The organism is Actinophytocola sp. KF-1, from assembly GCF_054661535.1.
Genome location: NZ_BAAFVK010000007.1, coordinates 1 through 56829, shown reverse-complemented (window position 1 = coordinate 56829; position 56829 = coordinate 1). Strand labels below are relative to the sequence as shown.

Sequence of the window (56829 nt, the reverse complement as noted above, 5' to 3'; positions counted from 1 at the left end):
GACCGCTATTGACACGATCCTGGCCTCAGAATAGCTTCTGAGAAAACGATTACTCACAGCAGTATCCGAGGGGCGACCCCCAGACCCCCGGCGACGATGCAGGAGGACACCCGTGGCCCGTATCGGCGTGATCAACATTTCCGACGGGCGGGACTACGTCCACGGCGGCATCGCGGACTTCATCGTGGCCAACGAGGACAAGCTGGTCCGCAAGCTCGAAGCCGCCGGCCACGAGGTGGTCCGCGCGCGGCAGCCCGTCTCCGCGAACACCCTCGCCACCTCGCTCGCGCGCGAGGTCGAGGCCGCGGGCGTGGACCTGACGGTCCTGCACTACTGCGTCTGGGCGTTCCCGCACTTCACGATGCTCGCCGCGGGCCAGCTCACCAGCCCGCTGCTGCTGCTCGCGAACATCGACCCGGTCCAGCCCGGCATGGTCGGCATGCTGGCCGCGGGCGGCGCGCTCGACCAGGTCGGCCGTGCCCACACCCGGCTGTGGGGCGACCCGGAGGACGACGACCTCATCGCCGCCATCGGGGTCCGCGCCACCGCCGCGCACGCGGTCAAGGCGCTCCGCGGCCAGACGTTCGGCCGGATCGGCGGCCGCCCCATGGGCATGAACACCGCCACCGCCAACACCGACCAGTGGCAGCGGCAGTTCGGCGTGGACGTCGAGGAGATCGACCAGTGGGAGATCGTCCGCCGCGCCGAGCTGGCCGACCAGGCCGAGAAGACCAAGGCACGGCGGTGGCTGGAGCAGCACGCCACCGTGCACTACGACGGCAAGAAGCTCACCGAGGAGCTCCTGGAGCGCCAGATCGGCTCCTACCTGGCCATGCGTGAGCTGATCGACGAGTGGCACCTCGACTTCACCGGCATCAAGGGCCAGCCGGAGCTGACCCAGTACTTCGCCACCATGGACATCGCGGAGGCGTTCCTCAACGACCCGTACGACTGGAACGGGCCCAAGGAACCACACGTGTGCGCCACCGAGGCGGACATGGACGGCGCGCTGACCATGCAGATCCTCAAGCACGTCGCGCGCACACCCGTCCTGTTCGCCGACGTCCGGCACTACCACGGCGACCGCGACATCTGGGACCTCTGCAACTCCGGCCAGCACGCCACCTGGTACGCCGCCCGCAGCGACGACCCGGCCGAGAACCTCGCCAAGGTGCACCTGTACCCGGAGGTGTTCTTCTTCCCGGCCGGTGGCGCGTCCGTGCAGCACGTGGCGGCACCCGGTCAGATGACGCTCGCCAGGCTGACGCGCAACGACGGCAGGTACCGGCTGCAGTTGATGCTCGGCGAGTTCGAGAACTACGACGACGCCACCACCGAGGCGCTGATGAAGATGTCGACGCCGGAGTGGCCGCACGCCTTCGCCCGGCTCGACGCGCCGGCCGAGGTGTTCCTGTCCCGCTTCGGCGCCAACCACATCCACGCCGTGCCCGGCGACCGGCGCGCGGAGCTGCGCGCGGTGTGCGAGCTCCTCGACGTGACCCTCGACGAGTTCACCCGTGGCTGACGTCTTCTGCGGCGTCGACATCGGCACGTCCAGCGCCAAGGGCGTGCTCGTCACCGCGGACGGCGAGATCGTCGCGCGGGCGTCGCGGGCGCACGAGACGTCGACGCCGCGGCCCGGCTGGGTCGAGCACGACGCGGAGGGCGTGTGGTGGGCCGACTTCCTCGCGATCACCAGGGAGCTGACCGCGGCCGGCCACCGCGTCGCCGGTCTCGCGGTGAGCGGCATCGGTCCCGTCCTGCTGCCGGCCGACGGCGCCGGGAACCCGCTGCGCCCGGCGATCCTCTACGGCGTCGACACCCGGGCGACCGCGGAGATCGCCGAACTGACCGGAGAGCTGGGTGCCGAGGAGATCCTGCGGCGCGGCGGCACCCCGCTCTCCAGCCAGGCCGTCGGCCCGAAGCTGCGCTGGCTCGCGCGGCACGAGCCGGAGGTCTGGGCGCGCACCGAACTGCTGCTGATGGCCAGTTCGTACCTGGTGCACCGGCTGACCGGGCGGTACGTGCTGGACCACCACTCGGCGAGCCAGTGCGACCCGATGTACGACCAGTCGGCGTTCGACTGGGCGCACGACTGGGCGGAGGTCGTCGCACCCGGGTTGCGGCTGCCGGAGCTGGCGTGGCCGACCGAGGTCGTCGGCACGGTCACGGCGGCCGCCGCCGGCGAGACCGGGCTGCCCGAGGGGCTGCCGGTCACGGCGGGCACGGTCGACGCGTGGGCGGAGGCCACGAGCGTCGGCGTGCGCGAGCCCGGCGACGTGATGGTCATGTACGGCACCACGATGTTCCTGGTCCAGGTGATCGCGAAGCCCGCGCCGCACCCGGCGCTGTGGACGACGAGCGGGGTGTACCCGGGCACGTGGTCGCTCGCGGCGGGCATGGCGACCTCGGGCGCGGTCACCGACTGGCTGCGCAAGCTCGTCGGCACGGACTTCGCGACGCTCGTGGCGGAGGCGGCCGACGTGCCCGCCGGCAGCCGCGGGTTGTTGCTGCTGCCGTACTTCGCGGGCGAGCGGACGCCGATCTTCGACCCGTCCGCCCGGGGCGTCGTCGCCGGGCTGACGCTCGGGCACGGGCGCGCGGAGCTGTACCGGGCGGCGCTCGAGGGCATCGCGTACGGCGTGCGGCACAACCTGGAGGTCATGCGCGCGGCCGGTGGCCCGGCGCGCAGGCTGGTGGCCGTCGGCGGTGGCACGCAGGGCGGGCTGTGGACGCGGATCGTGTCGGACGTGACCGGCGAGGCGCAGGTCGTGCCGGCCGAGACGGTCGGCGCGGCGCTCGGCGACGCGATGCTGGCGGCGGGCGCGGCGGGCGTGGACGTCACGGGCTGGAACCCGGACGACCACGTGGTTCACCCGTCCGGTGACGGCGTCTACGACGACTTCTACGCCCGGTACCGCGAGCTGTACCCGGCGACGGCGGACGTGGCGCACTTCCTGGCCGAGCGGCAACACGCGTCAGCCGAGAACGCCGCCGGGGACGCCTGAGAACACCGCGAGTCACGCTCTCGCGCACACCAAGTTGCCGGTTTCGTGCAGGTCCGAGGTGCACGAAACCGGCAACTCGCTATGTCTGAGAGCGTGACTCGCGAGGGGTCAGGGTGGGGTTGGCCAGGTCGGTGTTGTCGATGACCAGCTTCGCTCGGGTCCGCGGGTGGGACTCGGCCATGTACAGGCGCTGGCCCTCGATGTAGCGGCGGTTCTTCGGCGAGGCCGGGTTCGGGTCGCCGTAGCCGCGGCCCGCGCCGCGGGGGATGGCGACGTCGAACGGGACCTCGAGCCACACGGAGTAGTCCCAGTACCTGATCAGCTCGTCGCGGTGGGTGAAGATGCCGTCGAACACGAGGACCGCGTCGTCCGGCGCGAGTTCCGGCAGCAGGCGCACCTCGCGTTCGCGGCGCACGTCGTACACGGCGCGCAGGTACTCGCCGTTGCCGCCCGGGCTCAGCGGGTCGAGCAGCAGGCGGCACATGCGGCCGTAGTCGAACGAGTCGCGGTAGTAGCCCTCCGGCGAGTCGCGGCCCCTGCGGTGCCGCGTGCGCGGCGGGTTCAGGAAGCCGTCCGCCGACGCGCGGATCACGTGGGTGCCCCGCGCGGACAGCTCCTTGCCGAGCGCGTCGGCGAAGTGGGTCTTGCCCGCGCCGTCCACCCCGTCGATCGCGACGCGGCGGACGCGATCGGCCGGCAGCGCGAGGATCGCTTCCGCGACGTGCTGGCAGGGATGCATTACGCCAGTGAACCGCGTGGTCGGCGGATTTCCAAGGTCTTCCGCCCGAACGAGCAACCCCATCGCCCTGATGGTCCGTCCTGGCGTCATGGACCACGATTTATCGAGACGTCCCCGGCTGTTGCCGACCGCGGCCGTGGGGGCGGCACTCGCGGCGGGCGTCACGGTCGCGGCGCTGGTCACCGGCGCGTCCGACGAGGACACGATCTCGTACGCCACGTCCGACCTCGTCGCCTACGACACGTGCGCGGCCGCGCTCACGGACATGAAGTCCCGGGTCATGCCGCGGGTCACCCCGTGGGGTCTCGACCAGGGCATGCCGGCCGTCGAGGACGGTGCCTTCGCGGCGGACGGCGGGCGGGCCGCCGCCCCCGACGCGGCGCCGGGCGCGGACCTGGCCGCGAAGGAGGCGGCACCCGCTGACCACTCCACGACGAACGTGCACGAGAAGGGCGTCGACGAGCCCGACCTCGTGAAGACCGACGGCACCCGGGTCGTCAGCGTCGCCGACGGGACGCTCCGGGTCGTGGACGTCGCGTCCAGGAAACCGACCGCGGCCGTGCCGCTGACGTCCGGGTACGCCACCGAGCTCCTCCTCGCCGGCGACCGCGCGCTCGTCATGTCCGGCGGTGGCGTCGTCGCGGACGGCGGCGTGGCGATCGCGCCGGGCGAGCAGGCGCCACGGGCGAAACCCGTGCCGACCGACACGGTCCCGTACGCCTCGACGCTCACGCTCGTCGACCTCACCGGCGCGGGCAAGGCCCTCGGCACGCTGTCACTCGACGGCAGCTACCTCGACGCGCGCCAGATCGGGAACGTCGCCCGCGTCGTGGTGCGTTCGGCGCCGCGGCTCGAGTTCCGCTACCCGGTCCAGGACGTGAAACCCGCGGAGGCGGTGCTCGCCAACAAGGACGTGGTGGCCTCGTCGACCATCGACGACTGGCTGCCCGCGTACCGGCTGCAGACCGGCGCGGGCACCACGACCGGGCAGCTGACCGAGTGCGCCGACGTGCACCACCCGGCCGACTACACGGCCACCGCGATGCTGACGGTGCTCACGTTCGACCTCACGCGCGACCTCGGCAGGGGCGACCCGGTGACGATCGTCGCCGACGGCGACACCGTGTACGGCACCGGCACCAACCTCTACGTCGCCGACGACCACGTCGCGCACGGCATGGGCGCGGCCCCGGTCGACGGCGGGCAGACCGAGCTGTACCAGTTCGACATCTCCGGCGCGGGCAAGCCGGTGCACGTGGCGTCCGGCCACGTGGCGGGCACCCTGCTCAACCAGTACTCGCTGTCCGAACACGACGGTCACCTCCGGGTCGCGACCACGACGTCGGACGCGAAGGGCACGCGGAGCGGGATCACCGTGCTGCGGCGGAACGGGAACACGCTCGCCGTGGTCGGTCGCGTCGACGGACTCGGGCCGGGCGAACGGATCCACGCCGTACGCTACTTCGGGAACACCGCGTACGTGGTGACGTTCCGGCAGACCGACCCGCTGTACACAGTGGACCTCACGGACCCGGCCGCGCCGACGGTGACCGGGGAGCTGAAGATCACCGGCTACTCCGCCTACCTGCACGGCGCGGGGGAGGGCAGGCTGATCGGCGTCGGGCAGGAGGCCGACACGTCCGGCCGCACGACCGGCGCGCAGGTCTCCCTGTTCGACACCACGGACCCGGCCGGTGCGCGCAGGGTGGCCCAGTACCACCTGCCGAACGCGTGGACCGAAGTGGAGGGTGACCCGCACGCCTTCCTCTACTGGCCGGACAAGGGCCTGCTGGTCATGCCGGTCAGCGGCGGCGTGACCGTGGACGGGCCGCCGGACCAGCCGGGAGGCGGCGCGCTCGTGCTGAAGCTGGCGGGGAACACGTTCCGGGAGGCCGGGATGCTCGCGCACGTCTCAGACCGGTACGGCGGACCGCTGGTGCCGCGCAGGGCGATGGTGATCGGCACCGAGCTGTGGACGGTGTCCGAGGCGGGCATGCTGGTGAGCGACCTCGACTCGCTGCGCCGGCTGGCGTGGGTGCCCTTCGCCTGACCGGCGCGTCCACATCGGACGGTACGAGGGGGTGCTCCGCGCGGCCGCGCGCACCGGTGCGGGTCCGCGAGGTGAACCAGCGGTTGACCACACACGTGGTACTCGCGTCCCGATCTGGGTAGACATCAGTGGTGAGCCGAGCATCCACGCAACCGACCGAGTACGAACCGGGCACCGATCCGCGGCGATGGCGCGCGCTGGTCGTGACGCTCGCGGGCGGGTTCATGATCCTGCTCGACGTGAGCATCGTGACCGTCGCGATCCCGTCCATCCAGCAGGGGCTGGGCACGTCGGAGAGCGGCGTGCAGTGGGTGGTGTCCGGATACCCGCTCACGTTCGGGCTGGCCCTGGTCGCGGGCGGCAGGCTCGGCGACGCGTTCGGGCGGCGCACCATGTACCTGGTCGCGCTGTCCGGGTTCGTCGCGACCAGCGTGTTCGCCGGGCTCGCGCCGACGCTGACGCTGCTGGTGGTCGCACGGCTGCTGCAGGGCCTGGTCGCCGGGCTGGTCACCCCGCAGAACGGCGGGCTGATCCAGGACCTCTTCCGCGGCGCGGAACGCGGCAGGGCGTTCGGCCTGCTCGGCGCCACCATCGGTCTGTCCACCGCGGCGGGCCCGGTGATCGGCGGGTTCATCCTGGGCGTCGCGGGCGAACCGGACGGCTGGCGCTGGGTGTTCCTCGTGAACCTGCCGTTCGGCCTGCTCACGATCGTGCTCGCGCTGCTGCTGGTGCCGAGGACGCCGCACCGCACCACCCGCCCCGACATCGACTACGGCGGCATCGTGCTGCTCGGGCTCACGGTGCTGTGCGTGCTGTTCCCGGTCGTCCTGTCCGAGTCCGGCGGGGTCAGCCGGTTCTGGTGGCTGTTCCTCGTCGCCATACCGCTGGGCTGGGCGTTCCTGCGGTGGGAGCGGGGCAGGCGGCAGGCCGAGCGGGTGCCGCTGGTGGACACCCGCCTGTTCACCGCGACCCCCGGCTACCCGTCCGGGGCGACGCTCGCCGCCGTCTACTTCTGCGGGTTCTCCGGCATCTGGCTGGTGTTCGCCGTGTACTTCCAGTCCGATCTGGGCCTCACGCCGCTCGAGTCCGGCCTCGCGGTCACGCCGTTCTCGCTGGGCTCCGCGGTGTCGTCGTGGCTCGCCGGGCGGCTCGTGGACCGGTACGGCAGGCTCGTGACGATCACCGGGCTGACGCTCATGGTGGCCGGGCTGGGCACGGTCGCCCTGCTCGGGTTCACCGTGGCCGAGGAGCACCTGATCTGGGCGATCCTGCTGCCGCTGCTGGTGGCGGGGGTCGGCGGCGGCGCCGTGATCTCGCCGAACACCACGCTCACGCTCGCGTGCGTGCCGAACCGCATGGCCGGCGTCGCGAGCGGGGTGCTCCAGACCGGGCAGCGGATCGGCACGGCGGTCGGCACGGCGCTGCTGGCCGCGGTGTTCCACGCGGTCGCGACCGCCGCGGGGGCGCCCGCCACCGGGTTCGCGGTGGCGATGCTCGCCGCGGTCGCGCTGGTCCTGGTGGCCCTCGGGCTCGCGGTCGCGGAGCGCCGTGGGCGTATTGGGAACCATGGGAACACTGAGTTGGAAAATTTCTCATCCAGCACTATGACATCTGGTCACTAACTACTAACGTCGCTGACGGAAGCGTTCTACCGCCCGCGGGTGTGTGGCCCCTGCTCATCCCCGCCCGCGTGGCCCTGCCCGTGGAACGGAGCAACCGTCATGCGAAAAATCGTGTTCCGAGCGCTCGTCACCGCCGCCGCGGCGGCCACCGCGTTACTCGGCACCGCCGTCGGCGCCCAGGCGTCCGCCCCGCCGAAGGAGGTCGACCCGGTCTTCGACCGTCCCGCCGCGACCGCCGACGTCGGGCCGTACGTGACGAAACTGACCCACTCACAGGCCACCTCGATGCTGCGCTCGTCGGGCATCACGTGGTCGTCCAGCGGCAACTGCAGTGACCGCTACAACTCGACCTGCACGTCGTTCGAGCAGGTCAACCTGGCCACCATCCAGGGCGCGCAAACGCTCAAGTCGGCGAGCGGCTGCGCGCTGAACATCACCGGCGGCACGGAGACCGGCCACGCCAGCGGCACCTACAGCCACTGGAACGGCTACAAGCTCGACTACAGCATGTACACGTGCGTCGGGAACTACATCCGCAACAACTTCACCTACATCGGTTCCAACAAGTGGCAGTCCGGGTCGGGCAACATCTACTTCCTGGAAAGCAACCACTGGGACGTCACCTATTACAACTGCGGTGGTTGCTAGGTGAGCCGGCGGTGCTTTCCCTCGCTCCCCGGGGGAAAGCACCGCTTTTCACCACGCGATCGGCAGGTGTTTCACGCCGTGCTGGAAGTTCGACCGCAGCCGCGTGATCCCGCCCGCCGCGCGGACCTCGCCGAGCCGGTCGAACACGGCCGTGAACAACGCCCGCATCTGCACCTTCGCGAGGTGCGCGCCGATGCAGTAGTGCGGGCCGTGGCCGAAGCTCAGGTGGTCGTTCTGCGCGCGGGTCACGTCGAACCGGTCCGGGTCGGTGAACACGCGCTCGTCCCGGTTGCCGGACGAGAACCACACGACCACCTTGTCCCCGGGGCGGATCTCCTGGCCGCCGAGCGTGGTGCCGGTGGTGGCGGTGCGGCGGAAGCGCATCACCGGTGACCACCACCGCAGCATCTCCTCGACCGCGCCGGGCAGCAGACTCCGGTCCCGCAGCACCTTCCGGTACTCGTCCACATGGGACAGCAGCGCGTGCATGCCGCCGGGGAGCGCGTTGCGCAGGGTCTCGTTGCCCGCCACGGAGAACAGCCAGAACATGTTCTCGAACTCGCCGGTGGTGATGCCCTCCGCGACCAGGTTGGTCAGCACGTCGTCGCCCGGCACGCGGCGCTTGTGCTCGGCGAGGTCGTGGGCGTAGGCGTACAGGTCCGGCATGCCCTCGCGGGTCCGCTGGTCGGGCAGCAGGCCGTGCTCGTCCGGCCGCGGCCGCAACGCCATGGCCCGCTTCGCCATCGCGGTCGAGCCGTCCGCGCTCGCCTTCGCGCTGACCGCGTACTCCTGGTCCTGGTACCCGATGACCCGGTTGCTCCAGTCGTACATCAGCCAGCGGTCCTCGTGCGGCACGCCGAAGATCTCCGCGAGCGTGCGCAGCGGCAGGTCGGCGGCCAGTTCCGCGAAATCGCACCCCCCGTCGTCGGCGACCCCGTCGACCAGCTCACGGGCCCAGCCCGCGATCCTGTCCTCCAGCCGGGCGATGGCCTTCGGCGTGAACGCGCGGGCCAGCATCTTCCGCAGCCGGGAGTGCTGCGGCGGGTCCTGGTTGAGCATCATCTGCCGGACGAACGCGAGCGCCTTCTCGTCCGGCGGGTCGACGATCTGCGTGGCCCGCTCGTGGGAGGAGAAGGTGGCCGGGTCGCGCATGACCTGCTTGATCTCCGCGTGCCGCACCACGCCCCAGAACCCGGGCCCTTCCGGCCACGGCGGCACCGCCGGTTCGGGCATCCACACGACCGCGGCCTCGGCACGCAACCGGGCGAACACGTCGTGCGGGACGCCGCGGGTGTAGGTGTCGGGGTTGACGATGACGTCGGTGTCGCTCGGCACGATCACCATTCTGGCCCGTCATGGGGCACGATCTACAGGTGTGACGAACCTGCACCTAGCGCGGCACGACTTCGGCGGCGACCCCGTCCTGCTGCTGCTCCACGGCCTCGGCGCGACCGGCGAGGTCTGGCACGACCTGCTCGAGCGCAACTGGCCGGGGGAGACCCTGGCGCCGGACCTGCCCGGCCACGGCCGGTCGGACCGGCTCGACGAGTACACGTTCGCGTCGATGGCGGCCGCCGTCGCCGAGCTGGTGCCCGCGGGGCGGCAGGTGGTGGTGCTCGGCCACTCGCTCGGCGGCGTGCTGGCGCTGATGCTGGCCGACGGGACCTACGGGTTCGAGGTCACGGGCGCGTGCGGGGTCGGCATCAAGCTGAACTGGTCGGACGCCGAGCTGGCGAAGGCGGCCGAGGTCGCGGCCCGGCCGGAGCGGGTGTTCGCCACGCGTGCGGAGGCCGTCGACCGCTGGCTGAGGATCGCCGGGCTCGCCGGGCTCGTCGCCCCGGACTCGCCCCGCGCCGACGCGGGGGTGGTCGAGGGGGCCGACGGCTGGCGGGTCGCGGTGGACCCGAAGGCGTTCGGCGTCGGCGCGCCGGACGTGCCCGCCCTGCTCGCGGCGGCGAAGGGCACGACGATCCTGGCCGCGGGGGAGCGGGACCCGATGTGCCCGCCCGGCCAGCTGCGCGCGGTCGACCCCGACGGCGTGGTGCTGCCCGCGACCGGCCACAACGTCCACGTCGAGAACCCGCTGGCGTTGTGGCCGATCATGGACCGGCTGCTGGCGTCGGCGACCGACGCCCTGGGGCGGTGACTCAGCGGACGCCGAGCAGGTCCACGACGAAGATCAGGGTCTCGCCGCCCTTGATCGCGCCGCCCGCGCCGCGGTCGCCGTAGCCGAGGTGCGGCGGGATGACCAGGCGCCTGCGGCCGCCGACCTTCATCCCCGCCACGCCGCGGTCCCAGCCCGCGATCACGTGGCCCGCGCCCAGCGGGAAGCTGAACGGGGCGCCGCGGTCCCACGACGCGTCGAACTGCTCACCGGTCGAGTGCGCGACGCCGACGTAGTGGACGCTCACGCTCTGGCCCGGCTTCGCCTCGTCGCCGTCGCCCACGGTGATGTCCTCGACGACCAGGTCGGTCGGGGCCGGGCCCTCGACGGGGTCGACTACGGGCTTCTCGAGCGCCATGCGCGTTCCTCCTTGTTTGGTGCTTCCGGCGTACCGGTTCATCCAACCAGCCACCCCGGCGTCCCGCCCTGTGGGCCGGTACTGGCAGGTGCACGTGAGCGTTCGTTAACATCGCGGCATGTCGCCGGCTCGCCGTCTCCAGGGTGTGCGGAGTTCCCCCGTCCGTGACCTCCTCGCGCTCACGCAGCGGCCGGAAGTGATCTCGTTCGCCGGCGGTCTCCCCGCCCCCGAACTGTTCGATGTGGACGGTTGGCGGGACGCGTTCGCCAAGGCCGCGGACGATCGCCGCAACCTCCAGTACGCCACCACCGAGGGCGACCCGGTGCTGCGCGGCGTGATCGCGGACCGGATGACGCGCCGGGGCCTGCCGACCGCGCCCGGTGACCTGCTCGTCACCACCGGTTCGCAGCAGGCGCTGACACTGGTGGCGACCACGCTGCTCGAACCGGGTGATGTGGTCGCGGTCGAGGAGCCCACCTACCTCGCCGCGCTGCAGTGCTTCCAGCTGGCCGGCGCGCGGGTCGTGCCGGTGGCGAGCGACGAGCACGGCATGGTGCCCTCGGCGCTCGCAGAGGTGCTGGTGCGGGACCGCCCGGCGCTCGTGTACGTGGTGGCGACGTTCGCCAACCCGAGCGGCCGGACGCTGTCCGCCGCGCGCAGGCAGGAGATCGCCGCGCTGGCCGAACGGCACGACGTGTGGGTGGTGGAGGACGACCCGTACGGCGAGCTGCGCTACCGGGGCGAGCCGGTGCCCGCGCTGGCGACGTACGGCGACAAGGTGCTGTACCTGGGCAGCCTGTCGAAGATCGGCGCGCCGGGCCTGCGGCTGGGCTGGCTGCGGGCGCCCGCGTCGCTGATGCCGGCCGCGGTGATCGCGAAGCAGGCCGCCGACCTGCACACGAGCACGATCGACCAGGCCGCCGCGGCCGTGTACCTGACCAACGCGGACCTGGACCGGCACGTGGCCGGCCTGTGCGCCGCCTACCGGGAACGCCGCGACACGATGATCGCGGCGCTCCCGGGCACCGTGCCGGCGGGCACGGAGTGGTCGGACCCGGACGGCGGCATGTTCGTGTGGCTGCGCCTGCCCGGTGCGGTGGACACCGCGGACCTGCTCCGCGTGGCGCTGGACCACAACGTCGCGTTCGTCCCCGGTGCCCCGTTCTTCGCGACGAGCCCCGACCCGGCGACCATGCGCCTGTCGTTCACGACGAACCCGCCGGAGGAGATCGTCGAGGGCATGCGGCGGCTGGCGGCCGCGTTCACCAGCCCCAGTGCCGCCGGTGGGCGCTGACCGCCCACGCGGAGACCGCCTCGGTGTCCGGCTCGTCGGGCAGCGGCGTCCGCCCGGTCGCCAGGAGGTCCTCGACCTGGGCCTGGACGTCCGCGATCTCGGCGAGCACGTCGTCGAGATCGGCCACGTCACCCCGCTTGACCCGCAGCACCCGCTCCCGCTCGGCGTCCGGCATGGGCAGGGTGAGGCGCGCGTCCCGGGCCACCTCCAGGCCCTGGTAGGCGAGGCGCAGGGCGTGCGACGCGTACTTCACGTCGTAGCCGTACCTCGCCACCAGCTCTGGCCGGTTCGGCACCTTGCCCTTGCTGTGCCCCAGCAGGCGTTCGCGCTGGGCGGCGAGGTAGCCGAGGAAGCGGTGCACCGCGGCCCGTGACAGGACCTTCGGCGCCAGCGCCCGCAGCTCCGTACCCAGCGGCGTGATCACGAGGACCGCGTCTTCCGGTGCGTACAGGGGCAGCAGCGCCGTCGGGTTCCCCTTCATCGCGAGCCGCAGGTACTTGTGCAGCGAGTAGCTCACGAGGTCGGTGTCCCCCGGCCCGGACCGCGCCCCCTCGGGCTGGGTGCGGAAGACGTAGTGCCGCGCCGCACCGTCCGTCCCGACGACGTGCGCGGGCGGTTCGATGTAGACACCCATCTCGTCGTGGTCGTCGGTGCCGGCGATCGCGATTCCGTGCACACCGGAGCCCACGACGGTACGCAGGATCTCGCCGCGCAGGGCGACGTCCCGGTTTCCGTGCTCGGTGTGGTTCATGCCGCCGATGGTGGCACGTGGTTGTGTTGGGACGCCGCCGATTTACCGGCCGGCGGCCTCCTGCGCGCCCTTCACGGCGAGCTGGTCGGCGCGCTCGTTCTCGGGGTGCCCGGCGTGCCCCTTCACCCAGAACCACTGCACCTCGTGCGGTTTCACGGCCTCGTCGAGCCGCCGCCACAGATCGGCGTTCTTCACCGGCTGCTTCGCCGACGTCTGCCACCCGTTGCTCTTCCACTTGGGCAGCCACTGCATGATCCCGTTCCGCACGTACGTCGAGTCGGTGTACATCGCGACCACCGACGGCCGCGTCAGACTCTCGAGCGCCACGATGGGCGCCATCAGCTCCATGCGGTTGTTGGTGGTGACACCCGGCTCGGCGCCGTACAGCTCTTTCTCGTGCCTGCCGTACTTGAGCACGGCACCCCAGCCACCCGGGCCGGGGTTCCCACTGCACGCGCCGTCGGTGTATATCTCCACGGTGTTCGCCACGGCCAGGAGCCTAACCAACCCCGTTCTCGGCGTGGACGCGTGCAAGTCGGGCTGGGTCGCCGTCCGCCTGGGCTCGTCGGTCACCGCCCACTTCGCCAGAACCATCGCCGACCTGCCGACGGACGTCGCCGTGATCGCGATCGACATCCCGATCGGGCTTGCCGCCGATTCCGCTCGGCGGGCCGATGTGCTCGCGCGCGAGTTCCTCCGGCACCGCCGTTCCTCGCTGTTCACGACCCCCGTGCGCGCCGCGGTGGAGGCGGCAGACTACGAGACGGCGAACGGGATCAACCAGCGGATCACCGGCAGCGGGATCTCGCGACAGGCGTTCGGCCTGTGCGAGAAGATCCTCCAGGTGGATCGCTGGGTCTCGTCGGCACGGTGCCCGGTGATCGAGGTCCACCCGGAGACGAGCTTCGCCGAACTGGCGGGCGCGCCGCTCGACGAACGCAAGAAGACCTGGGCCGGTGCCGAACGACGCCGGAAGCTCCTCGCCGACGAGGGCATCGAGCTGACCGGATCACTCGGCGAGGCGGGTACCGAAGCGGGGGTCGACGACGTCCTCGACGCGGCGGTCGCCGCGTGGACGGCTCGCCGCTACCTCACCGGCGATGCGAAGCCGTTCCCGTCCCCGCCCGAGCGCATCGATGACCGCGAGGTCGCGATCTGGCGGTAACGATCACGCCGTCGCGAACTACTTGTTCAAGCATGGGCGACATGGTCGCGGCGGAACACAGCACCGCCGCATTCCAGGAACTGTGCAACAACCTCGACTACGCGCGTGATCTCGTCAGCGGCGGGAAACACCTCCAACGATTGAAGGTGAGCGCGTTCGACGTGGCGGACCTGTACCGTTCGGCCTGGGTGCAGGCGGTGTCGGCACTCGATCATTGGGTCCACCGCGAGTTGTACGACCGCGCGCTCGGGTTCGCGCTCAACGTCGACGAGGAGCGGCCGCCCCAGTTCTTCAACCTGCGCATCCCGATGCGGATGTTCGAGGACGTGCACCACCACCGCTCGAGAACGTTGCAGGAGGCGTTCACCGAGCACTTGCGTGACCATTTCGGTTACCAGTCCTTCCAGGCGCCCGAGAAGATCAAACAGGCCCTCGCGCACGTCACGGCAGAGCCGTTGTGGCCCAACGTCGCGAAGCAGCTGGACGCGCCGGTCGAGCGCCTCAAGGGGATCGTGAACCGGCGGAACCGCATCGCGCACGAAGCCGATCGCGACCCGGACGACGGCACCAGACGGCTGCCGATCTCCGCCGACGAGGCCACCCAGGTCATCGACGACGTGCAGCGGATCGCCGCGGCCATCGCCGTGGTCCTCGGGCGGCCACCTGCGGTGCCCCTCCAGCCGATCCAGGACGAACCGGCACAGGTGACCGCCGGGCTCACGCCCAAGCAGGAGCTGTACCGGCGGTTCTGGACCGAGTTCCGGCCGGTCGTCGTCCGGCACAGGTGGACGAAGTCGATGCCGCCGCCCCAGAACTGGTGGGACATGCCCAGCGGCGTCACCGGGGTGACGTGGGTGGTGTCCTACTCGATGTTCGGCTGCCGGTCCGAGCTGTACTTCGGGCACACCGACCCGGCGACCAACTTCGCACGCTGGCAGGTCCTGCACGACCGCCGTGCCGCGATCCTGGCCCGCTTCGACGGCGAACTGATCTTCGACGATCTGCCGAACAACAAGGCGTGCCGGATCGAGGCGCGTCTGCACGGCCCCACGATCACGGACCGGTCGAAGTGGCCGGAGGTGCGCCGGTGGATGGAGGACACACAGGTGCGACTGCGTGCGGCGATCGATGCCGTGGGCGGCGTGCCGACGATCCTCGCGGACGGGTGAAATCGGGATGCGGGCCGCCGCCGGGATCGGTCACCATCGGGGGCGTGGTGGTGGCTTCCGGGGTGCGGATCGGGTGGGGTGACCTGCCCGGTTCGGTGCGGCGTGCGGTCGAGGGGATCCTCGGCGGCGCGGTCGTCGAGGTCGTGTCGCAGTCCGGGGGGTTCTCACCCGGGTCGGCGGACCGCGTGCGGACCGCCGACGGGCGCCGCGCGTTCGTCAAGGCGGTCAGCTCGGCGCAGAACCCGCACAGCCCCGGCCTGCACCGCCGGGAAGCGGTCATCGCCGCCGCGCTTCCGGACGGGGCGCCCACCTCGACGTTGCTCGGCACGCACGACGACGGCGACTGGATCGCGCTGGTGTTCGCCGACGTCGACGGGCGGCACCCGGACTGGGACGACCCCGCCGACGTGACCGCCGCCCGGACGGCGCTCGCCGCGATGGCCCGGGCGCTCACCCCCTGCCCCGTCGACGTGCGCACGGCCCGTGACCTGCTCGAACCCGACTTCACCGGCTGGCACCGCCTCCGGGACGACCCGCCGGCACACCTCGACCCGTGGATCGTGGCGCACCTCGACGAGCTGTGCCGCCTTGCCGAGCACGGGCTCGACGCCATCGCCGGGGACACGCTCGTGCACCTCGACGTCCGCGCCGACAACCTCCTGATCGGCGACGACGGCACCGTCACGGTCGTCGACTGGCCGCACGCCTGCCGTGGCGCGGCGTGGCTCGACACGCTCCTCCTGCTGATCAACATCCGGCTGCACGGCGGCCACACCGACCTGAACATGGTCGACGCCGAGCACGACGACGCGGTCGGGGCGCTCGCCGGGTTCGGCGCGTTCTTCGCCGACGCCGCACGCCACCCGGCGCCGCCCGGGCTGCCGTCGCTGCGTGCGTTCCAGCAGGCCCAGGCGGACGTCGTGGTGTCGTGGTTGCGGGAGGTCAGCGGCTGAGGTGCAGCATGTCGCCCGTCGGCGCGAAGCCGGCGCGCGCGTACATCCGCTGCTCCGGCACCCCGGCGGGTGTGAGGAACACCGTCCGTGCGCCCGCGGCGTGCACGGCGGCCGCGAGGAACGCCGTCATCGCGGCGCCGATCCCGCGCCGCCGGAACCGTTCCCGCACGCCGATGCCCGCGACCTCGGTCGTCCCGTCGGCGATCGCCTCCGCGACGCCGCCGCCCGCCGGTTCACCCGAAACCGTTGCCAGCACGGCGAAACCGCCGGCGCGCAAACGTTCGCGGGTCTTCCCGACCTCGGCGTCCGGGATGTCCGTCGGCTCGCCGAACGCCTCGTACTGGGCGACGAGCATGCCGCGGATCTCCTCGTCCGTGCGGGGCACGACGAGTTCGGTCCCGGCCGGTGCCGGGATCGCGACCGCCGACCCCGGCGGGCACAGCATGACGGGGATCCGCCGCTCGACGGACCAGCCCGCGGCGAGCAGCGCCTGCTCGGCCGCGGGTGCGGTCTCGGCCATGAACTCCACGCGCGGCAACAGGTCCCGCTGCGCGTACGCCTCCGTCAGGGCGTCCACATCGGACGACGACGGCCGCGCGCCGTCGTCGGGGATGGCGTAGTTGAGGAACGGGTTGGCCGAGTCGGGGGAGAACGTGGCGAGGAACGGACCGACCTGTTCGGTGATGCGCCCGGCCGCCGCGGCACGGCGCATGTGTGACTGCAGAGCAGACAAGATGGGGTAACCCTTTCACGCGAGCATGGGGATGGACACGGGAAACGGCGCCACCGGCACTACAGGCGACGCCCGTCGTGGGCGTCAGGCATGAGGCGTTCCCCTTGCTCGGTCTTCGGGTGCGCGGCAAGTCTGCCACGGCCGCGGGGTCGCGCCAAGCGAATTCGGGGTGACGGCGCGAGACCACGGCGGTGGTCGGGTAGGGGGCGGCCGCGACGTGCGCTAGCTCAGGCCGAACGCCATCGCGTCGTAGCTCAGGTACACGCCGAGGCCGTCCGACTGGTCGCCGCCGACGTGGCCGGGCAGCGCGACGGCCTTGCCGTGCTGGCGCTGCAAGCGGATGAGCCCAGGCCGCAGGCGGCTCGCGTCGCGTTCGGGGAGCCTGCCGATCCGGTGCCCGCCGACCCACACGGCGACCGCGTTGCGGTCGAACGGGTTGCCGTGCTCGGCGACCAGCAGGCCGTGGATGTCCTGCCGCACCGGCCCCGGCGCGTCCCGGCCGACGATGGCCCACAGCACGTCCTGGTGCCCGGGCAGCCCGACCACGCGCAGGTCGTCGAACCCGGCGATCTCCATGGCGCGCATGCCATCGCGCATCCACTGTGGACGTTGCGCCGCCGGCGAGGTGTCGGGGATGCCCGGCCCGTCGGACCCGGCGACGAGGTTGTTCCGCAACCACTCGGCCAAACCCATGCCCGGTCTGTCGACGCGGCGTGGGGGATTCGTTACGCCCCAGCGAGTTGTGACGAACAATGGCCGCACCCCGTTACTCCTCACGACGCACCGGGACGCGGCAGAAAGCACCACGCGGCCGGTAGATTCACCACATCGGGTGAACCTGCCGGCCGCGTGGACGATGTCAGATGACGGTGACGCCGGTGGCCTGCGGGCCCTTCTGGCCCTGGCCGACCTCGAACTGCACGCGCGCGTTCTCATCCAGCGACTTGAAGCCGTTGCCCTGGATCTCCGAGTAGTGCACGAAGACGTCGGCGCTGCCGTCGTCCGGCGCGATGAAGCCGAAGCCCTTCTCGGAGTTGAACCACTTCACGGTGCCCTGAGCCATGTGTTTTCCTCTAACTGTGTGGTGATACGTACGCCGCTGTCTGCGGCGGATTGTCCGACCACACAGGGGAGGTGCGAACGCCCGCAACAATGTTTCGCGAGCGCGCAATGACACGAACACAAAACCAACGACCGGTAACTACAGTACACGACCTGTCCAGACCGCGCCGTTCGCACGCAACGTCGACAGCGCGGCGACGGTCGCGTACCCCCGCCACTCCAGCGCGGCGGTGGGGGAGAAGCTGCCGAAGTCCACGGTCCAGCCGCCGTCGTCCCGCTGCGCGTCGGCGAGTCGCCGCAGGTCGGCGGCGATCACGTCGTCGGAGAACATCCGGCGCGCGGGCCGGCCGGGCAGGGGCGCGAAGTCGAGCGGCCGCATGGTCTCCCCGGCCTGCCCGCCCGCGACCGGCACGAGCCCGTCGGCCGGGATGAACGCCGCGAGCTTGTCGAGCAGCGGCCCGGCCTCGTCGTGCGTGCCGTGCACCTCGTCGAGGAACCCCACCGCGAACCGCAGCTCGATGGCGTGCGGCGCCGACTCCAGCGCGGCGATCGCGTCCAGGCAGTACCGGGTGGCCGCCACCAGCCACGGGTGCCGCGCCACCCGCTCGTCGCGCGCCGCGACCCGGTGCCCGATCCCGGCGACGAAGGCCGTGCTCTGCAGCGAGGACGCCGTCGGGTCGGCCTGGACCCAGAAGGGCGCGCACCCGGCGGGGTCGGCGACCGGAACCGCGAACGGCACCCCGCCGTCGGGCAGCGACACCCGCTCGAGCCAGTCGCACACCTCGAGCGCCCGGTCGGTCGGCCCGGCCTCGGCGAACACCTCGAGCGCGTGCAGCGCCCCGCCCGGCTGGCTCTCGGGCGCCCGCAGGTCGGGTTCGAGCCCCCAGCCGTACCCGCCGTCGGCGTTCCGGTACCCGTCGACGGCGGCGAGCACGGCCCGGGCGTCCCCGCCTGCGAAGAGGAACTCGAACCGTCGCCGGTCGAGCACGCGCGCGTGGGTGGCCATGAAGGAAGCGGCAGCAGCGAGATCGACAGTCACGGCGTCGATTGTCGCGGTCGCGGGACGGGGCGTCTTGAAGGTTTCGGACGCGCCCAGGTCAGGTTGCTCCGACCGGAGGACGTGCGCCACCAGACCTGTCGGGAACCGGCACGCGGCGGCATGCTGGTTCGTCTGGGGCTGGGGAGGGAGCACGACGTGGTTGAGTTCCGCACGCGTCCGGACGGGACGAAGTACCCGATCAACCCGAAGAAGGGCGCCGGCGCGGCGGTCGCCGCGGTCATGGTCGGTGGGGCCGTGGCGATGGGCGCCGGAGCGAGTGGTGGCGTGGCCGTCGGCGGGGCGGTGGACTCCGCGGTCGGGAACGCCGCGAACAGGATCGTCGGCCAGGCAGTGCGGGCGAAGGTGAACCGCGCGAAGGTGTCCGCCCGGTCCGGCAAACGCGCCGAGGCGTTGGCGCGCATGGGGCTCAAGCAGGTGAAGAAGCAGGTCGACGAGCACTTGGGAGCTGGTCGCGGTCGTTGACGACGGCGGCAACACGTTCCTGTGTCGGTGTCGTGGGTGCAGATGCCCAGCGTCGCCGAGGCCGGCCGGCTGAGGACGATCGTCGACACGTACGGCACGGGGAACGTCTCGACGTTGCGCATCGTCCCGTTCATCTGGCCGGAACGGTGAACTGGACGGGGCCGCTCAGCTGTTCGCAGGAGGTCCCGTCCGGACGGATCCTCAGCTCACCAGCCGCGGGCGCGCCACTCGTCGAGCTTGGGGCGTTCCGCGCCGAGGGTGGAGTCGTCGCCGTGGCCCGGGTAGAACCACGTGTCGTCCGGGAGCTTGTCGAAGACGCGGGACTTCACGTCGTTGAAGAGGGACGTGAAGTCCTCCGGCGACGTGGTCTTGCCGACGCCACCCGGGAAGAGCGAGTCGCCGGTGAAGAGGTGGCCGTGGCCGTTCGGGTCGCGGTACAGCAGTGCGATCGACCCCGGGGTGTGGCCGCGCAGGTGGATGACCTCCAGCTCGCAGTCGCCGACGGGCACCGTGTCGCCCTGGGTGACGAAGCGGTCCGGGGGCACGGGCAGGGGGCCGGCGTCGGCCTCGTGGGCGATGGTGTCCACGCCGTAGGCGCCCGCGACGGCGCCCAGCGCGGCCCAGTGGTCGCCGTGCTGGTGGGTGGTCACGATGGTGCGGAGGGTCGGCCGGTCGTCGCCGTGGCCGATGAGGTCCGACAGGCGTTCCGGGTCGTTCGCGGCGTCGATCAGCAGCGCCTCGCGCGTACCTCGGCACACGAGCAGGTAGGCGTTGTTGTCCATCGGGCCGACGGAGATCTTGGTGATCGTCAGCGCGTCCAGCGTGCGGCGCGCGGCCGGGCCGCCTGGCTCGACATGACCGGTGTACTCCTCGACAACGTCCACGCCACGGACCCTAGCGGCTGGCGCGGGCCTGCTGACAGCATGGCCTCGTGGAGGACCTGATCAAGAGCGGCTGGCGCTGGTTCAACGAGCCCGCGAACTGGGCCGGCGACACCGTCACGACCGACCCCGACACCGACTTCTGGCGCACGACCCACTACGGCTTCGTCCGCGACACCGGGCACGTCCTCGGCGTCGACCAGGCCGGGGACTTCGCGCTGACCGTCACCTTCGCGGGTGACTACCGCGAACAGTACGACCAGGCGGGCATCGCGATCCGGCTCGACGAGCAGAACTGGATCAAGAGCGGCATCGAGCTGGTCGACGGGCAGCAGCAGCTCTCGGCGGTGGTGACCCGCGAGGTGTCCGACTGGTCGGTGGTGGCGCTGGCCGAGCCCCCTCGGTCCGTCACGGTCACGGCCGAACGGGCAGGGGACACCGTCACGATCTCCTACGGCCTGAACGGCGCCCCACCTGCGACGATGCTGCGCCTCGCCTACTTCCCGCCAAAAATGTCGGTGCTCGCTGGTGTGATGTGCGCGTCACCGACCGGGAAGGGGTTCACCACACGATTCGAGAACATCACGATCGAGCCGCGCTAACCCCACGCCGGCAGCACCGGCACCTCGCCACGCAGACCGTCGCCCGCCGAGCGGCCGGTCAGCCACGCGACGGCGGCCGCGGCGCCGCCCGAGACGTCGTGGCGGTCGTCGTCGCGCCCGTTCACGAGGTCCCACACCCGCTCGCGGCCGTCCGGCAGCTCGACGGTGAGCCGGACGCGCTTGCCGTCGGGCCGGTTGATGTGCCTGGTGACGGCCTCGGCGACGAGGTGCTCCAGGTGCTCGTCCGGCACGTCGGCGAACGTGACGCCCGCGCCGAGGTCCACCATGTGCACCCACAGCTCGTGCAGCCGCATCGAGGGGATGTTGGCCGCCGGGAACGGGACCGGGAGGCGTGCCGTCACCGACGCCGACCAGGCGAGTTCCGGCATGGCCGTCGCGGCGGCCATCCACCGGTCGCAGGCCGCGCGCAGGTCCTCGACCAGGATCTGGGCGAGCCGGCCCGCGCCCTCCTCGATGTCCGCGTCGCGGTCGGCGCTGCTGGCGTACATTGGGTGCTCGACGCCGGTGCGTGCCCAGGTCAAGAGATTGACCAGCCCATCGGCGTTGCGGGCGAGGTGGGACACGACGTGGGCCCTCGACCAGCCGGGCAGCCCGCTCGGCCGGTGGATGGCGTCCTCGCCGAGCCCCGCGACAACGCGGTCGAGTCTCTCCGTCGCCTGACGCACCAGGGGAAGCAGACGCACCGCGCGCTGCGCCGCCGACCGTTCGTCGGCGCGCCGCTGTGCCGGTACGTCGTTCTGCCCGATGGATGCTTCAGGTGAGATGCTCATACCGCCCATCCCCGCGTGTTCGGTGGCAAACCTGGTTACTCCAGCGTAGGTGAGCGCGGCAGTTGACCGGTAGTCACCGAGCGGACCGGAAATTGTCGGTGCCCTGTCCTAGCATGGCCCCCGGCCACGGCCGACGGTCTCGAACCGCCCCGTGACCAGCAAGAACTGAGACTTCGAAGGGACTTCAGTGGCTGACCGCCTCGTCGTCCGCGGCGCCAGGGAGCACAACCTGCGCGGCGTTGACATCGACCTGCCCAGGGACAGCATGATCGTGTTCACCGGGCTGTCCGGCTCGGGCAAGTCGAGCCTGGCGTTCGACACGATCTTCGCGGAGGGCCAGCGCCGGTACGTGGAGTCGCTGTCCGCGTATGCCCGGCAGTTCCTGGGCCAGATGGACAAACCGGATGTCGACTTCATCGAGGGCCTCTCGCCCGCAGTGTCGATCGACCAGAAGTCGACCAACCGCAACCCGCGGTCCACGGTCGGCACGATCACCGAGGTCTACGACTACCTGCGCCTGCTGTTCGCGCGCGCGGGCAAACCGCACTGCCCACAGTGCGGCGAGCCGATCAGCAAGCAGACGCCGCAGCAGATCGTCGACCAGGTGATGGCCATGGAGGACGGCCTGAAGTTCCAGGTCCTCGCGCCGGTCATCCGCGGCCGCAAGGGCGAGTACGTCGACCTGTTCTCCTCGCTGCAGTCACAGGGTTACTCGCGTGCGCGCGTCGACGGCGTCGTGCACCAGCTCACCGACCCGCCGACGTTGAAGAAGCAGGAGAAGCACGACATCGCGGTCGTGATCGACCGCCTGCAGGTCAAGGCGAGCGCCAAGCGGCGGCTCACCGACTCGATCGAGACCGCGCTGCGCCTCGCCGACGGCCTGGTCGAGCTGGAGTTCGTCGACCTGCCGGAGAACGACCCGCACCGCACCCGCGGCTTCTCCGAGAACCTGGCGTGCCCGAACGGCCACCCGCTCGCCATCGAGGACCTCGAGCCGCGCTCGTTCTCGTTCAACTCGCCGTACGGCGCGTGCCCGGTCTGCACCGGCATCGGCGTCCGCCAGGAGGTGGACCCGGAGCTGGTGGTGCCGGACGACGAGCTGAGCCTCGCCGAGGGCGCCATCGCGCCGTGGGCGGGCGGGCAGACCGCGGAGTACTTCCAGCGGCTGCTGACCTCGCTCGCCGAGACCATCGGGTTCCGCATGGACACCCCGTGGCGCAAGCTGCCCGCGAAGGCGCAGAAGGCGGTGCTGCACGGCACCACCGACCAGGTGCACGTCCGGTACCGCAACCGGTACGGCCGCGAACGCTCCTACTACGCCAACTACGAGGGCGTCATCCCGTTCCTCGAGCGGCGCCAGGAGCAGACCGAGTCCGAGTACATGCGGGAGAAGTACGAGGGCTACATGCGGGAGGTGCCGTGCCCGGCGTGTGAGGGCACCCGCCTCAAGCCGGAGATCCTCGCGGTCACCCTCACGCACAAGAAGCACGGGCCGCGGTCGATCGCCGAGGTGTCGAACCTGTCGATCAGCGAGTGCGCGGACTTCCTGTCCGGCCTGCAGCTCGGCAGGCGCGAGTCGATGATCGCGGGCGCGGTGCTCAAGGAGATCCAGGCGCGGCTGCGGTTCCTGCTCGACGTCGGCCTGGACTACCTGTCGCTCGACCGCGCCGCCGGCACGCTGTCCGGCGGCGAGGCGCAGCGCATCCGGCTCGCGACACAGATCGGCTCCGGTCTGGTCGGCGTGCTGTACGTCCTGGACGAGCCGTCGATCGGCCTGCACCAGCGCGACAACCACCGGCTGATCGAGACGCTGACGCGGCTGCGCAACCTGGGCAACACGCTGATCGTCGTCGAGCACGACGAGGACACCATCCGCCAGTCCGACTGGGTGGTCGACATCGGCCCCGGCGCGGGCGAGCACGGCGGCCAGATCGTCCACAGTGGACCCTACGAGAAGCTGCTGAAGAACAAGAAGTCGCTGACCGGCGCGTACCTGTCCGGGCGCGAGCGGATCGAGGTGCCCGCGATCCGGCGCCCGGTCGACAGGAAGCGGCAGCTGACCGTCGTGGGCGCGCGGGAGCACAACCTGCGCAACATCGACGTGTCGTTCCCGCTCGGCTGCCTCGTCTCGGTCACCGGTGTGTCCGGTTCCGGCAAGTCGACGCTGGTCAACGACATCCTGGCGACGGTGCTCGCGAACAAGCTCAACGGCGCGCGGCAGGTGCCGGGCAGGCACACCCGCGTCAACGGGCTCGCCAACGTCGACAAGCTGGTGCGCGTCGACCAGTCGCCGATCGGCCGGACGCCGCGGTCCAACCCGGCGACGTACACGGGTGTGTTCGACCACATCCGCAAGCTGTTCGCGGCCACGTCCGAGGCGAAGGTGCGCGGCTACCAGCCGGGCCGGTTCTCGTTCAACGTCAAGGGCGGCCGCTGCGAGGCGTGCGCGGGCGACGGCACCATCAAGATCGAGATGAACTTCCTGCCGGACGTGTACGTGCCGTGCGAGGTCTGCAAGGGCGCCCGGTACAACCGCGAGACGCTCGAGGTGCACTACAAGGGCAAGACGATCGCCGAGGTCCTCGACATGCCGATCGAGGAGGCGGAGAAGTTCTTCGAGCCGATCCGTGCCATCCACCGGCACCTGAAGACGCTGGTGGACGTCGGCCTGGGCTACGTCCGCCTCGGCCAGCCGGCGCCGACGCTGTCGGGTGGTGAGGCGCAGCGCGTGAAGCTGGCCTCGGAGCTGCAGAAGCGGTCCACGGGCAAGACGGTGTACATCCTCGACGAGCCGACGACCGGTCTGCACTTCGAGGACATCCGCAAGCTGATCGGCGTGATCAACGGCCTGGTGGACAAGGGCAACACGGTGATCGTCATCGAGCACAACCTCGACGTGATCAAGACGTCGGACTGGATCGTGGACATGGGCCCGGAAGGCGGCTCGGGCGGTGGCACGGTCATCGCCGAGGGCACGCCGGAGGACGTGGCCGAGATCGAGACCTCGTACACCGGGCAGTTCCTGAAGACGGTGCTGTGAGCTGCCGGGACGTTGCGGTGGCTCAGAACGTGAAGGTCACGTCCGTCAGCTTCTCCGACAGTGTCCACAGCGCCGCGGCCTTCTCCCGGTCGCGTGCCGCCCTGCTGGACGGGACGACCTTCGGGTAGCCGTGCTGCGTGGTGATGCCGCCCGGGCCGGCGAACGAGCCGTTCGGCAGGTCCATCGTCGCCGCGTACAGGGTCGGCAGGGCGCCCATGGTCGCGCTCTGGGCCACGAGCCGGTTGCCCAGCGCCATGATCGTGTCGAGCAGCGTCTCCGTGTGGGACTGGAGGTTGGTCGACGCGTAGCCCGGGTGTGCGGCGTGGGCCTTCAGGGGCGAACCGGCCTCCGTCAGCCTGCGGGCCAGCTCGAACGTGAACAGCATGTTCGCGAGCTTCGACTGGCTGTACGCGAGCCAGCGCTGGTAGCGGCGGCGTTCCCAGTTCAGGTCGGTCACGTCGACCCGGCCGAACCAGTGCATCGTGCTGGACACGGTCACCACCCGGTCGGTGATGCGGTCCAGCAGCAGCCCGGTCAGCGCGAAGTGGCCGAGGTGGTTGGTGCCGACCTGCATCTCGAAGCCGTCGGCGGTGCGGCGGTGCGGGATCGCCATCACGCCCGCGTTGTTGACCAGCACGTCCACCGGCTCGTCGACGGACTTCGCGAACTCCCGCACCGACGCCAGGTTCGCCAGGTCCAGCGCCCGCACCTCGACGGTGTCGGCCATGGTCGCGGCGGCTGCGTTGCCCTTGTCGACGTTGCGGCACGCCAGGATCACCCGGGCGCCCGCCGCCGCGAAGGCCGCCGCCGCCTCCCGGCCGATGCCGCTGTTGGCGCCCGTCACGATGACCGTGCGGTCGTTCTGGGGCGGCATGTCGGCCAACGTCCACTTCGCCATGCCAGCACCCTAGTCCCGGCATACTCGAGGTGTGACGCTCAACGACTACCGCTTCCGCAGCGTCTGGTCCGTGCGCGTCCCCACCGGACGGCTTTTCTCCGCGCTCGTCGACCTCGCCTGCTACCCCGAGTGGTGGCCGGACATCCGGGCCGTCGACCGGGTCGACGACGACACCGCCGAGGTCACCTGCCGGTCCGTCCTGCCCTACAGCCTCCGGTTCCGGCTGCACCGGGCCGTCGAGGACGAGGACGCGGGGCGGATGCGGGTGGAGATGACCGGCGACCTCGAGGGCTACGTGCAGGGCGAGGTCGCCGCGCACCGGACCGCGGGCGCGCTCCTCGCGATCACGCAGCGCGTCGTCGTGACCAAGCCGCTGCTGCGTGCCCTCGCGCCGGTCGGGCGGCCCGTCTTCCGCGCCAACCACGCCCTCATGATGTGGCGTGGCCAGCGCGGACTCCGCGCCTACCTGGCCGGGTGAGCGGCGGGCAGCCACGCCGCCCGGTTGTCCCGCGCGAAGGCGCGGAAGTCCTTCGCGGGGCGGCCCAGCGCCTGCTCCACACCGTCGCCGACCCACGCGTTCCTGCCGTCGAGCACCTCGCCGAACAGGTAGCCGAGCAGGCCGGTCACGTCGGCGGGCACCCCGTGCTCGGCCATGGCGGTCACGTACGCGTCGACCGGGATCTGCCGGTAGGTCAGCGGCCTGCCCGTCGCCTCCGCGATCTCCGCCACCGCGTCCGCGAACGTCAGCAACCGGGGCCCCGTCATCTCGTAGGTCCGGCCGCCGTGACCCGGTTCGGTCAGCGCGGCCACCGCCACGTCGGCGATGTCGTCGGTGTCGACGAACGGCTCCGCCACGGCACCCGCCGGCAGCACCACGTCGCCCGCCAGCAGCGGGTCGAGCAGGTAGCCCTCCGAGAAGTTCTGGTTGAACCACGCGCACCGCACGACCGTCCACTCGATGCCGCCCGCCCGCACCACGTCCTCCGCGGCCTGCGCCTCCGGCTCGCCCCGGCCCGACAGCAGCACCAGCCGCCGCACCCCAGCCCGCTCGGCGAGACCGGTGAGCTCGCGGATCGCGTCGACCGCGCCCGGCGCGGCCAGGTCCGGGAAGTACGACACGTACATGGCGTCGACGCCCGCCAGCACCGGCGCCCAGGTCGCGGGCCGCTCCCAGTCGAACGGCGGCGTGCCGGCCCTGGTGCCGTGTCGGACCGGCACCCCACGCGCGGTCAGCCGGTCCGCGACCCGGCGACCGGTCTTGCCGCCCGCGCCCAGTACGAGAGTGTTCATGGTGTCCTCCTCGGTTCTGCAGTACATCCAGCAGACCAGCGGCGAGCGGGACAATCCATGACCATGCGCCCCGGTTTTCTGCTCGATCGTCCAGTCGCCGTGGATGACCGGTAGGGTCGGCGACATGAAGGGCTTCGACCCGTGGGCACCCACGGACCCGCTCGGTGAGGCACTGCACCTGCTCCGCATGAACGGCGCGTTCTACTGCCGCACCGAGATGACCGCGCCGTGGGGCATGACCATGCCCGCGATGCCGGGGCACCTGTGGTTCCACGTGGTGACCGCGGGCGGCTGCGTGCTCCGCACCGCCGACGGCGCCACGCGCACCATGCGGCAGAACGAGCTGTTCCTCGTGCCGCACGGACAGGGCCACGCGCTGCTGTCCGAGCCGGGCGTCTCGACGCCGAACGTGATGGACCTGCCCCGCGACCAGGTCAGCGACCGCTACGAGACGCTGCGGCACGGCGGTGGCGGCCCGGCGACGCACATGATCTGCGGTGCCATCCGGTTCGACCAGCCCAGCGCGCGGCACCTGATCGAGGTGCTGCCGAAGACCATGCACGTCGAGGCCGCCGACGCGGCGCCGGACAGCTGGCTGCCGAGCCTGCTGCGGCTCATGGCGAGCGAGGCGCGCGAGCTGCGCCCGGGCGGCGAGGAGGTGATCACGCGGCTGTCGGACATCCTCGTCATCCAGGCCATCCGCACGTGGCTCGAGTCGGACCCGGCGGCACGCACCGGCTGGCTCGGCGCACTGCACGACCCGCAGCTCGGCCGCGCGCTCGCGCTGATCCACCGCCACCCGGACCACCCCTGGTCGGTGGCCGCGCTGGCGACCGAGCTGGCGATGTCCCGCTCGGCCTTCTCGGCGCGGTTCACGCAGGTGGTGGGCGAGCCGGTGATGCGGTATGTGACCCGGTGGCGGATGCAGGTGGCGCTGCGCTCGATCGAGGACGGCCGCGCGACGGTCGCTGAACTCGCCCGCAAACTCGGCTACCGCTCGGAGGCCGCGTTCGCGCGGGCCTTCAAGCGGGTGCTGGGCGTCTCACCCGGCGCCGCGAAGCGACGCCTCACCCCGGCGGGCTGACTGCCCACCGTCACCGGTGCCGTGCTCCGCGACACCGAGACGCTCGCCCGCGAGTGGGCGATCCCGGGCACGCCCGGTCTGCAGCACCGCATCGGTGGGCTGGAGAAGGCCGACGGCAAGGGCAACATCTCCTACGACCCGGACAACCACGACCGCATGGTCCGGCTGCGCCAGGCGAAGGTCGACGGCATCGACGTGCCGGACCTCGAGGTCGACGACCCGACCGGCGACGCCCGCGTGCTGGCGCTGGGCTGGGGCTCCAGCTACGGGCCGATCGGCGCGCGTCGTGGCAGGCGGCCGCGACATCCGCTCGGGTGGCGGTGGTCGCCGGAGCTGCGTCGATGACGAGCACCGTCAGCGCCACGCGTCGATGATCGCGGCGAGGTCGGCGCGCAGGATGTCCGCGATCGCGCCCGTCGGGTGCAGGGCCCAGTCCATGACCGTGCCGTGGGCCATCGCCGCGACGATTCTGGCTGCCTGGGCCGGTGGGGGAGCGCCGGGCAGGTCGGCGGCCGCGAACAGTTCCGCCAGCACCTCCCGCACCCCGTCCCGCAGGCGGGCGAAGCCCGCACGCAGGGCCGGGTCCGCCAGGTCGACGCCGAGCTGGCCGAGGTGGTTGGACACCGTGGCCGGGTCGTCGACGCCGCGGGCCGTGGCCAGGACCGCCGCGACGATCGCGGCAAGGGGATCGAGGTCCGCCGCGGCCGCGCGCAGTGCCGGAGCCGTGGCCGCCGCGCCCGCGGACATCATCGCCAGGAGCAGGTTCTGCTTCGACCCGAACCGGCCCGCCACCGTGCCCACCGCGACGCCTGCTTCCTCGGCCACCTGCGCGAGCGTGAAACCGGGGCCGTACCGGCCGATCGCGCGGCCGCAGGCGGCCATGAGGGCGTCGTCGGAGATCTTGCGGGGGCGGGCCACGTTGTTATTGAACCACGGTTCGGAAACGGAGTAGCATCGCGCCCATGGCCACCTGGCAGGACATCGAGAAGGACGCGCCCGAGTTCGCCGAACGCGTGCGGGCCCGGTTCGCGGCGGGGCTCCACAAGACCATCGCGACCCTGCGCAAGGACGGGTCGCCGCGGATCAGCGGGTCCGAGATGGACTTCAAGGACGGCGAGGTCACCATCGGCATGATGGGTGACTCGCGGAAACTGCGGGACGTCCGCCGGGACCCGCGCATCGCCGTCCACAGCCCGTCGCTGGACCCGCCCGCGGACCCGACGCAGTGGACGGGGGACGCCAAGCTCGCGGGCCGGGTCGTGGAGATCCCGCCCGGGGAGGACGCCGAACCGGGCGCCGGGTACTTCCGCATCGACATCGCCGAGGTGGTGCTGACCTACGTCGGCACCCCTGCGGACCACCTCGTGATCGAGTCCTGGCACGAGGGCACCGGCCACCGGCGCCGGACGCGGAAATAGGAGAACGGCCGCCCTCGGGATGGGAGGGCGGCCGTTCTCCGGTGCACGGAGCTACTTGGCAGGCTCCGCCGCCTCGGTCCGCGCGGCCGGGCCGTCCGCGGGGGTGTCCGCCGCGTGGTCGTCGATCAGCGTCTTCTCGTCGAACGGGTCCTCGCCGGAGAGCACCCGGTTCGCCTGGTCGCGGTCGAACTCCCTGGTCCACGTGCCCATGAGCACGGTCGCGACCGAGTTGCCCGCGAAGTTGGTCAGCGCCCGCGCCTCGGACATGAACCGGTCGATGCCGACGATGAGGCCGACGCCGTCGACCAGCTCCGGCCGGTGCGACTGCAGGCCACCGGCGAGCGTCGCGAGACCGGCGCCGGTCACGCCGGCCGCGCCCTTCGACGCGATGATCATGAACAGCAGCAACCCGATCTGCTCGCCCACCGACAGCGGCGCGTCCATGGCCTCGGCGATGAACAGCGTCGCCATGGTCAGGTAGATCGCGGTGCCGTCGAGGTTGAACGAGTACCCGGTCGGGACGGTGATGCCGACCACCGGCTTGCTGACGCCGAGGTGCTCCATCTTCGCGATCAGCCTCGGCAGCGCCACCTCCGACGACGACGTCGACAGGATCAGCAGGAACTCCCGCGACAGGTAGCGGAACAGCGTGAGGATGTTCATCCGCGCGACCAGCCACAGCAGGCTCGACAGGATCACGAACACGAACAGCAGGCAGGTCACGTAGAAGCCGATCATGATGATCGCGAGGCTCTTCAACGCGTCGACGCCGGTCTCGCCGACCACCGCGGCGATCGCGCCGAACGCGCCGACCGGCGCCGCCCACATGATCATCGCCAGGATGCGGAAGACCAGCCGCTGGAGGTGGCCGACGCCCCGCAGGATCGGCTCGCCCTTGCTGCCCATGGCCTGCAGCGCGAACCCGGCCAGCAGCGCGACGAGCAGTGTCTGCAGCACGGACCCCTCGGTGAACGCCGACACCAGCGTCGCCGGGATGATCCCGAGCAGGAAGTCGACCGTGCCCTCGGCCTCCTTGACCTGCGACTGGCCCGCCTCGCGGACGCTGTCGGTGAGCTGCAGGCCCTCACCGGGGTGCAGGATGTTGCCGACGACGAGACCGATGACCAGCGCGACCGTCGACATCGCGAGGAAGTAGCCGATGGCGAGCGTGCCGACCTTGCCGACTTTCGCGGCCTTGGCCACCGAGCCGACGCCGAGCACGATCGTGCAGAAGATGATCGGGCTGATCATCATCTTGATCAGGTTGACGAACCCGGTGCCTAACGGCTTCAGTTCCTTCCCGACTTCCGGCCACACCAGGCCGATCACGATGCCGGCCGCGACCGCGACCACCACGGCGATGTAGAGGAGATGGGTCCGGTCCCGACGACGTGGGCGGGCCGGTTGTTCAACGCTGGACACGAGACCTCCTGGCAGGGGCTGGTTCGGCTGATTGTGCGAACCCTTATGACCTGGGTCACGTTTGTGTTCATTAAGTAGATGACGTTCCAAGATCATTGTGAAGCGGGCCACACTGATGCGCATGACAAGGACCGGCTGGAGTCTCGCGAGGCAGCTGCTGGTGCTCCAGGTGATCATCGTCGGCGTGCTGGTGGTCGCCGGTGCGGTGCTCGCGTACCTGGACGTGGCCGGCCGGACCGAGGACTCCACGCGCGAGGAGGTCGTCTCGGTCGCGCTGACGATCGCCGATTCGCCCGCGGTCGTCGACGCCGTCCAGGCCGCCGAGCCGAGCGCGATCCTGCAGCCGTTCGCCGAGCGCGTCCGCCACGACACCGGCGTCGACTTCATCACGATCATGGACACCGGCGGGCGCCGGTTCACCCACCCGAACCCGGACCGCATCGGCGAGCGGTTCCTCGGCCACATCGACGAGGCGCTGGCGGGCCGGGTGTTCACCGAGACCTATACCGGCACGCTCGGCCCGTCGGTGCGCGCGGTGGTGCCGGTCCGCGACGGCGACCGGGTGGTCGCGCTGGTCAGCGTCGGCATCACCCTCGACGCGATCGCCGGGCAGGTCCGCGACCGGCTCGTGCCGCTCGTGGTGGTCGCCCTGGTGACCCTGGCCGCGGGCATGACCGGCACGTACCTGGTGAGCAGGCGGCTCGCCCGCCAGACCCACGGCCTCGGGCCCGCCGAGCTGGGCAGGCGCCTGGAGTACCACGAGGCGATCCTGCACACCGTCCGCGAGGGCCTGCTGCTCGTCGACCAGGCGGGCCGGGTGACCCTGTGCAACGACGGCGCCCGCGAGCTGCTCGACCTGGACGACGAGGTGGAGGGCAGGCTGCTGGGTGACCTCGGTCTGCCGGCGGCGATGGTCGCGAGCATGGCCCCGGACCGCACGACCCGCGACGAGATCCACCTGACCGAGCGGCGCGTGCTGGTCGTGAACTGCACGCCCGTCCGCTCCGGCAACCGTGCGCACGGCACGGTCGTCACGCTGCGGGACCACACCGACCTGCAGGCGCTGACCGGGGAGCTCGACTCGGTCCGCGGGTTCGCCGAGTCGCTCCGGTCGCAGGCGCACGAGGCCGCGAACCGGCTGCACACGGTGGTGTCGCTGGTGGAACTCGGCCGCTACGAGGAGGCCGTCGAGTTCGCCACCGCGGAGCTGGCGCTCGCGCAGCAGCTGACCGACCGGGTGGTGGACGCGGTGTCCGAGCCGGTGCTCGCCGCGTTGCTGCTCGGCAAGGCGGCGGAGGCGAACGAACGCGGCGCCGAGCTGGTGATCACGCCGGAGACGGAGATCGACGACGCCGTGCTCGGCGGCACGATCGCGCCCAGGGACGTGGTCACGATCCTCGGCAACCTGATTGACAACGCGCTGGACGCCGCCATCGAGGGCGGGAACGCGCCGAAGGTGTTCGTCACCGCCCGCGCCGAGGACGGCGCCCTGCTGCTGCGGGTCGAGGACACGGGACCCGGGCTGTCGGCGGGCGAGGTGGCGTTCGACCGCGGCTGGTCCACCAAGGCCGACGGGCGCGGGCTGGGGCTCGCGCTGGTGCGGCAGGCCGTGCGCAGGGGCGGCGGGACCATCGAGGTGAGCCAGGGGGAGCGGGGTGCCGTGTTCACGGTCCGGCTGCCCACTGCTTTGGTGTCGTCGTGATCTCAGTGCTGGTCGTCGAGGACGACCTCGTGGCCGCCGACGCGCACCGGCTCTACGTCGAGCGCGTCGAGGGGTTCGCCGTGGTCGGGGTCGTGCACTCGGCGGGGGAGGCGCGGCGGGCGCTCGGGCGGCTCGACGTGGACCTGCTGCTGCTCGACCAGTACCTGCCGGACGGCAACGGCCTCGACCTGTGCCGTGCGCTGCGGGCGGAGGGGCGGCTCGTCGACGTCATCATGGTCACCTCGGCGCGCGACCTCGCGCTGGTGCGTGCCGCGGTGTCCAGTGGCGTCGTGCAGTACCTGCTGAAACCGTTCACCTTCGCCACCCTGCGGGACAAGCTCGAGCGGTACGCCCGCTTCCGGCACGGCGTCGACCAGGCCGAGGAGGCCGACCAGACGGGCGTCGACCACCTCTTCGCGACCCTGCGCGGCAGCGAGGGCGCGCAGCTGCCGAAGGGCATGAGCGCACCGACCCTCGACGCGGTCGCCGCCGCGCTGCGGAGCGCTGACCAGGGCCTTTCCGCCGGCGCGGCGGGGGAAGCGCTGGGCATGTCGCGGGTCACCGCGCGCCGGTACCTGGAGTACCTCGCCGACCACGGCATGGCCGTCCGCCAGCCACGGTACGGTCAGGTGGGACGCCCGGAACTGCGCTACCAGTGGGCCAGGACCTGACCGGGGGAACAACCGGCCCGGGGTGGGTGTTATCCTGAGCGACGCGACCAGTCTTGCGTGCAAGGCTGAACAAGTGGAGCCCCGCTCCCACCCGAGTCACACCGTGGCCGGGTTCCGGTCGCCGCGACCCGCGCCGGACAGCTCCGGTGCGTGGGCGCGGTTCCTCGTCGGGTGCGGCGAGGTGATCGGAAGCGGGCCCCGTTCGTCACCTGACGACCGGGGTTTCGTGCTTGATGGGGATCCGCGAGGGTCGCGGAGGAGGAAGACGAACCCGGCCCGAGGAGGCCCCATCAGCTCCGAGACACGTATCAACGACCGCATCCGAGTTCCCGAGGTCCGGCTGGTCGGACCGGGTGGCGAGCAGGTCGGCATCGTGCGCATCGAAGACGCGCTCCGGCTGGCTCAGGAAGCGGATCTGGACCTCGTGGAGGTTGCCCCGCAGGCTCGCCCGCCTGTCTGCAGGCTCATGGACTACGGCAAGTTCAAGTACGAGAGCGCGCAGAAGGCACGTGAGTCGCGTCGGAACCAGCAGCTCACCGTGATCAAGGAGCAGAAGCTCCGCCCGAAGATCGACACGCACGACTACGAGACGAAGCGCGGCCACGTGATGCGCTTCCTCGAGCACGGGAACAAGGTCAAGGTGACGATCATGTTCCGCGGGCGTGAGCAGTCCCGCCCCGAACTTGGCTTCCGGCTGCTGCAGCGGCTGGCCGAGGACGTCGCCGATCTCGGCTTCGTCGAGGCCGCGCCGAAGCAGGACGGTCGAAACATGATCATGGTGTTGGCGCCGCACAAGTCCCAGAAGACCCGCCCGAAGGCGAGTGCGGGCACCGACACGAACTGACGCTTGTCCGCAAGGGCCGGGCGCCTCGCTCCGAGACGCCCGGTCGCACAACCGCGCAAGGAAGACGGCAAGAAGACCATGCCCAAGAACAAGACCCACTCCGGTACTTCGAAGCGCATTCGGATCACCGGCAAGGGGAAGCTCCGTCGTCAGCAGGCCGGCCTCCGCCACAAGCTGGAGAAGAAGCCCAGCACGCTGACCCGCCGCCTGTCCGGCACCGAAGAGGTCGCCAAGGCCGACGTCAAGCGCGTGAAGAAGCTGCTCGGTCGCTGACCGGCCCCTGTCTCCCCTGACCAATTCGGGCGCGCGGGATCGCCGCCCTCGAGATCGATCGGATTTGCACCGTGGCACGCGTCAAGCGGGCAGTCAACGCCCACAAGAAGCGCCGCACCACCCTTGAGCTGGCCAGCGGTTACCGCGGCCAGCGCTCGCGGCTGTACCGCAAGGCGAAGGAGCAGATGCTCCACTCGCTCAACTACGCCTACCGGGACCGCCGTGCCCGCAAGGGTGACTTCCGCCAGCTGTGGATCACCCGCATCAACGCCGCGGCGCGCCAGAACGGCCTCACCTACAACCGCTTCATCCAGGGTCTGAAGAACGCGGGTGTCGAGGTCGACCGCAAGATCCTCGCGGAGCTGGCCGTGCACGACGCGGCCGCGTTCGCCGCGCTCGTCGAGGTCGCGCGTGCCAACGCCGACCAGCAGGGCAAGGCCGCTTCCTGAGCACCGCACCACGACCCGGGGCAGTTCCGTTCACCGAGCGGACACCCCGGGTCGCTGCTGCCCGGGCCCTGTCGCGCCGAGTGGGGCGGCAGCGCGCCGGGCGGTTCCTCGTGGAGGGCACGCAGGCCGTCCGCGAGGCGCTCACCTGGCCCGGTGAGGTGCACGAGCTGTTCGTGACCGAGGCGTTCGCCGCACGGGACACCGAGCTGCACGGCCTCGCCGCCGCACGCGGGGTCGAGGTCTCGCTGGTGACCGACCGCGCGATGGCCGGGCTGTCCGACACCGTCACCCCGCAGGGCGTGGTCGCGGTGTGCTCGTTCGTGGACGTGCCGCTGGCCACCGCGCTCGCGGGCACGCCGTCGCTGGTCGCCGTGCTGGTCGAGGTGTCCGACCCCGGCAACGCGGGCACGGTCATCCGGGTCGCCGACGCGGCGGGCGCCGACGCGGTGGTCCTCGCCGGGGACGCGGTCGACCCGCACAACGGCAAGTGCGTCCGGGCCTCCACGGGGAGCGTCTTCCACCTGCCGATCGCCCGCGCGTCCGTCGACGAGACGCTCGCCGCGTGCCGCGTGGCCGGGCTGCGGCTCGTCGCCACCGACGGCTACGCCGACAGCGAACTCACCCCGGCCACCGCGCCGGCACCCGTGGCGTGGCTGTTCGGCAGCGAGGCGCACGGGCTGCCCGACGCGGTGAAGTCCGCCGCGGACATGTCACTCCGCGTGCCGCTCTACGGCAAGGCGGAGAGCCTGAACCTGGCCACCGCCGCCACGGTCTGCCTCTACGCGAGCGCGTGGCGGGCGCACGGTTCACCCGATCAGGTTTAACCGGGCCCGCATCCGATCATTCTGGTTCCATCGGATCACGGCTGCCGTGGGGGTGTCGCATGGGTCGGTTCAAGCGTTCCTGGAAGATGTTCAGGGCGTCCTGGCGCGTGCTCCGGTCCCGCAAGGAACTCGCGGTGTTCCCGGTCCTGTCCGGCGCGGCCGGGCTCGTGGTGGCGATCGTCTTCCTGACCCCGGCCGTGTTCACGGTCGACGTCGACGACGGCCGCGCCACCCCGGGCACCTACGCCCTGCTGGCCGGGTTCTACCTGGTCAGCGCATACGTGGCGATCTTCTTCAACGCCGCGCTCATCTCCCAGGCGAACATCGCGCTCAAGGGCGGCGACCCGCGTGTCGCGAACGGGCTGCGCGTCGCGGGCACCATGGCGGGCAGGCTGCTGCCCTGGGCGCTGCTGTCGGCGACCGTGTCGATGGTCCTGCGCCTCATCGAGGAACGCCTCGGTTTCCTCGGCCGCCTCGTCGCCGGCCTGGCGGGCATGGCCTGGAACCTCGTCACCTACCTGGTGCTGCCGGTGATGGTCCTCGAACGCGCCACCACGAAACCCGCGGTCAAGCGCTCCGCCGAGCTGTTCCGCGGCACGTGGGGGGAGAACGTGCTGGGCAACGTCGGCATCGGCGCGATCGGGTTCCTGCTGTTCCTGCCGTGCGTGCTGCTCGTCGTCCTCGGCGGGGTCGCGGGCGGCGCGGTGGCGTGGGTGTGCTTCGGCCTCGCCGTGCTGTGGTTCCTCGCGAGCATCGTGGTGACCAGCGCGCTGTCGGGCATCTACCAGACCGCGCTCTACCACTACGCCGCCGACCGGGAGGTGCCGCAGGAGTTCGCGGGCGCGGATCTGGCCGGCGCGTTCCCCCCGAAGCGGCGATAGGGGAAACTGGGTTCGGGCCGGATCCACCGATCACCTAGGATCACTGTGCTCGCACACTGCGGGCACGTCGATCCGGCCAGCCTTCCCCGGGAGCTCGCACCCACATGTCCGCAGCCAACGACTCCTACGATCCGAAGCAGGTCGCGGCCCTCGCGCCCGAGACGCTGCAGGCTGCCGTGGAGCAGGCGCGCAAGGAGTTCGCGGCCGTGGGCGACCTGGCGGCGCTGGCCTCGGTCAAGCCCGCCCACCTGGGCGACAAGGCGCCGCTGATGGTGGCCCGCCGCGAGATCGGCGCGCTGCCGCCGAACGCGAAGGCCGACGCGGGCAAGCGGGTCAACGAGGCGCAGAAGGCGGTCCGCGAGGCGTTCGACGAGCGCCGCGCGCAGCTCGAGGCCGACCGCGACGAGCGCGTGCTCCGCGAGGAGTCCGTCGACGTCACGCTGCCGTGGGACCGGATCCCGCGCGGCGCCCGGCACCCGCTGACCACGCTGTCCGACCGGATCGCGGACGTGTTCGTCGGCATGGGCTGGGAGATCGCCGAGGGCCCCGAGGTCGAGACCGAGTGGTTCAACTTCGACGCGCTGAACTTCAAGAAGGACCACCCCGCGCGCACCATGCAGGACACGTTCTACGTGGCGCCCGCCGACTCCGGCCTGGTCCTGCGCACCCACACCTCACCGGTGCAGATCCGCTCGCTGCTGGAGCGTGACCTCCCGGTGTACGTCGTGTGCCCGGGCCGCACCTTCCGCACCGACGAGCTCGACGCCACCCACACCCCGGTGTTCCACCAGGTGGAGGGCCTCGCCGTGGACAAGGGCCTGACCATGGCCCACCTCAAGGGCACGCTGGACGCGTTCGCCAAGGCGATGTTCGGCGACAGCTCCAAGATCCGGCTGCGCCCGTCGTACTTCCCGTTCACCGAGCCGTCCGCGGAGCCCGACGTGTGGTTCCCGGAGAAGAAGGGCGGCGCGGGCTGGGTCGAGTGGGGCGGCTGCGGCATGGTCAACCCGAACGTGCTGCGGGCCTGCGGTATCGATCCGGACGTCTACTCGGGCTTCGCGTTCGGCATGGGCATCGAGCGGACGCTGCAGTTCCGCAACGGCATCCCGGACATGCGCGACATGGTGGAAGGGGACGTCCGGTTCACGGCCCCCTTCGGCACCGAAGCCTGATCGCGCCACACCCGTCAGTAGGAGAGGTAACACCGTGCGGGTTCCCGTCAGCTGGCTCACCGAGCACCTCGAGACGGACGAGAAGTACACGGCGGAGCAGATCGCCGAGGCGTTCGTCCGGGTCGGCCTCGAGGTCGAGGAGGTCACGCCACTGGGGCCGGTGACCGGCCCCGTGGTGGTCGGCCGCGTCGCCGAGATCGAGGAGCTCACCGAGTTCAAGAAGCCGATCCGGTACTGCATGGTCGAGGTCGCCGAGGCCGAGGACCACGACGACGTCATCGAGGGCGAGCCCAGGGTGCGCGGCATCGTCTGCGGCGCGACGAACTTCGTCGAGGGTGACCTCGTGGTGGTCGCGCTGCCCGGCGCGGTGCTGCCCGGCGGGTTCTCGATCACCGCGCGCAAGACGTACGGCAAGGTCAGCAACGGCATGATCTGCTCGGCCCGCGAGCTGGGGCTCGGCGACGACCACACCGGCATCCTCGTACTGCCCAGCGGCGAGGCGGGCGCAGGCGACGACGCCATCGAGCTGCTCGGCCTGGACGAGAGCGTGATCGAGCTGTCGATCACGCCGGACCGCGGCTACGCCTTCTCCGTCCGCGGCCTCGCCCGCGAGCTGGCCTGCGCCTTCGACATCGCCTACCGCGACCCGGCCGCCATCGACGTGCCGGGCGCGGAGGGCGACGCCTTCCCGGTGACCGTCGAGGACGAGGCCGACTGCCCGCGCTTCGTCGCGCGCCGCGTCACCGGCGTCGACCCGACCGCGCCGACCCCGTTCTGGATCCGGCGCAGGCTGATGCTGGCCGGCATCCGGTCGATCTCGCTGGCCGTCGACGTCACGAACTACGTGATGCTCGAGATGGGCCAGCCCATGCACGCGTTCGACACCCCGTCGATCAAGGGCGGGCTGGTCGTGCGGCGCGCGAAGCCGGGGGAGAAGCTCACCACGCTCGACGACACCGTGCGCGAGCTGGACCCGGACGACATCATCATCGCCGACGAGACCGGCCCGGTGTCGCTCGCGGGCGTGATGGGTGGCGCGAGCACCGAGGTCCGCGACGACAGCACCGACATCCTGCTCGAGGCCGCGGTCTGGGACCCGGCGTCGATCGCGCGGACCGTGCGCAGGCACAAGCTGCCGTCCGAGGCCTCGAAGCGGTTCGAGCGGCACGTCGACGCGAACATCCCGCCGATGGCGCTGGAGCGGGCGGCGCGCCTGCTGCGCGACCACGCCGACGGCAGCATCAAGCCGGGCCGCACCGACGTGGGCGGCGTGACCCAGCTCCCGACGGTGACCATGCCGCTCGGCCTGCCCGACCAGGTCGCGGGCACGCGGTACCCGGGCGGCGCGACCGTGCGCAGGCTCCAGCAGATCGGCTGCGGCACCGAGGTCTTCGCCGGTGACGACGGCAAGTCGTACGTGGTCGCGCAGCCGCCGACGTGGCGCCACGACCTCGCCGAGCCCGCCGACCTGGTGGAGGAGGTGCTGCGGCTCGAGGGGTACGACACGATCCCGACCGTCATGCCCGCCGCCCGCCCCGGCCAGGGCGCGACGCCGAGCCAGCGCCGCAGGCGGTCCGTCGGCCGTGCGCTCGCCGAGGCGGGGTACGTCGAGGTCATCCCGTTCCCGTTCGTGTCGCCGACGGTGTGGGACGCGCTGGGCCTCGACGCCGAGGACTCCCGCCGCCGCACCGTCACGATCCTCAACCCGCTCGAGGCCGACCGCAGCGAGCTGGCCACCACGCTGCTGCCCGGCCTGCTGGACGCGGTGGTGCGCAACACCTCCCGCGGCATGCGTGACCTGGCGCTGTTCCACATCGGGCAGGTGACGCTGCCGAAGGCGCAGCAGGTGCCGGTGCCCGAGGTCGGTGTCGCCGGCCGCCCGAGCGACGCGGAGGTCGCGAGCCTGCACGCCGCGCTGCCGCAGCAGCCGGTGCACACGGCCGTCGTGCTGGCGGGCAACCGCGAGCGCGCGGGATGGTGGGGCCCCGGTCAGCCGGCCACCTGGGCGGACGCCGTGCGCGCGGCCCAGATCGTCGCGGAGGCCGCCGGTGTCGAGCTGACGGTGAAGGCGGGCGCGCTGGCGCCGTGGCACCCGGGCCGGTGCGCGCAGCTGCTGGTGGGCGACCTCGCCGTCGGGTACGCGGGCGAGCTGCACCCGAAGGTGGTCGACAAGCTCGGGCTGCCGAAGCGCACGTGCGCGATGGAACTGAAGCTCGACGCGCTCCCGCTGGTCGACCGGCGACCCGCGCCGTCCCCGTCGCCGTACCCGCCGGTGCTGCTGGACGTGGCCCTGGTGGTCGACGAGGCCGTGCCGGTCGCCGAGGTCGCGGACACGCTACGCGGCGGCGGCGGTGACCTGCTCGAGGACCTGCACCTGTTCGACGTGTTCACCGGCGAGCAGGTGGGCGAGGGCAAGCGGTCGCTGGCCTACTCCCTGCGCTTCCGCGCCCCGGACCGCACGCTGACGGTGGAGGAGGCAACCGCGGCCCGCGACGCCGCCGTGTCCGCCGCCGCGTCGAAGTTCGGCGCCGCGCTCCGCGCCTAGCCCGCCCCGCCCCGCTTCCGCGGGTGCGGACGGCCGAAGGTGCGTGCCGCGCCTTCGGCCGTGTTCGCAGCGGTGCGTGGCTTGTTTCCGTGCTGGGAGACCGCGCAAGCGGTCGCTCCATGCGGATTCCCGCTCTCCCGGCGGACGCGCATGCCGAAGGAGCCAGCGCGACCTCGCCGAAGCCGCGAACGCGCCACCGCGTGCCGAGCCCGTTCCCCGGGATTGGGAGTCGGTCGGCGGTGCCGCTCGGGCCTTGCGCATCACGAGGCTGCGGAGAAGCCGCCGCGGTCCTGTCACAGCCGCGAACGTGTCACCGCGTGCCGGGTCCGTTCCCCGGGATTGGGAGTCGGTCGGTGGTGCCGCTCGGGCCTTGCGCATCACGAGGCTGCGGAGAAGCCGCCGCGGTCCTGTCACAGCCGCGAACGTGTCACCGCGTGCCGGGTCCGTTCCCCGGGATTGGGAGTCGGTCGGTGGTGCCGCTCGGGCCTTGCGCATCACGAGGCTGCGGAGGAGCCACCGCGACACCGCCGAAGCCGGGAACGCGCCGTGCCTAGGCGGGGCTCGGGAACGGGAAGCCGGTCAGGCGCTGCCATTCCGCGTCCACGCCCCGTGGATCGCGTTCCCGCGCGGCGTGCAGTGCGGCCATGGCGCTGTCCGCGCTCGCCCGGTCCTCGGCGGCGGCCGCCATGCCGAGCGAGCGGACCAGCGGTGCCGTCGCCTCGGCTATGCGGTCGGCGTACACCAGGCTCATGCCCGTCATGAACAACGCGGACGCGAACTCCGGCTCGTAGGTATCCGGGCGGTCGCCGAGGACCTGGTGGAACACGCGCACCGACTCGGACGCGCTCGGGAACGCCTCCTCCGCGCGGTGCAGCTTCAACAGCACCCTCGCGTGCGACAGCAACGCGCTTGCGAGCGTCCGTCCCTGGGACGACTGGACGAGCTCCCGCAGCACCGCGACGGCCGCGTCGAGGTCCTCCGCCTCCTCGTGGCACCGCGCGGCACCGGACAGGGCGTCGTTCAACAGGTCCGGCAGGTCCAGCGCGCGGAGTTCCGTCGCGGCCTCGCCGTAGACCGCGGCGGCCTCGCGGTGCCGGGCCATGCCGCGGAGGTTCGCCGCCTGGTTGACGAGCGTCGTCGCCAGGTTCATGCGGACCTGCGGCTCCGGCATGCCCGTGCGCACGCCACGCCACGCGCGCACACCGGCGGCCGCCGCGTCCGCGCCTTCCGCGTGGTTGCCGAGGTCGGCCAGGTCGGCTGACAGCTCCTTCAACAGCGCCGCCCGCAGCAGGTCGTCACCCTCGATCCGCAAGGCGAGCCGGCACGCCGCGACCGCCTCCGCGAACCGGCCGTGCGTGCCGAGTGCCTCGGCCGCGCGGTGCAGGTCCCACCCGACCGACGGTGGCAGCGGGACCTCCTCGGCCAGCCGCTGCGCGGTCGCCACGGCACGGGCGGGGTCGATGCCCACCAGGTAGCGCACCAGGTTGGCGTGCATGGTCGTGTACAGGTCGGGGCGCTGGGCACGCAGCGGCGCGGCGGCGGCCGCCGCCTCCTCCTGCGCGGCCAGCGCCGAGCCCTCGTGGCGGAGCCGGATGTGGCACACGGCCGCGTTGTTCAGGCACTGCGCGAGCCCGGCGCGTTCCTCGTCGAGGAGGGGCAGTGACCGCCAGATCCCGGCGGCCCGGTGCCAGTTGACCAGCGCCCCGGCCACGTCGCCGGACTGGTCGGCGGCACGGGCGATGGCGGCCCGCACCTTCGCGCGGTCGCGCGCGTACTCGGCGGGCAGCCCGTCGAAGATCACGGCCGCCTCGCCCAGCGGCGCCATGGCGGCGATCTCCTGCCCCGCCTCGATCAGCAGCTCGCCCTTGCGGCCGAGCGCACGGCCGAGCGCCGCGCTCGCGGGCGGGGTGGTCGCGCGCTCGCGCAGCACCGCGATCTCCTCGTCCGGGTCCACCGCGCCCTACTTGCCGTGGCGGTTCGCCAGCAGCCAGTCCGTGGCGAACGCCACCGCCTCCGGCAGCGGGAACAGCCGGGCGTCCGCCTTGCCGACCTGACCGCGCAGGATCGTGGCCGTCGGCTCGTAGGCGGCGCCGAGCCGGTCGAAGTCGTCGCTGTCGGTGGCGACGTCGACGTAGGTGACCCACTCGCGGCCGCGTTCGGTGAGGATCGCGCCGCTGTGCTCGGTCTTCGGCGTCGGCACCCGGTACTCGGCGAGGTGGAACGCCGTGCACACGTCGAACCCCACACCGAGCAGCAGCACCCGCGCGCCCGCGTCCTCCAGCGCACGCAACGGCGACCCCTCACCGAGCTGGCTGTCCAGGTCGTGCCGCGCCATCAGCTCGGCCGCCCGCCCGCCGACCGCCGCGAACGACGTGTGCGGGTGGTTGCTGCGCACCGCACCCGGCCACGTCCGCACGCACTCCGCCACCGCGCCGATGCCCCGGCTCGGCGTGATCGCCGGGTCGAACGCGGGCATGTGCTCGCGGACGGTCGGCCACCACTCCTCGGGGACCGGCGGCCGCGACCACAGCTTGGGTTCGGAGTTGCCGCCGGTCTGCGTGGGCACCACGAGCGTGCCCTCCGGGCCGAGCACGTCGAGCAGCGCCTGCACCACGGCCACCTGCCCGCCCGGCACCCAGCCGATGGCTTTCATGGACGAGTGCGCGAGCACGATGTCGCCTGTGGACAGTCCGAGGGCCGTGAGGTCGGCGGCGAGCGAGGCACGGGTGGCTGGCAGCGAGGTCACACCGCCATCCTGCCAACCGTCACAAGTGTTTAAGCGCCTCCCGCACGGACAGCGGCGACAGGCCGGGGTGATCGTCGACGAAGGCGCGGACCCAGCCGGGTTCGGTGCGCGCGAACTGCCGCAGCGCCCACCCGATGCCCTTGCGGATGAAGAAGTCGCGGTCGCCGGTGTTCGCCTCGATCGCCTCGGCCAGCAGCGCGGTGTCGGTGGCCTCCTTGAAGCCGAGCTGGCAGATGATCGAGGTCCGGCGCTTCCACAGGTCCGCGTCGGTGGCCCACGCCCGCATGACCGGGGTCAGTTCGTCCGGGAAGTCCCGTAACAGCGGGCCGATCCTGCGGTTGGCGACCTCGTCCACGTAGTCCCACCACGCGCCGGTGACGATCATCTCCTCGTACAGTGGCAGCAGCGCGGGCGTCTGCCACGCCCGGTACGCCCGGTGCCCGGTCAGGTCGATCGCCACGTACCGCTCCTCGCGGTAGGCGGCCTCGCGCCACAGGGTCAGCGCCGCGGTCCGCAGCGCGGCCTCGTCCGGCAGCGGGTGCGCGGCGAACAGGTCCTTCACCAGTGCCTTGCGTTCCGGCGACGCGACGCCGCGGTAGGGCATCTCGGACTTCATGTAGCGCTGCATCTCCGGCGCCTTGCGCGCGTCGCCCGCGGCGGCGAGTCCGGATCGGACAGCGGCGATCAGAGCACGGGATTCGTCCATGGGGCGCAAGCTACTTCACCCCACCGACAATGCCGTGTGCCTGCGTGTTCGAGTGGTTGCCGTGCGTGCGGTCACGATACGGTAATACGACTTTCGGAGTGTTCCCCATTCACGTTTTCGGAGGCAGGCTCATCCGGTGATCAAAGCTAAGAGATTCGCCGCCCTGGCGGCGATCGCGGGCGTCGTGCTCAGCGGACTCACGGCGACGACGGTCGCTACCGCGGCACCGGCGAAAAACCCCGAATTCACTCCAAAAGCCATCCAATGGGGTGAATGCGACATTCCCCGGCTCGTGCAGGCCGGGGCCAAGTGCGGCTTCCTCGAGGTTCCCCTCGACTACGCGAAGCCGGCAGGCGAGAAGATCAAGCTCGCCGTCTCCCGGGTGACGCACAAGAGCCCGGACGCCGAGTACCAGGGCCCGATGCTGGTGAACCCGGGTGGTCCCGGCGGCTCCGGCCTGATCTACTCGATCTTCGGCGACTTCGTGCCGGACGGGGGTGGCGACGGCTACGACTGGATCGGCTTCGACCCGAGGGGTGTCGGCGCGAGCCAGCCGTCGCTGTCGTGCATTCCGGACTACGACGGGTACAACCGGCCGTACTTCGTGCCGATCACGCCCGGCCTCGAGCGGACGTGGCTCAAGCGTTCCAAGAATTACGCGGACGCGTGCGGTGCGAACGGCGGGAAACTGCTCGAGCACATGACGACCGTCGACTCGGCGAACGACATGGAGAGCATTCGCAAGGCGCTCGGCGCCGAGCAGATCAACTACTACGGGTTCTCGTACGGCACCTACCTCGGTCAGGTGTACGGGACCCTGTTCCCGGACCGCTTCCGCCGGGTGATCTTCGACGGCAACGTCAACCCGAAGCGGGTCTGGTACGACGCGAACATCGACCAGGACATCGCGTTCGACCGCAACATCAAGATCTACTTCGACTGGATCGCCAAGTACGACAGCGTCTACCACCTCGGCAAGACGGGCCGCCAGGTCGAGGCGCTGTTCTACCAGAAGCAGGCCGAGCTGCTGCGTGCCCCGGCGGGCGGCAAGATCGGCCCGGACGAGTGGACCGACATCTTCCTGCAGGCCGCCTACTACGTGTACGGCTGGGAGGACGTCGCCAACGCGTTCGCGGGCTACGTCCACGACGGTGACTGGCAGACGCTGGTGGACCTGTTCGGCACGCCGCCGTTCGACGACAACGGCCACGCCGTCTACCTCGCGGTGTCCTGCACGGACACCCAGTGGCCGACGAACTGGAACAAGTGGCGGGTCGACAACTGGCTCACGCACCTGCGCGCGCCGTTCGAGACGTGGGGCAACGTGTGGTTCAACGCCCCGTGCGTCTTCTGGCCCGCGTCGGCCGACAAGCCGGTGAAGGTCGACGGCCGCAAGGTCGACAGCGCGCTGCTGATCAACGAGACGCTGGACTCGGCGACGCCGTACTCCGGTGCCATCGAGGTGCGCAAGCTGTTCCCGAACTCGGTGCTCATCGAGGGTGTCGGCGGCACCACCCACTCGGGGTCCCTCTCCGGGGTGGAGTGCACCGACAGCATCATCACGGAGTACCTGAAGACGGGTGCGCTGCCCCAGCGCAAGCCGGGCAACGGCTCCGACGTCCAGTGCGAGCCGGTGCCGCAGCCGGTACCCGCGGGTGCGGCGGCGGACAAGCGGGCCGCATCGGTCCCGTCTGCCGACCTCCGCGCCGAACTGGCGGTGGCGGTGCCGCGCTGACCGAGCGATGACCGCACGACGGGCGCTCCTGGGGCATCCTGGGAGCGCCCGTTTCGTGTCTCATGCCAACTCGGTTGAGTGAGTTTGCATGGGCGTGCATAATCATCCACGTGACGATCAGAATCGCCGTGGGTGGCGCCAGTGGGTATGCCGGGGGTGAGTTGCTGCGGCTCCTGCTCGGTCATCCCGAGGTGGAGATCGGCGCGCTGACCGCGGGCGGCAACGCGGGCACGGCGCTCGGCACGCACCAGCCCCACCTCCTGCCGCTCGCCGACCGCGTCCTGGGCGAGACCACGCCCGAGCAGCTCGCCGGCCACGACGTGGTCTTCCTCGCATTGCCGCACGGCCACTCCGCCGAGATCGCGGCCCAGCTCGGGCCGGACACACTCGTGATCGACTGCGGCGCCGACCACCGTCTGGAGAGCGCGGACGACTGGGCCCGCTGGTACGGCGGCGCGCACGCGGGCACCTGGCCGTACGGCATGCCCGAGCTGCCCGGCCACCGCGAGGAGCTCCGCAACGCCACGAGGGTGGCCGTCCCCGGCTGCTACCCGACGGGCGCGTCCCTGGCGCTCGCCCCCGCCTTCGCGGCGGGCGTGGTCGAGCCGGATGTGGTGATCGTCTCGGTCAGCGGCACGTCCGGCGCGGGCAAGTCGCTCAAGCCGCACCTGCTCGGCTCCGAGGTCATGGGCTCGGCCAGCGCGTACGGCGTCGGCGGCGCCCACCGGCACACGCCGGAGATCGCGCAGAACCTCGGGCGGATCGCGGGGGAGCAGGTCGCCGTCTCGTTCACCCCGGTCCTCGCGCCCATGCCGCGCGGCATCCTGACCACCGCGTCCGCGCCGCTGAAGACCGAGGTGGACCCGGACGAGCTGTACGGCAAGGCCTACGCCGACGAGCCGTTCGTCCACGTTCTCGAGCACGCGTGGCCGGCGACCGCGGCCACGCTCGGCTCGAACGCCGTCCAGCTGCGCGCGACCGTCGACCGCGACGCGGGTCGCCTCGTGGTGGTCGCGGCGCTCGACAACCTGACCAAGGGCACCGCGGGCGCGGCCGTCCAGTCCATGAACATCGCGCTCGGCCTGCCCGAGACGACCGGCCTGTCCACAGTGGGAGTAGCACCGTGACCGTCACCACGCCCCAGGGCTTCCGGGCCGCGGGAGTCGCCGCCGGGATCAAGGAGAACGGCAACAAGGACCTGACCCTCGTGGTCAACGACGGTCCGCTGGACCTCGCGGCGGGCGTCTTCACCCGCAACAAGGTGAAGGCCGCGCCCGTCCTGTGGTCCCAGCAGGTGCTGGCCACCGGCCGCGTGAAGGCGGTCGTGCTGAACTCCGGTGGCGCCAACGCGTGCACCGGCCCGGAGGGCTTCCAGGACACGCACGCGACGGCCGAGCACGTCGCCGCGACGCTCGGCATCGGCGCGGTCGACGTGGCCGTCTGCTCGACCGGCCTGATCGGCGCCCGCCTGCCGATGGACAACCTCAAGGCGGGCGTCACCGCGGCCGCCGCGCAGCTCGCCGGGACCGAGGAAGCGGGTGTCGACGCGGCGACGGCCGTCATGACCACCGACACCGTGCCCAAGCACGCCAAGGCCGTGCGGGACGGCTGGGCGCTCGGCGGGTTCGCCAAGGGCGCGGGCATGTGCGCCCCCAACATGGCGACCATGCTGTCGGTCATCACCACCGACGCCGTCCTCGGCCAGTCCGACCTGGACGCCGCGCTGCGGGCGGCCGTGCACGTGACCTTCAACGCACTCGACGTCGACGGCGGCACCTCCACCAACGACACCGTCCTGCTGCTGTGCTCCGGCGCGTCCGGCACGGAGGTCCCGGTCGGGGAGTTCACGGCCGCGCTCACGGACCTGTGCCGCGACCTGGTCGCCCAGCTGCAGGCCGACGCGGAGGGCGTCACCAAGCACGTCACGATCACCGTCCGGGGCGCCGTCACCGATGCGGAGGCGGAGGCGGCAGCACGGGTCATCGCCCGCGACAACCTGTGCAAGACGGCGTTCTTCGGCTCCGACCCCAACTGGGGCCGCATCGCGATGGCGGTCGGCAACGCGCCTGCCGAGTTCGACCCCGCCGAGCTGGACATCAGCATCAACGGCGTCCTCGTGTGCGAGGAGGGCGCGGCCGGTGCGGACCGGTCGAAGGCGGACCTGTCCGGCCGCGACATCACCGTCGAGGTCGACCTGCACGCCGGACCGGGCAGCGCGACCGTGCTGACCACCGACCTGTCGCACGGCTACGTCGAAGAGAACAGCGCGTACTCGTCATGACGATCCCCCAGGCGGCCGAGAAGGCCGCGGTCCTGATCGAGGCGCTGCCGTGGCTGCAACGGTTCCACGGCGCCACGGTCGTCGTGAAGTACGGCGGCAACGCGATGGTCGACGAGGCGTTGAAGGCCGCGTTCGCGCAGGACATGGTGTTCCTCAAGCTGTGCGGCCTGCACCCGGTCGTGGTGCACGGCGGCGGCCCGCAGATCACCGCGATGCTCGAGCGGCTCGGCATCCCCGGCGAGTTCAAGGGCGGCCTGCGGGTCACCACGCCGGAGACCATGGACGTGGTCCGCATGGTCCTGACCGGTCAGGTGTCCCGCGAGCTGGTCGCGCTGATCAACGCGCACGGCCCGTACGCGGTCGCGATCTCCGGCGAGGACGCGAACCTGCTCACCGCGCAGCGCCGCCGGGCGGTCGTCGACGGCGCGGAGGTCGACATCGGCCTGGTCGGCGACGTCGTCGCGGTGAACCCGGACGCGGTGCTCGACATCGTCCGCGCGGGCCGCATCCCGGTCGTGTCCACGGTCGCCCCCGACGCGGACGGCCTGGCGCACAACGTGAACGCCGACACGGCCGCCGCCGCGATCGCGGTCGCACTGGAGGCCGAGAAGCTCGTCATGCTGACCGACGTCGAGGGTCTGTACGCGGACTGGCCGGACAAGGACTCGCTGCTCAACCAGATCCACGCCGACGAGCTGGAGAAGATGCTGCCCGGCCTCGCCAGCGGCATGATCCCGAAGATGGAGGCGTGCCTCGCGGCCGTGCGCGGCGGCGTGCCGCGCGCCCACGTGATCGACGGCAGGCTCGCCCACTCCGTGCTGCTCGAGGTGTTCACCGGCAGCGGTGTGGGCACGATGGTCCTGCCCGAGGAGGAAAGCGCATGATCTCGTCCAATGTGGACGGCCAGGCCAAGTGGCGGGCGTCCCTCATGGACAACTACGGCACGCCCGCGCTCACCCTGGTGCGTGGCGAGGGCGCGTACGTGTGGGACGCCGACGGCAACCGCTACCTCGACCTCGTCGGTGGCATCGCGGTCAACGCGCTCGGGCACGCGCACCCGGCCGTGGTCCAGGCGGTGACCGAGCAGATCCAGACGCTCGGCCACACGTCGAACCTGTACGTCAACCAGGTCACCGTCGAGCTGGCGGAGGAGCTGCTCGACGTGGCCGGCCTGGCCGGCCAGGCGAAGGTCCTTTTCTGCAACTCGGGTGCGGAGGCTGTCGAGGCCGCGCTGAAGCTCTCCCGGCTGACCGGCCGCAGCAAGATCGTGGCCTGCGAGGGCGCGTTCCACGGCCGCACGATGGGCGCGCTCACGCTGACCGGGCAGCCCGCCAAGCGGGAGCCGTTCGCGCCGCTGCTGCCGGACGTCGTGCACGTCCCGTTCGGCGACGCAGACGCGCTGGCCGCCGCGGTCGACGACCACACCGCCGCCGTGATCGTCGAGCCGGTGCTCGGCGAGGGTGGCGTGTACCCGGCTCCTGCCGGCTACCTGCAGGCGGCCCGCCGGATCACCACCGAGCACGGCGCGCTGCTGATCGTCGACGAGGTGCAGACCGGCCTCGGCCGGCTCGGCACGTGGTTCGCGTTCCAGCAGGCCGGGATCACGCCCGACGTCATCACGCTCGCCAAGGGCCTCGGCGGCGGCCTGCCCCTGGGGGCGTGCATCGGCGTCGGCGCGGCCGGTGAGCTGCTCAAACCGGGCCAGCACGGCACCACGTTCGGCGGCAACCCCGTGTGCTGCGCGGCCGGGCTCGCGGTGCTGCGGACCATCGCCGCCGACGGCCTCGTCGAGCACGCGGCGGCGCTCGGCAAGGAGATCGCCGCGGGCGTCGAGTCGTTCGGCCACCCGCTGGTCGCCGAGGTGCGGGGGAGCGGTTTCCTGCTCGGCATCGGGCTCACCAAGCCCGTGTCCGGGGCGGTCGCGGCCGCCGCGCTGAAAGCCGGCTACCTGGTCAACAACGTGCAGCCCGACACGGTCCGGCTGGCGCCGCCGATGATCCTCGACGCCGACCAGGTGCACGGTCTCCTCGACGCCCTCCCGGGTGTCCTCGACGCGGCGCAGGAGGCGTGACGTGGTCCGGCACTTCCTGCGCGACGACGACCTGACCCCGGACGAGCAGCTCGCCGTGCTCGACCTCGCCGACCGGATGAAGGCCGACAAGCTCGGCTTCGACGGCCTCACCGGCAAGTCGGTCGCGACGATCTTCGAGAAGAACTCGACGCGCACCCGCCTGTCGTTCGAGGTGGGCATCCAGCAGCTCGGCGGCCAGCCGATCGTCGTCGACGGTCGCACGATGCAACTCGGTCGCGAGGAGACCATCGAGGACACCTCACGGGTGCTGTCCCGCTACGTCGACGCCGTCGTGTGGCGGACCTACGCGCAGAACCGGATCATCGCGATGGCCTCGGCGTCGCGGGTCCCGGTGATCAACGCGCTGACCGACGAGTTCCACCCCTGCCAGGTGCTCGCCGACCTGCAGACCATCCGCGAACGGCACGGCAGGCTGGCCGGCGTCACGCTCGCCTACCTCGGCGACGGCGCCAACAACATGGCCCACTCGCTGCTGCTGGGCGGCGCCACCGCGGGCCTGCACGTCCGCGTCGCGCACCCCGACGGGTTCGCGCCGCACCAGGACGTGCTGATCGACGCCAAGGAACGCGCGTCCGCCACGGGTGGCTCGGTGACCGTCCTGACCGACCCGCACGCGGCGGTCGACGGGGCGGACGTGCTGGTCACCGACTCGTGGACGTCCATGGGCCAGGAGAACGACGGCAAGGACCGGGTCGCGCCGTTCCGCCCGTTCCAGGTCAACGCGTCGCTGCTGGCGCGGGCCGCCGAGGGCGCCATCGTGCTGCACTGCCTGCCGGCGCACCGCGACTGGGAGATCACCGACGAGGTGCTCGACGGTCCGGCCAGCGCGGTGTGGGACGAGGCGGAGAACCGGCTGCACGCGCAGAAGGCGCTGCTGTCGTGGCTGGTGACGGCATGACGTCGGTCTCCAACACGACCCGGGTCGCCAGGCAGGCGCGGATCGTCGAGCTGGTTTCCACGATGGCCATCCGCAGCCAGACCGAGCTGGCGAAACTCCTCGCGGGCGAGGGCATCGACGTCACCCAGGCGACGCTGTCCCGCGACCTCGACGAGCTGGGCGCGGTCAAGCTGCGCGGCGTCGACGGCGGCGCGGCCGTGTACGTGATCCCCGAGGACGGCGCACCCGTGCGCGGTGTGCAGGGCGGCACGTCCCGGCTGTCCCGCCTGCTCACCGAGCTGATGGTGTCCGCGGACTACTCGGCGAACCTGACCGTGCTGCGAACCCCGCCCGGTGCCGCGCAGTTCCTCGCGAGCGCGATCGACCGGGCCGCACTGCACGAGGTCGTCGGCACCATCGCGGGCGACGACACCGTGATGGTCATCGCCAGGGAACCCCTGTCCGGCAGGGACCTGGCGGCACGCTTCACCGCCCTCGCGGCGGGCACCCACGAAGGAGAAGGGGACGATGGGTGACGAACTGGTCATCACCTTCGACAACGGTGTCCCGGTCGCCATCGACGGCGAGACCGTGACCGCGCTGCAGGCGATCCAGCAGATCTCCCGCCGCGCGAGCGCCCACGCGCTGGACACGTTCGCCGCGGTGTCGCAGGAACACGTTTCCGGCGAGGTCCACATGGTGCTGCACGCCGGTCGTGCGGTCGTGACGGAGCCCCGCCCCGAGAAGAGGTACGAAAATGTCTGAGCCGACCGCCCTGTGGGGTGGCCGCTTCTCGTCCGGTCCGGCCGAGGCGATGGCCAAGCTGTCGCTGTCGACCCACTTCGACTGGCGGCTCGCGCCGTACGACATCGCGGGGTCGCGCGCGCACGCCCGCGTGCTGCACAACGCGAAGCTGCTGACCGACGACGAGCTGGCGGGCATGCTCGCCGCGCTGGACTCGCTGGCCGCCGACGTGGCGTCCGGTGCGTTCACCCCGGTCCTCGCCGACGAGGACGTGCACACGGCCCTGGAACGCGGTCTCATCGAGCGGGCGGGCGCCGAGCTGGGCGGCAAGCTGCGGGCAGGCCGGTCGCGGAACGACCAGGTCGCGACCCTGTTCCGGATGTGGCTGCGGGACGCGGCCCGGCGCGTCGCCGCGGGCGTCTCGGACATCGTCGCCGCGCTGCTGCACCAGGTCGACCAGCACCCGACCGCCGTCATGCCCGGCCGCACGCACCTGCAGCACGCGCAGCCCGTGCTGCTCGCACACCACCTGCTCGCGCACGTCCAGTCGCTGCTGCGCGACCTCGACCGGCTCCGGGACTGGGACAAGCGCGCCGCCGTGTCGCCGTACGGCTCGGGCGCGCTGGCGGGTTCCTCGCTCGGTCTCGACCCCGAGGCGGTCGCGAAGGAGCTGGGCTTCGACGCGTCGGCGGAGAACTCGATCGACGGCACCGCGTCCCGCGACTTCGCGGCCGAGATGGCGTTCGTGCTGGCCATGCTGGGGGTGAACCTGTCGCGGATCGCCGAGGAGACGATCATCTGGACGACCGCCGAGTTCGGCTACGCGACCCTCGACGACGCGTGGGCGACCGGCTCGTCGATCATGCCGCAGAAGAAGAACCCGGACGTCGCGGAGCTGACCCGCGGCAAGGCGGGGCGTCTCATCGGCAACCTCACCGGGCTGCTCGCCGTGCTGAAGGCGCAGCCGCTCGCCTACAACCGGGACCTGCAGGAGGACAAGGAGCCGCTCTTCGACTCCGTCGAGCAGCTGGACCTGCTGCTGCCCGCCATCGCGGGGATGATCGGCACGCTCACGTTCCACACCGACCGCATGGCGGCGCTGGCCCCGGCCGGGTTCACCCTCGCCACGGACATCGCGGAGTGGCTGGTGCGCCAGGGCGTGCCGTTCCGCGTCGCCCACGAGGCGGCGGGGGACTGCGTGCGGATCGCCGAGGCCCGGGGCGTCGGCCTGGAGGACCTGACCGACGAGGAACTGGCGGGTGTGCACCCGGCCCTGTCGCCCGAGGTGCGCGACGTCCTGACCGTCGACGGCTCGATCGCGTCCCGCGACGCGTACGGCGGCACGGCCCCGGCGCGCGTCGCCGAGCAGCGCGCGCGCGTCGATCAGGTGCTCGCCGACCTGCGGTTGTGGTTCGCACAATAGTTGTGCACAAGTCTTGTGCACAGAAAGTGTGCACAGTTATTGTGCACGCATGGACAACCTGCACCTGGACAGCCGCGCCCTGCGGGTGCTCGCGCACCCGCTGCGGGCGCGGCTGCTCAGCGAACTGCGCCTGAACGGCGCCGCCACCGCGACCCAGCTCGCCGAGCGCCTCTCCACCAACTCCGGCGCCACCAGCTACCACCTGCGCAAACTCGCCGAGGTCAACCTCGTCGTGGAGACCGGCGAGGGGACCGGCAAGCAACGGTTCTGGATGCCGGCGCAGGAGTCGCACAGCTGGTCGGACACCGAGCACAAGGACGACCCGGACGCGGCCGCCGCCGCGCAGTGGCTGCAGCAGCACTACGCGGCCCACTTCGCCGAGATGCACGCCCGCTGGGAGGACGAACGCAGGCACTGGCCGGGCGAGTGGCGTGACGCCGCGCGCACGTCCGACGGCCTGCTCACCGCCACCGCGGCGGAACTCGAGGAGCTGATGACCGAGCTGGAGCAGGTCGTCCTCCGGTACCGGGAGACCCTCGGCGACGAGCCGCGGCCCGGCGCCCGGCGCGTGTCGGTCCAGCTCTACGCGATGCCGGTCGACCCGGAAGACAGACCATGACCGGCGCCCAGGCACGCAACCGGTACCTGTTCCTGCTGTTCCTGCGCTGGTTCCCGGTCGGTCTGTGGGTGCCGATCGTGATCCTCCTGCCGCTCGACCGCGGTCTCACCCTCGCCGAAGCCGGCCTGGCGGCGTCCCTGCAGGGGTTCGTCGTCCTCGCACTGGAGCTGCCGACCGGCGGTCTGTCCGACTCGTGGGGACGCCGCCCGGTCCTGCTCCTGGCGTCGGTCATCGGCACCGCGTCGGTGACCCTGCTGATCTTCGCCGACACCTTCGCCCTGTTCGCCCTGGTCTGGGTGCTGCAGGGGGTCTACCGCGCGCTGGACAGCGGCCCGCTCGAGTCCTGGTTCGTCGACGCGACGCTCGCCGCCGACCCGGACGCCAAGCTGGAACGCGGCCTGTCCGCGGGCGGCACCGTCGCCGGCGTGGCCATCGGCACGGGTGCGCTCGTGACCAGCGCCATCGTCGCGTGGGTCCAGGTCCCCGGCGTGCCGACGCTCGTGCAGCCGGTCCTGCTCATCCTCGTGCTGCAGGTCGCCGGGTTCGCCGCCCTCGCGCTGCTCGTCCACGACTCCCCGCACCCGAAGGGCAAGCGCTCGCTGCTCGCGTCGGTCCGCGACGTGCCGAGGGTGATCGCCGAGGGCACGCGCATCGTCCGCGGCTCCCGCGTCCTGCTGTGCCTGCTCGGGGTGTCCCTGTGCTGGGGCTTCGGCATGGTCACGTTCGAGGTGCTGATGCCGGTCCGCCTGTCCGAGCTGGTCGGCGGTCCGGAGCGGGCCGCCGAGCTGACCGGCCCGACCAGCGCCGCCGCGTGGTTCGTCAACGCGCTCGGCGCGGCCGCGATCACCCTGCTCACCGCACGCATCGGGGTCGGGCGCACCGCCATCCTGCTGCCGCTGCTGCAGGGCGGCGCGATCGTGACCATGGGACTGGTCGCAGGCCCCGCGGGCGTCATCGCCGCCCACCTGGTCTGCTACACCGCACACGGGGCGTGGGGCCCGGTCAGCAACACGATCCTGCACCGCGAGGTCAGCGGCGAACACCGCACGACGGTCATGTCGATGACGTCGATGATCTGGCAGCCGGCCGGCGCGCTCGGCCAGATCGTGCTCACCCAGGTCGCCACCGGGGTCTCGACCGGCTTCGCGATCGTCGCGGGCGGCATCGTGCTGGCACTGGCGTCCCCGCTGTACCTGCCCGCCATGCGTGCCGAGCGACGGCAACCGGTGCCCGTATAGGGTCGGGCGCATGTCCGTTGCCGGTGCCACACCACTGGACCGGCAGCTCACCAGGGAGGAGCTGGCGGTCGACCCGGTCGACGCCGCGAAACTCCTGCTCGGCTGCGTGCTCGAGGCCGGTGAGGTGCGGGTGCGGCTGGTCGAGGTCGAGGCCTACCGGGGCGGCGACGACCCCGCGTCCCACTGCTACCGCGGCAAGACCCCGCGCAACGAGGTCATGTTCGGCCCCGCCGGGCACCTGTACGTGTACTTCGTCTACGGCATGCACTTCTGCGCCAACGTCGTGTCGCTGACCGACGGCGTGCCCGGCGCCGTGCTGCTGCGGGCTGGCGAGGTGGTCGGCGGCGTCGAGGTGGCCCGGTCCCGGCGCCCCGCGTCCCGCAGCGACGCCGAGCTGGCGAAGGGTCCCGCCCGGCTCACGTCCGTGCTCGGCCTGGAACGCGGCCACAACGGTGTCGACCTCACCGATCCGGGGTCACCCGTCCGGTTGTACGCCGGTGACCCGGTGCCCGCGGAGCGCATCCACGCGGGTCCACGCGTGGGCGTCGCCGTCGCCATGGACGTGCCGTGGCGGTTCTGGGTCGAGGGCTCACCCGCCGTGAGCGTGTACCGGCGCGGCGGAAAACGCCGGGTCAGGACCGTCGGCTGATACTCGCGCGACCCACCGGGCGGTGGTGCGAGAGTATTGGCGACCGTGACGGAGCACATCCTCGACGAGCTGTCCTGGCGCGGGTTGATCGCGCAGTCCACCGACCTCGACGCGCTGCGGCGCGACCTCGACGCCGGTCCGCTGACGACCTATGTCGGGTTCGACCCGACCGCCCCCAGCCTGCACGCCGGGAACCTCGTGCCGTTGCTGATGCTCACCAGGCTCCAGCGGGCCGGGCACCGGCCGATCGTGCTCGCCGGTGGCGCCACCGGCATGATCGGTGACCCCCGTGACCAGGGCGAACGGTCCCTGAACACGCTCGACGTGGTGGCCGAGTGGGCGGACCGGATCCGCGGCCAGCTCGAACGGTTCGTCGACTTCGACGACTCGCCGACGGGTGCGGTCGTGGTCAACAACCTGGAGTGGACCGGCGGCATGACCGTGCTGGAGTTCCTCCGCGACGTCGGCAAGCACTTCTCGATCAACGTGATGCTCCAGCGGGAGACCGTGCGGCGGCGCCTCGACGGCGACGGCATGTCGTTCACCGAGTTCAGCTACCTGCTGCTGCAGTCCCACGACTACCTGCAGCTGTTCCGCAAGTACGGGTGCACGCTGCAGATGGGTGGCTCCGACCAGTGGGGCAACATCGTCGGCGGGGTGGAGCTGGTGCGCAGGATCGAGGGCGCGTCCGTGCACGCGCTCACCGCACCGCTGGTCACCGACGCCGAGGGGCGCAAGTTCGGCAAGTCGACCGGCGGCGGCAACGTCTGGCTCGACCCCGAGCTGACCTCGCCCTACGCCTGGTACCAGTACTTCGTGAACGTCGGGGACGAGGACGTGCTCCGCTACCTGCGGATGTTCACGTTCCTCCCGCGTGAGGAGATCGAGGCGCTGGAGCAGGACACCAGGGAGCGCCCCTTCCTGCGCGCCGCGCAGAAGCGGCTCGCCGCCGAGTTCACGACGCTGGTGCACGGCCAGCGGGCCACCGACCAGGTGGTGGCCGCGAGCGCGGCGCTGTTCGGCAAGGGGGAGCTGCGTGACCTGGACGAGTCGACCCTGACCGCCGCCATGGCCGAGGCGCCGACCGGGACCGCGCGTCTCGCGGACAAGCCCACGATCGTCGACCTGCTGGTGTCGTCCGGGCTCGTCGAGAGCAGGGGCGCCGCGCGCCGGGCCGTGAACGAGGGCGGGGCGTACGTGAACAACCGGAAGATCACCGACGAGGAGTGGACGCCGGCCGCCGACGACCTCCTGCCCGGCCGGTGGCTCGTGGTGCGTCGCGGCAAGCGCAGCACCGCAGGGGTCCAAATCACCCCCTGACCTGCGGAAACGCACGTTAAGGGGGGGTGGGTGAAACGGGGTTTTTCGGGCCGTGTAACTTTCTCTCTGTCAGCGCGACACGGACCGGAAAGCCGGAAGGCCAGACCGGGACGGAGCGAGGACAGGGGGGTCGCGAACCAAGCTCTCACCAAGGTGATAGAGTGGGCGACCTCAGGCCGAGAGAGATCGAGGCCGATGCTAGACTTGAAGAAGCCCCCAGAAGATAACTCTTGCAGTGTCGGACGGGTGTGCGTGTGTTGTTTGAGAACTCAACAGTGTGCCGATTCAAAATGCTAGTGAGCTTGTGCCTGGCCTCTTTTGATAGAGCTAGGTATTTATTGCTGGGATTTGTTTCTCTTCACATAAAGCATTGT

At 71.5% G+C, this 56829-nt stretch carries 56 protein-coding genes and 1 pseudogene; 39 read left to right on the top strand and 18 right to left on the bottom strand.

Annotation, left to right across the window (positions count from 1 at the left end):
- Positions 1-112 precede the first annotated feature (112 nt).
- Complete coding sequence (locus tag ACYQ77_RS21830; RefSeq protein WP_459714114.1) at positions 113-1525, top strand: L-fucose/L-arabinose isomerase family protein; 1413 nt, start codon at positions 113-115, stop codon at positions 1523-1525.
- Positions 1518-3008 carry an FGGY-family carbohydrate kinase gene (locus ACYQ77_RS21825; RefSeq protein WP_459714112.1) on the top strand — a complete coding sequence of 497 codons (1491 nt, stop codon included), beginning with the start codon at positions 1518-1520 and terminating at the stop codon, positions 3006-3008. The genes ACYQ77_RS21830 and ACYQ77_RS21825 overlap by 8 nt, the downstream gene beginning before the upstream one ends.
- A gap of 79 nt (positions 3009-3087) precedes the next feature.
- Here ACYQ77_RS21825 and ACYQ77_RS21820 read toward each other — a convergent pair whose 3' ends face one another.
- The gene (locus tag ACYQ77_RS21820) at positions 3088-3747 is read right to left on the bottom strand and encodes a nucleoside/nucleotide kinase family protein (RefSeq protein ID WP_459714110.1); all 660 of its coding nucleotides are present in this window, start codon (positions 3745-3747) and stop codon (positions 3088-3090) included.
- An 88-nt stretch (positions 3748-3835) separates the two neighbouring features.
- Here ACYQ77_RS21820 and ACYQ77_RS21815 point away from each other — a divergent pair, with 88 nt between their 5' ends.
- The 3 genes from ACYQ77_RS21815 to ACYQ77_RS21805 all read left to right on the top strand — a co-directional run bounded on the left by ACYQ77_RS21815 (position 3836) and on the right by ACYQ77_RS21805 (position 8067).
- The gene (locus ACYQ77_RS21815; RefSeq protein ID WP_459714108.1) at positions 3836-5797 is read left to right on the top strand and encodes a beta-propeller domain-containing protein; all 1962 of its coding nucleotides are present in this window, start codon (positions 3836-3838) and stop codon (positions 5795-5797) included.
- Positions 5798-5928: 131 nt separating this feature from the next.
- A complete protein-coding gene (locus ACYQ77_RS21810) occupies positions 5929-7419 on the top strand; it encodes an MFS transporter (RefSeq protein ID WP_459714106.1) in 1491 nt (496 codons plus the stop codon).
- 99 nt (positions 7420-7518) lie between these two features.
- A complete protein-coding gene (locus ACYQ77_RS21805) occupies positions 7519-8067 on the top strand; it encodes a hypothetical protein (RefSeq protein WP_459714104.1) in 549 nt (182 codons plus the stop codon).
- A gap of 48 nt (positions 8068-8115) precedes the next feature.
- Here ACYQ77_RS21805 and ACYQ77_RS21800 read toward each other — a convergent pair whose 3' ends face one another.
- Positions 8116-9402, bottom strand: a complete 1287-nt coding sequence (locus ACYQ77_RS21800; protein ID WP_459714102.1) for a cytochrome P450 — start codon at positions 9400-9402, stop codon at positions 8116-8118.
- Between the two features lie 40 nt (positions 9403-9442).
- Between ACYQ77_RS21800 and ACYQ77_RS21795 the strand changes: the two genes are divergently transcribed.
- Positions 9443-10213 carry an alpha/beta fold hydrolase gene (locus ACYQ77_RS21795; protein WP_459714100.1) on the top strand — a complete coding sequence of 257 codons (771 nt, stop codon included), beginning with the start codon at positions 9443-9445 and terminating at the stop codon, positions 10211-10213.
- Position 10214: 1 nt separating this feature from the next.
- Here the strand turns inward: ACYQ77_RS21795 and ACYQ77_RS21790 are convergent, their stop codons facing one another.
- Positions 10215-10589: an FKBP-type peptidyl-prolyl cis-trans isomerase gene (locus ACYQ77_RS21790; protein WP_459714098.1), complete on the bottom strand. Its 375-nt coding sequence runs from the start codon at positions 10587-10589 to the stop codon at positions 10215-10217.
- A gap of 118 nt (positions 10590-10707) precedes the next feature.
- On the opposite strand from ACYQ77_RS21790, the gene ACYQ77_RS21785 reads away from it, so the two are divergent.
- Entirely contained in the window at positions 10708-11883 is a 1176-nt protein-coding gene (locus ACYQ77_RS21785) for an aminotransferase-like domain-containing protein (protein WP_459714096.1), read from the top strand.
- On the opposite strand, the gene ACYQ77_RS21780 is transcribed toward ACYQ77_RS21785, so the two are convergent.
- Positions 11852-12634: a nucleotidyltransferase domain-containing protein gene (locus ACYQ77_RS21780; protein WP_459714094.1), complete on the bottom strand. Its 783-nt coding sequence runs from the start codon at positions 12632-12634 to the stop codon at positions 11852-11854. The genes ACYQ77_RS21785 and ACYQ77_RS21780 overlap by 32 nt on opposite strands.
- A 42-nt stretch (positions 12635-12676) precedes the next feature.
- Positions 12677-13123 carry a ribonuclease HI gene (gene rnhA, locus ACYQ77_RS21775; RefSeq protein ID WP_459714092.1) on the bottom strand — a complete coding sequence of 149 codons (447 nt, stop codon included), beginning with the start codon at positions 13121-13123 and terminating at the stop codon, positions 12677-12679.
- Positions 13124-13154: 31 nt separating this feature from the next.
- On the opposite strand from rnhA, the gene ACYQ77_RS21770 reads away from it, so the two are divergent.
- From ACYQ77_RS21770 to ACYQ77_RS21760, 3 genes are read left to right on the top strand one after another with little or no spacing between them, the layout of a single operon-like run.
- A complete protein-coding gene (locus ACYQ77_RS21770; RefSeq protein ID WP_459714090.1) occupies positions 13155-13799 on the top strand; it encodes a DUF429 domain-containing protein in 645 nt (214 codons plus the stop codon).
- Positions 13800-13840: 41 nt separating this feature from the next.
- A complete protein-coding gene (locus tag ACYQ77_RS21765; protein WP_459714088.1) occupies positions 13841-14968 on the top strand; it encodes a DUF4268 domain-containing protein in 1128 nt (375 codons plus the stop codon).
- Positions 14969-15012: 44 nt separating this feature from the next.
- Positions 15013-15921: an aminoglycoside phosphotransferase gene (locus ACYQ77_RS21760; RefSeq protein ID WP_459714086.1), complete on the top strand. Its 909-nt coding sequence runs from the start codon at positions 15013-15015 to the stop codon at positions 15919-15921.
- Here ACYQ77_RS21760 and ACYQ77_RS21755 read toward each other — a convergent pair.
- The 4 genes from ACYQ77_RS21755 to ACYQ77_RS21740 form a co-directional block, all read right to left on the bottom strand.
- On the bottom strand, positions 15911-16633 hold the full coding sequence (locus tag ACYQ77_RS21755; RefSeq protein ID WP_459714085.1) for a GNAT family N-acetyltransferase: 723 nt from the start codon (positions 16631-16633) through the stop codon (positions 15911-15913). The genes ACYQ77_RS21760 and ACYQ77_RS21755 overlap by 11 nt on opposite strands.
- Positions 16634-16876: 243 nt before the next feature.
- The gene (locus ACYQ77_RS21750) at positions 16877-17347 is read right to left on the bottom strand and encodes a hypothetical protein (protein ID WP_459714083.1); all 471 of its coding nucleotides are present in this window, start codon (positions 17345-17347) and stop codon (positions 16877-16879) included.
- A gap of 166 nt (positions 17348-17513) precedes the next feature.
- Positions 17514-17717, bottom strand: a complete 204-nt coding sequence (locus ACYQ77_RS21745; protein WP_459714081.1) for a cold-shock protein — start codon at positions 17715-17717, stop codon at positions 17514-17516.
- Positions 17718-17855: 138 nt separating this feature from the next.
- Positions 17856-18755, bottom strand: coding sequence for a hypothetical protein (locus tag ACYQ77_RS21740; RefSeq protein WP_459714080.1), 900 nt, complete (start codon positions 18753-18755; stop codon positions 17856-17858).
- Between the two features lie 156 nt (positions 18756-18911).
- Here ACYQ77_RS21740 and ACYQ77_RS21735 point away from each other — a divergent pair, with 156 nt between their 5' ends.
- Entirely contained in the window at positions 18912-19238 is a 327-nt protein-coding gene (locus tag ACYQ77_RS21735) for a hypothetical protein (protein WP_459714078.1), read from the top strand.
- 206 nt (positions 19239-19444) lie between these two features.
- Here the strand turns inward: ACYQ77_RS21735 and ACYQ77_RS21730 are convergent, their stop codons facing one another.
- On the bottom strand, positions 19445-20122 hold the full coding sequence (locus tag ACYQ77_RS21730) for an MBL fold metallo-hydrolase (protein ID WP_459714076.1): 678 nt from the start codon (positions 20120-20122) through the stop codon (positions 19445-19447).
- Positions 20123-20169: 47 nt separating this feature from the next.
- Between ACYQ77_RS21730 and ACYQ77_RS21725 the strand changes: the two genes are divergently transcribed.
- Entirely contained in the window at positions 20170-20721 is a 552-nt protein-coding gene (locus ACYQ77_RS21725; RefSeq protein WP_459714075.1) for a DUF1349 domain-containing protein, read from the top strand.
- Here the strand turns inward: ACYQ77_RS21725 and ACYQ77_RS21720 are convergent.
- Positions 20718-21512, bottom strand: coding sequence for a maleylpyruvate isomerase N-terminal domain-containing protein (locus ACYQ77_RS21720; protein WP_459714073.1), 795 nt, complete (start codon positions 21510-21512; stop codon positions 20718-20720). The genes ACYQ77_RS21725 and ACYQ77_RS21720 overlap by 4 nt on opposite strands.
- Positions 21513-21699: 187 nt before the next feature.
- Here ACYQ77_RS21720 and uvrA point away from each other — a divergent pair, with 187 nt between their 5' ends.
- Positions 21700-24552: an excinuclease ABC subunit UvrA gene (gene uvrA, locus ACYQ77_RS21715; RefSeq protein ID WP_459714071.1), complete on the top strand. Its 2853-nt coding sequence runs from the start codon at positions 21700-21702 to the stop codon at positions 24550-24552.
- Positions 24553-24574: 22 nt separating this feature from the next.
- On the opposite strand, the gene ACYQ77_RS21710 is transcribed toward uvrA, so the two are convergent.
- Complete coding sequence (locus ACYQ77_RS21710) at positions 24575-25450, bottom strand: oxidoreductase (RefSeq protein ID WP_459714069.1); 876 nt, start codon at positions 25448-25450, stop codon at positions 24575-24577.
- 31 nt (positions 25451-25481) lie between these two features.
- On the opposite strand from ACYQ77_RS21710, the gene ACYQ77_RS21705 reads away from it, so the two are divergent.
- Positions 25482-25928, top strand: a complete 447-nt coding sequence (locus ACYQ77_RS21705; RefSeq protein WP_459714067.1) for an SRPBCC family protein — start codon at positions 25482-25484, stop codon at positions 25926-25928.
- Here ACYQ77_RS21705 and ACYQ77_RS21700 read toward each other — a convergent pair.
- Complete coding sequence (locus ACYQ77_RS21700; RefSeq protein ID WP_459714065.1) at positions 25913-26740, bottom strand: NAD(P)H-binding protein; 828 nt, start codon at positions 26738-26740, stop codon at positions 25913-25915. The two genes, ACYQ77_RS21705 and ACYQ77_RS21700, sit on opposite strands and share 16 nt — an antisense overlap.
- Positions 26741-26843: 103 nt before the next feature.
- Between ACYQ77_RS21700 and ACYQ77_RS21695 the strand changes: the two genes are divergently transcribed.
- On the top strand, positions 26844-27824 hold the full coding sequence (locus ACYQ77_RS21695; protein WP_459714063.1) for an AraC family transcriptional regulator: 981 nt from the start codon (positions 26844-26846) through the stop codon (positions 27822-27824).
- A 24-nt stretch (positions 27825-27848) separates the two neighbouring features.
- Positions 27849-28136 (top strand): annotated as a pseudogene (locus ACYQ77_RS21690) (2-oxoacid:acceptor oxidoreductase subunit alpha); the annotation flags it as partial.
- A 42-nt stretch (positions 28137-28178) separates the two neighbouring features.
- Here the strand turns inward: ACYQ77_RS21690 and ACYQ77_RS21685 are convergent.
- The gene (locus ACYQ77_RS21685; RefSeq protein ID WP_459714061.1) at positions 28179-28742 is read right to left on the bottom strand and encodes a TetR/AcrR family transcriptional regulator; all 564 of its coding nucleotides are present in this window, start codon (positions 28740-28742) and stop codon (positions 28179-28181) included.
- 44 nt (positions 28743-28786) lie between these two features.
- On the opposite strand from ACYQ77_RS21685, the gene ACYQ77_RS21680 reads away from it, so the two are divergent.
- Entirely contained in the window at positions 28787-29242 is a 456-nt protein-coding gene (locus ACYQ77_RS21680) for a pyridoxamine 5'-phosphate oxidase family protein (RefSeq protein WP_459714059.1), read from the top strand.
- 51 nt (positions 29243-29293) lie between these two features.
- Here ACYQ77_RS21680 and ACYQ77_RS21675 read toward each other — a convergent pair whose 3' ends face one another.
- Positions 29294-30664, bottom strand: a complete 1371-nt coding sequence (locus tag ACYQ77_RS21675; RefSeq protein WP_459714057.1) for a cation:dicarboxylate symporter family transporter — start codon at positions 30662-30664, stop codon at positions 29294-29296.
- Between the two features lie 115 nt (positions 30665-30779).
- Between ACYQ77_RS21675 and ACYQ77_RS21670 the strand changes: the two genes are divergently transcribed.
- From ACYQ77_RS21670 to pheT, 9 genes are all read left to right on the top strand, one after another.
- Entirely contained in the window at positions 30780-32366 is a 1587-nt protein-coding gene (locus tag ACYQ77_RS21670; protein WP_459714055.1) for an ATP-binding protein, read from the top strand.
- The gene (locus ACYQ77_RS21665) at positions 32363-33037 is read left to right on the top strand and encodes a response regulator (protein ID WP_459714053.1); all 675 of its coding nucleotides are present in this window, start codon (positions 32363-32365) and stop codon (positions 33035-33037) included. Before ACYQ77_RS21670 ends, ACYQ77_RS21665 begins: the two co-directional genes overlap by 4 nt.
- Positions 33038-33263: 226 nt before the next feature.
- Entirely contained in the window at positions 33264-33881 is a 618-nt protein-coding gene (infC, locus tag ACYQ77_RS21660) for a translation initiation factor IF-3 (protein WP_459714051.1), read from the top strand.
- 78 nt (positions 33882-33959) lie between these two features.
- Complete coding sequence (gene rpmI / locus ACYQ77_RS21655; protein WP_396110685.1) at positions 33960-34154, top strand: 50S ribosomal protein L35; 195 nt, start codon at positions 33960-33962, stop codon at positions 34152-34154.
- Positions 34155-34225: 71 nt separating this feature from the next.
- Entirely contained in the window at positions 34226-34603 is a 378-nt protein-coding gene (rplT, locus tag ACYQ77_RS21650; protein ID WP_459714049.1) for a 50S ribosomal protein L20, read from the top strand.
- Positions 34600-35427 carry a TrmH family RNA methyltransferase gene (locus tag ACYQ77_RS21645; protein WP_459714908.1) on the top strand — a complete coding sequence of 276 codons (828 nt, stop codon included), beginning with the start codon at positions 34600-34602 and terminating at the stop codon, positions 35425-35427. Before rplT ends, ACYQ77_RS21645 begins: the two co-directional genes overlap by 4 nt.
- A 59-nt stretch (positions 35428-35486) precedes the next feature.
- Positions 35487-36308, top strand: coding sequence for a DUF6159 family protein (locus ACYQ77_RS21640; RefSeq protein WP_459714047.1), 822 nt, complete (start codon positions 35487-35489; stop codon positions 36306-36308).
- 104 nt (positions 36309-36412) lie between these two features.
- Entirely contained in the window at positions 36413-37480 is a 1068-nt protein-coding gene (gene pheS, locus ACYQ77_RS21635; protein WP_459714045.1) for a phenylalanine--tRNA ligase subunit alpha, read from the top strand.
- A gap of 34 nt (positions 37481-37514) precedes the next feature.
- Positions 37515-40025, top strand: a complete 2511-nt coding sequence (pheT, locus tag ACYQ77_RS21630) for a phenylalanine--tRNA ligase subunit beta (RefSeq protein WP_459714043.1) — start codon at positions 37515-37517, stop codon at positions 40023-40025.
- A gap of 550 nt (positions 40026-40575) precedes the next feature.
- Here pheT and ACYQ77_RS21625 read toward each other — a convergent pair.
- The 3 genes from ACYQ77_RS21625 to ACYQ77_RS21615 are packed head-to-tail and all read right to left on the bottom strand — an operon-like array spanning position 40576 to position 43477.
- Positions 40576-41979 (bottom strand): hypothetical protein, encoded by a 1404-nt coding sequence (locus ACYQ77_RS21625; RefSeq protein ID WP_459714041.1) that lies wholly within the window; start codon positions 41977-41979, stop codon positions 40576-40578.
- A gap of 6 nt (positions 41980-41985) precedes the next feature.
- The gene (locus ACYQ77_RS21620) at positions 41986-42771 is read right to left on the bottom strand and encodes an AAC(3) family N-acetyltransferase (protein ID WP_459714039.1); all 786 of its coding nucleotides are present in this window, start codon (positions 42769-42771) and stop codon (positions 41986-41988) included.
- 19 nt (positions 42772-42790) lie between these two features.
- Positions 42791-43477 carry a DNA alkylation repair protein gene (locus tag ACYQ77_RS21615; protein WP_459714037.1) on the bottom strand — a complete coding sequence of 229 codons (687 nt, stop codon included), beginning with the start codon at positions 43475-43477 and terminating at the stop codon, positions 42791-42793.
- 136 nt (positions 43478-43613) lie between these two features.
- Here ACYQ77_RS21615 and ACYQ77_RS21610 point away from each other — a divergent pair, with 136 nt between their 5' ends.
- From ACYQ77_RS21610 to tyrS, 13 genes are all read left to right on the top strand, one after another.
- Positions 43614-45212 (top strand): alpha/beta fold hydrolase, encoded by a 1599-nt coding sequence (locus ACYQ77_RS21610; protein WP_459714034.1) that lies wholly within the window; start codon positions 43614-43616, stop codon positions 45210-45212.
- Between the two features lie 110 nt (positions 45213-45322).
- The gene (gene argC, locus ACYQ77_RS21605) at positions 45323-46339 is read left to right on the top strand and encodes an N-acetyl-gamma-glutamyl-phosphate reductase (protein ID WP_459714032.1); all 1017 of its coding nucleotides are present in this window, start codon (positions 45323-45325) and stop codon (positions 46337-46339) included.
- Positions 46336-47493, top strand: coding sequence for a bifunctional glutamate N-acetyltransferase/amino-acid acetyltransferase ArgJ (argJ, locus tag ACYQ77_RS21600; RefSeq protein ID WP_459714030.1), 1158 nt, complete (start codon positions 46336-46338; stop codon positions 47491-47493). Before argC ends, argJ begins: the two co-directional genes overlap by 4 nt.
- Entirely contained in the window at positions 47490-48377 is an 888-nt protein-coding gene (argB, locus tag ACYQ77_RS21595; protein ID WP_459714028.1) for an acetylglutamate kinase, read from the top strand. The genes argJ and argB overlap by 4 nt, the downstream gene beginning before the upstream one ends.
- Positions 48374-49564: an acetylornithine transaminase gene (locus ACYQ77_RS21590; protein ID WP_459714026.1), complete on the top strand. Its 1191-nt coding sequence runs from the start codon at positions 48374-48376 to the stop codon at positions 49562-49564. The genes argB and ACYQ77_RS21590 overlap by 4 nt, the downstream gene beginning before the upstream one ends.
- Before the next feature lies 1 nt (position 49565).
- Positions 49566-50483, top strand: coding sequence for an ornithine carbamoyltransferase (gene argF / locus ACYQ77_RS21585; RefSeq protein ID WP_459714024.1), 918 nt, complete (start codon positions 49566-49568; stop codon positions 50481-50483).
- On the top strand, positions 50480-50998 hold the full coding sequence (locus ACYQ77_RS21580) for an arginine repressor (protein ID WP_459714022.1): 519 nt from the start codon (positions 50480-50482) through the stop codon (positions 50996-50998). Before argF ends, ACYQ77_RS21580 begins: the two co-directional genes overlap by 4 nt.
- A complete protein-coding gene (locus ACYQ77_RS21575) occupies positions 50991-51227 on the top strand; it encodes a hypothetical protein (RefSeq protein WP_459714020.1) in 237 nt (78 codons plus the stop codon). Before ACYQ77_RS21580 ends, ACYQ77_RS21575 begins: the two co-directional genes overlap by 8 nt.
- Complete coding sequence (gene argH, locus ACYQ77_RS21570) at positions 51220-52629, top strand: argininosuccinate lyase (RefSeq protein ID WP_459714019.1); 1410 nt, start codon at positions 51220-51222, stop codon at positions 52627-52629. The genes ACYQ77_RS21575 and argH overlap by 8 nt, the downstream gene beginning before the upstream one ends.
- 49 nt (positions 52630-52678) lie before the next feature.
- Positions 52679-53248, top strand: a complete 570-nt coding sequence (locus tag ACYQ77_RS21565; RefSeq protein WP_459714016.1) for a winged helix-turn-helix domain-containing protein — start codon at positions 52679-52681, stop codon at positions 53246-53248.
- Positions 53245-54486: an MFS transporter gene (locus tag ACYQ77_RS21560; RefSeq protein WP_459714014.1), complete on the top strand. Its 1242-nt coding sequence runs from the start codon at positions 53245-53247 to the stop codon at positions 54484-54486. Before ACYQ77_RS21565 ends, ACYQ77_RS21560 begins: the two co-directional genes overlap by 4 nt.
- Before the next feature lie 10 nt (positions 54487-54496).
- Entirely contained in the window at positions 54497-55135 is a 639-nt protein-coding gene (locus ACYQ77_RS21555) for a DNA-3-methyladenine glycosylase (RefSeq protein ID WP_459714012.1), read from the top strand.
- Positions 55136-55180: 45 nt separating this feature from the next.
- Positions 55181-56455 carry a tyrosine--tRNA ligase gene (gene tyrS / locus ACYQ77_RS21550; protein WP_459714009.1) on the top strand — a complete coding sequence of 425 codons (1275 nt, stop codon included), beginning with the start codon at positions 55181-55183 and terminating at the stop codon, positions 56453-56455.
- Positions 56456-56829: the final 374 nt, after the last annotated feature.

Bases quoted from the DNA above. Each gene is read 5' to 3' on its own strand.
- ACYQ77_RS21820 (WP_459714110.1), bottom strand. From the start codon at position 3,747: ATGCATCCCTGCCAGCACGTCGCGGAAGCGATCCTCGCGCTGCCGGCC.
- ACYQ77_RS21815 (WP_459714108.1), top strand. From the start codon at position 3,836: ATGGACCACGATTTATCGAGACGTCCCCGGCTGTTGCCGACCGCGGCC.
- ACYQ77_RS21805 (WP_459714104.1), top strand. From the start codon at position 7,519: ATGCGAAAAATCGTGTTCCGAGCGCTCGTCACCGCCGCCGCGGCGGCC.
- ACYQ77_RS21790 (WP_459714098.1), bottom strand. From the start codon at position 10,589: ATGGCGCTCGAGAAGCCCGTAGTCGACCCCGTCGAGGGCCCGGCCCCG.
- ACYQ77_RS21785 (WP_459714096.1), top strand. From the start codon at position 10,708: ATGTCGCCGGCTCGCCGTCTCCAGGGTGTGCGGAGTTCCCCCGTCCGT.
- ACYQ77_RS21780 (WP_459714094.1), bottom strand. From the start codon at position 12,634: ATGAACCACACCGAGCACGGAAACCGGGACGTCGCCCTGCGCGGCGAG.
- ACYQ77_RS21765 (WP_459714088.1), top strand. From the start codon at position 13,841: ATGGTCGCGGCGGAACACAGCACCGCCGCATTCCAGGAACTGTGCAAC.
- ACYQ77_RS21755 (WP_459714085.1), bottom strand. From the start codon at position 16,633: ATGCGCCGTGCCGCGGCGGCCGGGCGCATCACCGAACAGGTCGGTCCG.
- ACYQ77_RS21750 (WP_459714083.1), bottom strand. From the start codon at position 17,347: ATGGGTTTGGCCGAGTGGTTGCGGAACAACCTCGTCGCCGGGTCCGAC.
- ACYQ77_RS21745 (WP_459714081.1), bottom strand. From the start codon at position 17,717: ATGGCTCAGGGCACCGTGAAGTGGTTCAACTCCGAGAAGGGCTTCGGC.
- ACYQ77_RS21720 (WP_459714073.1), bottom strand. From the start codon at position 21,512: ATGAGCATCTCACCTGAAGCATCCATCGGGCAGAACGACGTACCGGCA.
- ACYQ77_RS21710 (WP_459714069.1), bottom strand. From the start codon at position 25,450: ATGGCGAAGTGGACGTTGGCCGACATGCCGCCCCAGAACGACCGCACG.
- ACYQ77_RS21700 (WP_459714065.1), bottom strand. From the start codon at position 26,740: ATGAACACTCTCGTACTGGGCGCGGGCGGCAAGACCGGTCGCCGGGTC.
- ACYQ77_RS21695 (WP_459714063.1), top strand. From the start codon at position 26,844: ATGACCGGTAGGGTCGGCGACATGAAGGGCTTCGACCCGTGGGCACCC.
- ACYQ77_RS21680 (WP_459714059.1), top strand. From the start codon at position 28,787: ATGGCCACCTGGCAGGACATCGAGAAGGACGCGCCCGAGTTCGCCGAA.
- ACYQ77_RS21670 (WP_459714055.1), top strand. From the start codon at position 30,780: ATGCGCATGACAAGGACCGGCTGGAGTCTCGCGAGGCAGCTGCTGGTG.
- rpmI (WP_396110685.1), top strand. From the start codon at position 33,960: ATGCCCAAGAACAAGACCCACTCCGGTACTTCGAAGCGCATTCGGATC.
- ACYQ77_RS21640 (WP_459714047.1), top strand. From the start codon at position 35,487: ATGGGTCGGTTCAAGCGTTCCTGGAAGATGTTCAGGGCGTCCTGGCGC.
- pheS (WP_459714045.1), top strand. From the start codon at position 36,413: ATGTCCGCAGCCAACGACTCCTACGATCCGAAGCAGGTCGCGGCCCTC.
- ACYQ77_RS21615 (WP_459714037.1), bottom strand. From the start codon at position 43,477: ATGGACGAATCCCGTGCTCTGATCGCCGCTGTCCGATCCGGACTCGCC.
- argB (WP_459714028.1), top strand. From the start codon at position 47,490: ATGACGATCCCCCAGGCGGCCGAGAAGGCCGCGGTCCTGATCGAGGCG.
- ACYQ77_RS21590 (WP_459714026.1), top strand. From the start codon at position 48,374: ATGATCTCGTCCAATGTGGACGGCCAGGCCAAGTGGCGGGCGTCCCTC.
- ACYQ77_RS21580 (WP_459714022.1), top strand. From the start codon at position 50,480: ATGACGTCGGTCTCCAACACGACCCGGGTCGCCAGGCAGGCGCGGATC.
- ACYQ77_RS21575 (WP_459714020.1), top strand. From the start codon at position 50,991: ATGGGTGACGAACTGGTCATCACCTTCGACAACGGTGTCCCGGTCGCC.
- argH (WP_459714019.1), top strand. From the start codon at position 51,220: ATGTCTGAGCCGACCGCCCTGTGGGGTGGCCGCTTCTCGTCCGGTCCG.
- ACYQ77_RS21565 (WP_459714016.1), top strand. From the start codon at position 52,679: ATGGACAACCTGCACCTGGACAGCCGCGCCCTGCGGGTGCTCGCGCAC.
- ACYQ77_RS21560 (WP_459714014.1), top strand. From the start codon at position 53,245: ATGACCGGCGCCCAGGCACGCAACCGGTACCTGTTCCTGCTGTTCCTG.
- ACYQ77_RS21555 (WP_459714012.1), top strand. From the start codon at position 54,497: ATGTCCGTTGCCGGTGCCACACCACTGGACCGGCAGCTCACCAGGGAG.